Source organism: Micrococcus lylae (assembly GCF_900163825.1).
GTDB lineage: Bacteria > Actinomycetota > Actinomycetes > Actinomycetales > Micrococcaceae > Micrococcus > Micrococcus lylae.
The window spans coordinates 1-45,354 of record NZ_FUKP01000066.1 but is presented as its reverse complement, the minus strand read 5'-3'; the positions used below and the strand labels follow the sequence as shown (position 1 = coordinate 45,354).

Sequence of the window (45,354 nt, the reverse complement as noted above, 5' to 3'; positions counted from 1 at the left end):
GCTTGGGGGCAAGACTCCCGCTCAACGAGTGTCATCAACGTGATGGCCGGGTACATCTAGGCCCGGCCGGTGAGGACTGCCTGGGCGGACGACGCCCCGCCCGATTCCTAGAATGGTCCCCATGCCCCGTTTCCTCATCCCCGCGATCATCGTCATCGTGGCCCTGACGCTCTACTGCCTCTTCGAGCTGCTGCTGACGCCGAAGCACCAGGTCCGTTCGATGCCGAAGGCGGTGTGGTTCCTGGTGGTCCTGCTGCTGCCGCTGGTCGGCCCCCTGCTCTGGCTGATCCTGGGCCGGGCCCGCACGGCCTCCGCCGCGCACGCCGAGCCGCGCATGTCCGCCCCGGACGACGACGAGGAGTTCCTGCGCAACCTCCGCGTCCAGCGCCGCCAGGACCAGCGCGAGGCGGACCTGGAACGCCGTGCGAAGCAGCTCGACGAGCGGGAGCGCCGCCTGCGCGAGCGGCCCGGCTCCGAGGGCCGCACGGGCGACGGCGGGGCGGACGACCACCGCGACAGGAGCCGCACGGACGGCGAGGACGGTGCGGGCCGCACAGACGGCGAGGACGGCCCGGAGGAGACCGGCACGGACTCCCCGACCGGCCGCTGAGGGCAGGCGCGCCGCCGCCCGTTGAGGGCAGGCGCGCCGCTGGCCGCTGAGGGCAGGAGCGCCGCTGGCCGCTGAGGGCAGGAGCACCGCAGCCCGTTGAGGCAGGAGCGCCGCCGGCCGATCGCAGACACACGTGGGGCCCCGGACCGCACCGGTCCGGGGCCCCACGTCCGTGTTCAGGACGTCTCAGCGGTCGTCCCGGCTCACTCCGGGACGCCGGCGTAGGAGTGCAGGCCCGGGAAGTACATGTTCACGATCGTGTAGTTGAACACGATGCAGGCGAAGCCGATGATCGACAGCCAGGCCGAGCGGTTGCCGGTCCAGCCGCGGGTGGCGCGGGCGTGCAGGTAGGCGGCGTAGACCACCCAGATCACGAAGGTCCACACCTCCTTGGTGTCCCAGTTCCAGTAGCGGCCCCAGGCGGCCTCGGCCCAGATGGCGCCGGCGATCAGGGTGAAGGACCACATCACGAAGCCCACGGCGTTGATGCGGTAGGACCAGTTCTCCAGGGCACCGGCGGTCGGCACGAGGCGCAGGAAGGACCAGGTGCCCTTGCCCTGCATCAGGCGGCTCTGGGCGTTGGACTGGACCAGCTGGAGGATGGACATCGCGGCGGTCAGGGTGAACAGCGCGGTGGACAGCACGGCGATGGACACGTGGATCACGAGCCACGGGGACTGCAGCGGCGGCTGCAGGTGGCCGACCGGGGTCGGGAAGCCCATGGTGGCGGCGCACATCATGGCCACCACGAGTCCGGTGACGAAGGTGCCCACGAAGCGCAGGTCCTTGCGGAACAGGAAGATCAGGTAGACGGTCGTGACGAGCAGGGCGCCCGTGGTCATGAACTCGTAGAGGTTGCCCCACGGCACACGGTGGGAGGCCAGGCCGCGGGCCACCACGGCGAAGGCGTGCAGGGCCCAGCCGATGCCGAGCACGGCCACCGCCACGTTGGCGATCGGACGCCGGCCCCGGCCGGTGTAGTCCATGTCCTCGTCCACCAGGTCGGACTCGGCACCGTCCCCGGTGCGGTCCAGCGCAGCGGAGTCGGCCGGATCACGGTCCAGCAGGGCGGTGGAGCCGCCGCCGCGGCCGCCTACGGAGACGGCGGAGCGCTGTGCGTGGCGGGCCAGGTCGCGCTCGGTTGCCAGCTCCTCTTCGAGGCGCTTGATGGTGGTCGAGGCCACCGCCATGTCGACGGCGAACACGATGAACGAGGCCGCGTAGACGAGGGCGGCGATGAGCATGAACAGATCGCTGTACAGGGCGAGCTGCTCGTTGACGGGGGCCGTCGGGTTGAACACGGTCAGACTCCTGATCCAGGGGTGTGGCGAGGCGCAGGGTCACCCTCGCCTTCAGGTCCATTGTCGCTCTCCGGAGCGGTCACCGGCCACATCTTCTCCATGGCCGAGCGCAGCGCGACGTTCTCCGCGCGCAGGCCGGTGGCCTCGCCACGGGCGAGCAGGGCGTACTCCACCCTGGTGCGGCCTGCCTCGTCCGTGTCCGCCCGCACCCAGACGCGGCGGCGACGGACGAACAGGCTCACGGCCAGGCCGATCAGGGCGGTGGCGGCGAAGACGCCCACGCCCCACTTGCCCGGGTCGTAGTGCAGGTCCAGGCCGACGTAGCGGCGGACGCCGTCGAAGCTGATGGAGCCCTTGCCGTCCGGCAGCTCGTAGGTCTGTCCCTCGTCCAGGGTGATGCCGCCGTTCGAGTTCGTGCGGCTGTTGAGCTCGGTGAGGTTCTCCGTGTCCAGGACGTACACGTTCTGCGGGACGCCGGCGTCCAGGCCGAGGTCGCCGTAGTAGGAGTTCAGGATCAGCTGCGGCTTGAGCAGCTCCGGGTCCACCGAGACCGCGACGCCGTCCTCGCCCTCCACGGCGGCGGGGAGGAACAGGCCGACGAAACCGAGCTGGTCCGGTGTGGCGTCGGGGGCCTTGATGACCGCCAGGGAGGTGTACATCTGGTCCTGGACCCGGGTCACCACCGGGCCCTGGAAGGCGATGTCCCCCTCACCGTCGCGGATGGTCACCACGGGGGCATAGCCGTTGCCGACGAGGTACACGCGGACACCGTGCACGTCCAGGGGGCTGTTGACCTTGAGGATCTCCTCCGCGGGTTCTGCGCCGGGACCCTCGCGGACCTCCATGCGCGCGGTGTAGTCGATCGGCTGGCCGTAGTGGGTCTCGGACTGGCGCTCGAACACGGCGTCGAAGGACTCGAGCTTGAGGGAGAAGGGCTTCAGCTGGTCTGCGTTGAAGTACGTGCCCGGAGTGAAGGAGTCGTAGGCCACCAGGTTGTTGGCGAAGCCCTCCCCCTCCACGAGGATCTTCTGGCCGGTGTACTTCGTCATGCCGCCGTAGGCCATGAACACGAGCACGCCGATCAGCGAGAAGTGGAAGACGATGTTGCCGATCTCGCGGAGGTAGCCGCGCTCGGCGGAGACGGACGGCCCGCGCTCGTCGGAGTGGTCCGCCACGCGGTACCCGCGCTTCTTCAGCCAGGCCTTGGCCTGCGCCACCGCCTGCTCCGGTGCCGGGCCCTCCTCCTCCAGCACCACGGTGCCGGACTCCGGGAGGCGGGACAGCCGGCGAGGCGTGCGCGGCGGCGGGGACTTCATGACCTTCACGTGCTTGATCGCACGCGGCACCACGCAGCCCACCAGAGACACGAAGAGCAGCAGGTAGATCGCGGAGAACCACACGGACGTGTACACGTCGAAGAACTGCAGGAAGTCCAGGATCGGGCCCCAGAACGGGTTGTCCTCGATCCACTGGTCCACGATCTCCGGGCCGGCCCGGCGCTGCGGCACCAGGGAGCCGGGCACGGCGGCCACGGCGAGCAGGAGCAGCAGCATCAGCGCGGTGCGCATGCTGGTGAGCTGGGTCCAGGCCCAGCGCGCCATCTCCTTCGCGCCGAGCGTCGGCAGCGCCGCCTCGGCCTTCTTCGCTCGGGTGCTCACAGGGGAAGACTCACCTCGTTCTGGAACCAGGTCTGCAGCTGGAGGGTCCACGCGCTCCACAGGCCGGTCACCATGACCAGGCCGAGGACGATCAGCAGGACGCCGCCGAACACCTGCACGGCGCGGCGGTGGCGGCGGAAGAAGGCGAGGGCGCTCATCCCGCGCTCCACGCCGAGGGCGATGAGGATGAACGGCAGGCCCAGGCCCAGGCAGTAGACGAAGGCCAGCAGGGCCCCGCGGCCGGCCGCCCCGTCCGCCCCGGCGGCGGCCATGGCCAGGACCGCGGCGAGGGTCGGGCCGATGCAGGGGGCCCAGCCGAGGCCGAAGGTCATGCCGAGCAGCGGTGCACCCACGAGTCCGGCCGCGGGCTTCAGGTGCAGGCGGCGCTCGGTCTGGAGCCGATCGAACCGGCCGAGGAAGACGATGCCGAGCAGGATCACCGCCACGCCCAGCAGGCGGGTCACCCACTCTCCGTCCCGCTGCAGCCAGAACGCGATCTGCGCGAACATCACGCCGGCCAGCACGAACACCGCGGAGAAGCCGAGCACGAACAGCACGGCGCCGAGCACCAGGCGGCTGCGTCGGCGGTCCTCGAGGCGTTCTCCCCCGAGGCCAGTCACATAGCCGAGGTAGCCGGGCACGAGCGGCAGCACGCACGGGGACAGGAAGGACACGATGCCGGCCAGCAGCGCGATGGGCCCGGCGACCAGCAGGGATCCGTCCAGGACTGCCTCGGCGAAGGGGTTGTTCTGCATCGGCGCTGAGGTCACTGGCCCTGCTCGTCGACCACGGTCCTGAGCAGGGCGCGCAGGGTGCCCTCCTCGACGGCGCCGAGCACACGGGCCGCGACCCGGCCCTCGGCGTCCAGCACGAGGGTGGAGGGCACGGCCTGCGGGGGCACGAAGTCGGAGAGGGCGAGCAGCACGTCGCCGGAGAGGTCCTCCATGGAGGGGTACGGGATCTCGAAGCTGCGCTCGAAGGCCCGGGCCGTGGTGGCGGTGTCCCGGACGTTCACGCCGAGGAACCTCACGCCCTCAGACTCGAACTGCCCGTGGAGGGAGACCAGGTGCGGGGCCTCGATGCGGCACGGCGCGCAGGCGGCGTACCAGAAGTTCAGCAGTGCGGGGGCGCCGCGCAGGGACTCGGCGGACACCTCGGTGCCGTCGAACAGGGCGCCGGAGAACTCCACCGGCTCCGAGCGCTCTGCCTGTGCGTACTCGGCCACGGAGCCGTCTCCGGCGATGTAGTTCTTGCCGTCCGCGTTGCCGGCCTGGCCGGCCAGGACGTCGTCTCCTCCCCCGCACGCCACGAGCAGCGGGGCGGCCGCGCCGAAGCCCAGTCCCGCCAGCAGACGTCGACGGGTCAGACGGGACGCGGGCATGGAGGAACCTCCTCGTCACAGGCGCGGAAAACAGCATCAGGGATTCTGACCAGTCTAGTCTGCCCTCCCATCCTGACCGGAACCTTGAAGACGGGCTCCACGACGACGGCCCCGCACCTGGGACCGTCCCCTCGCCCCGGGCGGGGCGAGGCAGGCGTGAAGGCGAGGGGGCCGTCGTCGGGAAGGGGCGCGGAGCGCCTCAGGCGCCGGGCAGGTTGGCGGCCTGGGCGAGCAGGTGCGCATTGGGTTCGTGGTACTCCACGCGCGGCCGCTCGCGGCCGTCCTCGAAGACCAGGGAGGTCACGGAGGTGAGGGTGCACTCGCGCCGGCGCGGGTCGTGCATGAGCGGACGCCCCTCAGTGGCCAGTCGGGTCACCCAGATCGGCAGCTGGTGTGAGACGAGGATGGCCTCGGCGCCCGGGCCCAGGGTGTCCACCGCGACGTCGCGGGAGCGCTGGACGACCTCCACCATGCGCTGCACCTGCTGGATGTACGGCTCGCCCCAGGACGGGCGTGCGGGGTTGCGCAGCTTCGGCCACAGGCTCGGGGTGGACTTCAGGGTGGCGGCCACGTTGGACATGCCCTCGAAGGCGTTCTCGGCCTCGATCAGGTTCGGCTCGGTCTCCAGCTTCTTGCCGAACGCCGCGGCGATGGGGGCCGCGGTCTGCTTCGCGCGCTGCAGCGGGGAGGCCGCCACGATGGCCGGCTGGCGCTGAATGCGGTTCGCCCGCTCCACGAACCACTCGGCCACACCATCGGCCATCTGCAGACCGAGGTCGGACAGGCCGAACCCCGGCAGGCGCCCGTAGAGGAGGCGGTCCGGGTTGAAGACTTCACCGTGACGGACGAGATGCACCGTGGCCAGAACGCTCATGTCCCCAGTCTGTCAGAGACGCGGAGAGCCGACAGGCACTAGCGTGGGAGGCCACAGGCCGCGCGACCGCGCAGACCGACCGACGCCGACGGAAGGACACCGCCGTGAGCGAGAACCAGGACCGCCCCACCTACGGACAGGAGTACGGCGGCGCGAACGCAGGCGCCTACGGCTCGGGCGGGGACGGGCAGGAGTACCGCGCCGGCTCCGAGTACGGGCAGAACCCCTACGGCCAGAACCCGTACGGCGGACCGCAGGGGCAGCCCGGCGCTCCCGGACAGCAGCCGCAGCAGTGGCAGCAGCCGCAGCAGGGCGCCTTTCCCCCGCCGCCGGGCGGGCCGGGCTGGAACGGCCCGAGCGGGCAGCAGTGGGGCCCTCAGCAGCCGTGGGGGCAGCCCGGCCAGCAGTGGGGCGGCCCGGTGCAGGAGCCGGTGCGGCCCACGTCCATCACCGTGGCGTTCTGGCTGATCATCGCGGCCGCGGTCGTCATGGTCGGCTCCACGCTCGCCGGTGCCTTCGCGCTCACGACCCCGGAGGGCAAGGCCCTCGTCGAGGACGTCACCCGCCAGCAGGTGGAGGCCTCCGGCCTCACCGGCACCGAGGCCGAGCAGATGATGCAGACGACCATGGACCTGATGCCCGGGTTCATGACCGCCTTCGCCCTGGTGGCGTTGGTGCTGTACCTGCTGGTCGCCTTCAAGATCCGCTCCGGCTCCCGCCCCGCACGCATCGTCGGCACCGTGCTGGCAGCGCTCTCGCTGCTGATGATGCTCACCAGCCTGCTCGGCGGCATGCCGGGCCTGGAGATCGTGTGGGTCCTGCTGGGCGTGGGCGGCATCGTGATGGCCTACCGCCCAGACTCCACCGAGTACATGCGTCAGCGGGCCTGGGCGAAGACGATGCGCGTGAAGTGATCAGGCGGCGGTGAGCATCCGCTCCAGCCGCACCGGGTCCACGCGCCAGAAGTCGCGCTGGACGCCGTCCACGAACAGCACCGGGATCTCCTCCGCGTGCCGCTCGGCCAGCTCCGGGTGCTCGGCGCCGTCGAGGAGCTCGTAGGCCTCCCCCAGCCGGCCGCAGACCTCCGCGACCGTCTCCACGGCGGCCGCACACAGGTGGCACCCCTCCTTGACCAGCAGCTGGACGCGAGGGCGAATGGCGGAGGCGGGGGCCGCCGTCGTGGTGTCTGAGTCCATGCACACCACCCTACGGGCACCGCGGGCAACGACCGCCGGGCACGGAGGCACGAAGCCCGGCAGGGCCCCGCACGGGTTCGGCGCGCACCGCACGGCCCCCGGAACAGAGCGAGGCCGCCGTCCCGGACGGGACGGCGGCCTCGCGTCTGCTCTCCGGAGCAGGCGTCACTTCTTGTTGCGACGCTGGTGCCGGGTCTTGCGAAGCAGCTTGCGGTGCTTCTTCTTCGACATGCGCTTGCGGCGCTTCTTGATCACAGAACCCATGGGGTCTCCTCATGTCGGGGGCGACGGTCGGCGGGGTCACTCGGACCGCACCGAGCTGACTGGACAGCCGGGCCGACCCGCATTCCACCGGATGTGGAACGCTTGTAAAACGTTCCCCGCCACAATACCGGGCGCGCCTGCAGCGCGCGAATCCACGCGGATCCGCGGACGCCGGCGCGGCAGGCCTCAGTCGAACCAGGGATCCAGGCCGTGGTACGGGAAGAGCTCCTTGCGGGTGGCCATGATGGCCTGGTCCACCGGGTCGGACGGGTCGTAGCCGACCTCCCACGAGCGCCACCACACGTCCGCCCCCTCTCCCATGGTGGTGGGGATGCGGCCCTCCTCGTCCTCCGGTGCCGAGGACATGTCTCCGGTGAGCTCGTCCGCGGTGAGGGACGTCACGTGGTCCACCCACGCCTGCGGGATCTCAGCCCTGATCGGAATGGGGGCGTCCAGCACGATCGCCGTGAGATGGGCCCAGGCGCGCGGCACCACCTTCAGCGGGTTGTAGCCGCCGCCGCCCGTGGCGATCCACCGGCCCTGGCAGAACTGGTCCGCCCAGTCCGCCAGGTCGAAGGCGAGCTGACGCTGACCGTCCACGGACAGGCGCAGGTCCGCCAGCGGGTCGGCATGATGGGAGTCGCAGCCGTGCTGCGTGACGAGCACCTGCGGGGCGAAGGCGCGCAGCAGCTGGGGGACGGTGGCGTGGGTGGCCCGCAGGAAGCCGGCGTCACCGGTGCGGGCCGGGACGGCGACGTTCGCGGCCGAGCCGAGCGCCTCCGGTCCGCCCACCTCGTTGGCGAACCCGGTGCCGGGGAACAGGGCGAACCCGGTCTCATGGATGGAGATCGTCAGCACGCGGGGGTCGTTGTAGAAGATCGACTGGGTGCCGTCGCCGTGATGGGCGTCCACGTCCACGTAGGCGATGCGCTCGGCGCCCAGGTCCAGCAGACGCTGGATGGCCACGGCGCAGTCGTTGTAGATGCAGAACCCGGAGGCCGCCTTGCGGGAGGCGTGGTGCATGCCACCGGAGAAGTTCACTGCGCGCCTGACCTCGCCGGACCAGACGGCCTCGGCAGCGGCCAGCGTGCCGCCGGCGATGCGCGCGGCGGACTCGTGCAGGTCCGGGAAGATCGGGCAGTCCTCGGAGCCGAGGCCGTGCTCCTCGTCCTCCGTGCCGCCCGAGGAGGCGGCCTTCACCGCGGCGATGTACTCCGGGGCGTGGGCGAGCTGGAGCTGCTCGTCCGTGGCCACCGGCGGTTCGATGATTCGCACGTTCTCGCCCGAGAGCAGGTCGAAGGACTCGATCAGACGGTGGGTGAGATCGAGTCGGAGCGGGGCCATCGGATGCTCGGCGCTGAATCGGTACTTGAGCAGGTCCGAGTGCCAGACGACCGCTGCCGGCTGGGAATCACTGGGTGAAGACGTGGCACTCATCACTCACAGCCTACGACTGTGCGCCCCCTCACGCCTGTCGAGGGCCTTTCATGACGGACAGGTGACGCGCCCCGCATGACGGACAGGTGAAGCCCTCGCGTGCGCACCACACGTGTTTGCGGGCGCTGATGCGCGCCCGCGTACACGAGGCCGGTCCACGGGTAGCCTGTCGACCCATGGCCCCTGCCCGTCCACGCCGCCTGCCTCCCGCGGTGCACCGATCGGTGCCGCGCCCCCGCCCGGTGAGGCGACGCCGTCCCCAGCCGTGGAACTCCTCCTCACTAGAGTCCGGCCGCGGCGTGCGCGCGGCGGTCCGCCGCACCTCGCACACGGTCAAGCACCTGGCCGGGTCCTCCCCCGCCCGCTCCGCGCTGACGGCGTTCGCCCTGGTCTCGGCGGTCTTCACCGCCCTGCTGTCCCTGCCGCTCGCCGCACGGGACGGCCACCCCACCCCGTTGCACGACGCGATGTTCACCGCCGTCTCCGCCGTCTCGGTGACCGGCCTGACCACGGTGGACACGGCAGGGCACTGGTCCACGTTCGGCCACGTGATCATCCTGGTGGCGGTCCAGATCGGCGGCCTGGGCATCCTGTCCATGGCGTCCCTGCTGACGCTGGCCGTCTCCCGCCACCTCGGCGTCCGGTCCAAGCTGCTCACCCAGGAGGGCGGCATGACCACGGGCCACGTGGGCGAGGTCGGCACGCTGCTGCGCGTGGTGGTGGTGACGGTGCTGTCCGCGGAGCTGGTCCTCACCGCACTGATGGCGCCGCGGTTCATCGCGGAGGCCGGCTCGGTGGGGGCCGGACTCTGGCACGCCGTCTTCTATGCGGTGAGCGCCTTCAACAACGCCGGCTTCAGCCTGCACCCCAACGGCCTGAGCGACTTCGCCCACGAGCCCTACCTGCTCACGCTGATCGGCCTCGGCGTCTTCGTGGGCGCCCTGGGCTTCCCGGTGGTGCTCGTGCTGATGCAGAAGGGCTGGCGCTACAGGCAGTGGAACCTGCACACGAAGCTGACCGTGGAGGTCACCCTCATCCTGCTGGTGCTGGGCGCGGTCTTCATCTGGCTCTTCGAGCACACCAACCCGGACACCCTCGCCGGCGTGGGCGGGCCGGAGCAGATCGGCCAGTCCCTGTTCGCCTCCGTGATGACCCGCTCCGGCGGCTTCTCGGTGATCGACGTGAACGCCCAGACCGCGGAGACCCTGCTGCTGACGGACGCGCTGATGTTCGTGGGCGGCGGCTCGGCCTCCACCGCCGGCGGCATCAAGGTCACCACGCTGGCCGTGATGTTCCTGGCGATCGTGGCCGAGGCCCGCGGTGACAAGGAGGTCACCGTCCACGGGCGCACGATCGCCTCGGAGACCCTGCGCGTGGCGATCGCGGTGCTGGCCCTCGGCGCCACCCTGGTGCTCACGGCCACCCTGACGGTGCTCGCCATGACGGAGGAGCAGCTGCAGCGGGCGCTGTTCGAGGCGATCTCCGCGTTCGCCACCTGCGGGCTGTCCACCGGCCTGTCCGCGGAGCTGCCGCCGGCCGGCGTCTACGTGCTGACGGGCCTGATGTTCGCCGGCCGCGTCGGTACAATCACGTTCGCCGCGGCCCTGGCCCTGCGCCAGCGCCGTGTGCTCTACCGTTACCCCGTCGAGAGGCCGATCCTTGGCTGACCAGAAGCGCATCGACCCCCATGCCCCCGTCCTCGTGATCGGCCTGGGCCGCTTCGGCGCGGCCACCGCCCAGGAGCTCGTGGCCCAGGGACGTGAGGTGCTGGCAGTCGAGAAGGACCCGGTGCTGGTGCAGAAGTGGGCGTCCACGCTGACCCATGTGGTGGAGGCGGACGCCACGGACGCCGAGGCGCTGCGCCAGCTCGGTGCGGAGGACTTCTCCGCCGCGGTGGTGGGCGTGGGCACGTCCATCGAGTCCTCGGTGCTGATCACCGTGAACCTCGTGGACCTGGAGATCCCGCACCTCTGGGTCAAGGCCATCACCGCCGCGCACGGCAAGATCCTGCGCCGCATCGGCGCCAACCACATCATCTTCCCGGAGTTCGACGCCGGCGTGCGCGCCGCGCACCTGGTCAACGGGCGCATGCTGGACTTCATCGAGTTCGACGACGACTTCGCGATCGTCAAGATGCACCCGCCGACGGAGACCGTGGGCTTCACCCTGTCCGAGTCGGACGTGCGCAAGAAGTACGGCGTGACGATCGTGGGCGTGAAGACCCCGGGCGAGGAGTTCACGTACGCCCAGCCGGACACCAAGGTCGGCCCGCGGGACACGCTGATCGTCTCCGGCCACACAGACCTGATCGAGCGCTTCGCCGCGCGGCCCTGAGAGGTCCCGGCGCTGCTCGCGGTCTTCGGCCGCGGCACCGCGCCTTCACGCGCCTCGACGACGAGTTTCGGACGCATGTGCTCGCGGAGAGCGCCCGCTAGAACCGCGCACTCGCCTTCCGTTTCACCGTTCCCCGACGACGGCCGCTCCCCACAACGCCCCCGTCACCACAGGGTGTGGTGACGGGGGCATCGGTGTCTGTCTGCGCCTCCCGTTTCGCGAGCGAAAGCGTCTGGGGGCGGGCTCAGGTCAGGCGCGGAACTCCTCGGCCATTTCTGCGTCGCGCTTCGCGGCTGCGTCCATGGCGCGGTTCACGAGGTCCTCCATGCCGCCGTCGAGGAACGCCTCAACGGCCTTCTCGGTGGTCCCGTTCGGGCTCATCACGGCCTTGCGCAGGTCCTCGGCCTTGGCGCCCTCCTGCTGGAGCATGATGCCGGCGCCCTTCACGGTGGCGGCGGCCATGGCCTCGGCGGCCTCGGCATCCAGGCCCAGCTGCGCGCCGTGGGCGGCGATCAGCTCGGCGAGCAGGAACACATAGGCCGGGGCGGAGCCGGCGGTGGCCACCACGGCCGAGAGCTGCTCCTCCTCCACAGGCACCACCAGGCCGGAGCCGGCGAACAGGGCACGCACGGCGGCGGACTGCGCGGCGGTGACGGTCGGCCCGTCGGCCACGCCGACCACGCCGGAGCCCACGGTCAGCGGGGTGTTCGGCATGGTGCGCACGATCGGCTGGCCCTCCGACAGGACCGCAGCCAGGGTGGCGGAGGTGACGCCGGCGGCCACGGAGACCACCACCGTGTCCGGGCGCAGCGACGGTGCCAGGTCCTTGAGGGTGGCGACCATGTCCTTCGGCTTGACGCCGACGAGCACGATGTCCGCCTCGGCGACGGCGGCGTGGTTGGCCTGCGGGTCCTGCTCCTGACAGGTCACGGTCACCCCGTGCCGTGCGGCGGCCTTCTCGGCGGAGGCGGCGGAGCGGGTGGTGGCCACGACGTTCTCCGTGGGCACCCCCTGTTCCAGCATCCCGGCCAGGATGGCGCCGGTCATGGTGCCCAGTCCGAGAATGGCGATGCGGGCGTCGGTGGGGGTCTGCATCATGGGGTGGATCGCTCCTTCGACGGATCGGTGGTCTCGATCAGGCGGCCGGCCCAGAGGCGGCGAGGTGCTCGCGGGCGAAGGCGAGGGATGCGGCGAGCTTCTCCTCGCGCTGCCCGGCGTACTCGACGCCGCGGGTGCCGACCTCCACACACACGGTACCGGCCAGACCCACTCGACCCAGATGGCGCAGGGACTCGGCGACGGGCTGGGTGCCCTCGCCAGGGATCAGGTGGTCGTCCTTGCCGGAGTCGTTGCCGTCGGTGAGGTGCACGTGCCGCAGCCGGGGCCCGAGCTCGCGGACGGCGTCGAGAGAGTCCACCCGGGCGATGGCCGCGTGGGAGAAGTCCCAGCAGATGTGCTCGTAGGGCTCGGGCAGCGGATTCCAGTGCGGCAGATACATCTTAGCCTCCCTGCCGTAGGCCCGCCACGGGTACATGTTCTCCACCGCGATCACCACACCGGTCTCCGCCATCAGCTCCTGGATCCCCTCGGCGAAGCGCACCGCGTACGTGCCCTGCCAGCGGAACGGCGGATGGGCCACCACGGTGGCCGCGCCCACGGCCTGCGCCAGCTCCACGGAGCGGCGGATCTTGGACCATGCGGAGCCCCAGACCTGCTGGGTGAACAGCAGGGTCGGGGCATGGATCGAGTCGATCGGCTGGCCGTGGCGTTCGGAGAGCTTCACCAGACGGTCGGCATCACGGCTGAAGGCGTTGTGGGTGACCATCACCTCCACGCCGTCGTAGCCGAGGTCCTCTGCCGTGGCGAACACGTCCTGCGTGCCCAGGGGGAAGACCGACGACGACGAGAGCGTCACCGGGATGTCCGCGCCGAAGCGCGGGGCCGGGGCCAGGTGGGCGGAGGAGTCCGGCATGGTCAGCGCACCCCCAGGCTCAGCCCCGGCAGGAGGGTGTCCGTGTTGAGGTTCACGTGTCCGACTCCGGGCCGGCCGTCACGGGTGAGGTGCCCTTCGAGCATGAGCGCGTCGAGGCGGTTGAGGATCAGGCCCTCGCGCAGCGCCCACGGGCAGATCTCGAGCTGGGCGATGCCGAACGTACGCATCGCCGCCAACGCGACGATCGCCCCGGCGAACACCTGGTGCGCGCGGACCTCCGAGACGCCGGGCAGCTCCGCCCGCTCGGCGATGGTCATCGCCGCGAGGCGGTTCACCCACAGGTGCAGGTCGTCCGCGCGCAGGTGGCGCTTCACGAAGGGGCCCGCCGCCGAGGGCGCCGCCCCGGTGATCCGGGCGAGCGAACGGAACGTCTTCGAGGTGGCGGTGACCACCACGGGGGACTCGACGCGCGGGAAGGCGGCGTAGGCCTCCTCGAGCCGCTTCTCCACGTGTTTGCGCAGCTTCTTCACCGCCTTGGGGCTGGGCGGGTCCTCCGGCATCCAGTCGCGGGTGAGACGGCCGGCGCCCAGCGGCAGGGACAGCGCGTGCGAGGGCAGCTCGTCCTGGCCGTAGGCGATCTCGAAGGAGCCGCCGCCGATGTCGAAGTTCAGGATGGATCCGGCGTCCCAGCCCTGCCAGCGCCGCACGGCGAAGTAGGTCATGGCCGCCTCCTGGTCCCCCGTGAGCTCCGAGAGGTGCACGCGGGTCTCCGTCTGCACGCGGTCCAGCACGGCGGCGCCGTTGGCGGACTCGCGGATCGCGGAGGTGCAGAACGAGATCATGTCCTCGGCCCGGTGCTCCTCCGCGAAGGCGGCGGCCTCACGGACGAATCCCACGAGCTCCTGCTGGCCCTCCTCCGTGATGGCGCCGTCGGCGTCCTGGTAGCGGATCAGCGGAAGGGAGCGCTTGTGCTCCGCGTAGGCGACGGGACGGGCCCCGGGGTGGGCGTCCACGAGCAGCAGGTGGACGGTGTTGGACCCGATGTCCAGAACGCCGAGGCGCATGGTGTTCAGGCCTTCTTCCGTGTGGTGGTCTTCTTGGCCGGTGCCCTGCGGGCCGCCGGCTTCTTGGCGCCGCCGCGGGTGGCCGGGCCCTTCGCGCGCTTGTCCGCCAGCAGCTGGTAGGCCTCCTCGGCCGTCAGCTGCGCCGGGTCCTTGCCCCGCGGGACGGTGATGTTGGTCTGGCCGTCCGTGACGTACGGGCCGAAGCGGCCGTCCTTGACCACGACCTTCTTGCCGGACACCGGGTCCTCGCCGAACTCGGCCAGCGGCGGCTTCGCGGCGCCGCGGCCGCGCTGCTTGGGCTGGGCGTAGATCTCGAGGGCCTCCTCCAGGGTGATGGAGAAGATCTGCTCCTCGGACTGCAGCGACCGGGAGTCCGTGCCCTTCTTCAGGTACGGGCCGAAGCGGCCGTTCTGGGCGGTGATCTGCTCGCCTTCGGCGTCCGCACCGACCACACGGGGCAGGGACATCAGCTGCAGCGCCTGCTCCAGGGTGACGGTGTCCAGGTCCATGGACGTGAACAGGGAGCCGGTGCGCGGCTTCTCCTTCTTCGGCTTCTTCTTCGGCTTGGGTCTGCCGTTCTTGTAGTACTCGGTGGGCTGGGCGTCCATCCAGGCCTGCACCTGCTCCTCGGTCATCTCCGGGATGACCTCGGTGACGTACGGCCCGTAGCGGCCGTCCTTGGCCACGATGTCCCGGCCGGTCTCCGGGTCCTGGCCGAGGAGGCGCTCGGACGGCTTGGCGGTGGCGAAGAGCTCCTCGGCCTTGGCGGCGGTGAGCTCGTCCGGGGCCAGGTCCTCCGGGACGTTGGCGCGCGGCGGGGTGGTGCCGGCCTCGGCGTCCGCGGGCAGCGGCTTCTCCAGGTAGGGGCCGTACTGGCCCACGCGGAGGGTGATCTCGTCCGTGATGGGCAGGGAGTTCACGGCCCGGGCGTCGATGTCCCCGAGGTTCTCCACGATGTTCCGCAGGCCCTCGTCGCCGTCCTCGGCGCCGAAGTAGAAGGTCTGCAGCCAGGCGTCGCGGGCCAGCTCGCCGGCGGCGATGCGGTCGAGGTCGTCCTCCATGCGGGCCGTGAAGTCGTAGTCCACGTACTGGCCGAAGTAGTCCTCGAGCAGGCCGATCACGGAGAAGGCGGTCCAGGACGGGACCAAAGCGTTGCCGCGCTTGGTCACGTAGCCGCGGTCCATGATCGTGGAGATCGTGGGCGCGTAGGTGGACGGGCGGCCGATCTCGCGGCGCTCCAGCTCGGCCACGATCGAGGCCTCGGTGTAGCGGGCCGGCGGGGTGGTCTCGTGGCCGGTGGGCTCCACGGGGTCGCCGGTGAGGGTGTCGCCCTGGGACAGCTCCGGCAGGCGGCGGCCCATGGAGTCCTTGGACTCGTCCTCTGCGCCGGCGTCCTTGCCCTCCTCGTAGGCGTCCAGGAAGCCCTTGAAGGTGATCACGGTGCCGGAGGCGGAGAATCCGGCCACGCGGCCGTCGGCCGCGGCGGCGGAGAAGCGCAGGGTGGCGGTGTAGCCCTTGGCGTCGGCCATCTGGGAGGCCACGGTGCGCTTCCAGATCAGCTCGTAGAGGCGGAACTCGTCCGGGCGGAGCTCGTCCTTCACCTGCGCCGGGGTGCGGAAGGAGTCGCCGGCGGGACGGATCGCCTCGTGGGCCTCCTGCGCGGACTCGCTGCGCTTGGCGTAGGCGCGGGGCTTCTCGGGCACCGAGGCGGCACCATAGAGCTCGGTGGCCTGCGTCCGGGCCGCGTTCACGGCCTCCTGGGACAGGTTCACCGAGTCGGTGCGCATGTAGGTGATGTAGCCGTTCTCGTACAGGCGCTGGGCGACCTGCATGGACACACGCGAGGACATCCGCAGCTTGCGGGAGGCCTCCTGCTGCAGCGTGGAGGTGGTGAACGGGGCGGCCGGGCGGCGGGTGTACGGCTTGTCCTCCACCGCGTCCACAGTGAAGGAGGCGCCGGTGAGGCCCTGCGCCAGCGAGCCGGCGGCGGCCTCGTCCAGGTGGGCGACCTTCTTGCCTGCGGAGGCCTTCAGCTGCCCGGCGTCGTCGAAGTCGCGGCCGGTGGCCACGCGGACGCCGTCCACGGTGGACAGGCGGGCGGTGAAGCCCGCGCCCACGGCACCGGAGGAGACGGCGCCCTCGTTCACGGTGAAGGTGCCCTCCACACCCCAGTACTGGGCGGCCACGAACGCCATGCGCTCGCGCTCGCGCTCCACCACCAGGCGGGTGGCCACGGACTGCACGCGGCCGGCGGACAGGCCGCGGGAGACCTTGCGCCACAGCACCGGGGACAGCTCGTAGCCGAACAGGCGGTCCAGGATGCGGCGGGTCTCCTGGGCGTCCACGAGGGCGGTGTCCAGCTCGCGGATGTTCTCCAGGCCGCGGGCGATGCCCTCCTTGGTGATCTCGCCGAAGGTCATGCGGTACACGGGGACCTTGGGCTTGAGGGTCTGCAGCAGGTGCCACGCGATGGCCTCGCCCTCGCGGTCGGCATCGGTGGCGAGGTAGAGCGCGTCCGCGTCCTTGAGCGCGCGCTTGAGCTCGGTGACCTTCTTCTTCTTGTCCGGGTACACCACGTAGTACGGCTCGAAGCCGTGCTCCGTGTCCACGGCGAACTTGCCGAACGGACCCTTCTTCATGTCCGCCGGCAGGTCCGAGGGCTTGGGGAGGTCACGGATGTGCCCCACGGACGAGTCCACCACCCAGCCGTCGCCGAGGTACTTGGCGATCGACTTGCTCTTGGCGGGCGACTCCACGATGACGAGCTTCTTGCCCTCGGGCACGGTGCTGGTCACGGAAGCGGATGACGTGGACAAGAGGGTCCTCCTCGGACGGGGAAGGCGGTGGTCCCGGGCCGGTGCACGGAGCGCGCCGGCATCGGGCGGGCGTCCCCACATCGTAGGGGCACGCGGTGCCCACGATAACGCCCGGAGCCGGACAGGCCCCAGCACGGGTCTGTCCGCCGGAGGCGGACAGAGGTCTTCTCGCCCGGCTCCGGGCGGGTGGGCCGTGGCAGCGCCACGGACCCGCCCGCTCAGCCCACCTCCACCAGGAACCCGTCCTCGTACAGCTCACGGACGGCGACCAGCAGAGCGGTCTGCGCCCTCTCGTCCAGCTCCAGCAGCGCGCCGAGCGCCCCGACGATCTGCCCGACCGTCAGCTCCCCGTCGCTGGCCGCGAGCAGCCCGGCGGTGGCGGTGTCCAGGCGGGCGGTGCGGCGGAATCCGGCCCCCTGCCGGGCCAGGATGACCTCCGGGTGCTCCGCGCCGAAGCGCTGGTGGCGCTCCTCGGTCACGTCCGCGGCCACCGTGAGGTGCAGCGAGCGCAGGGTCGCCAGGGCCGGGTCCGTTCCGGCCCCCTTCCCGACGACGGCCCCCTCGCCTCCGGCGGGCCCCTCACCGTGGTTCGTGGCCTCGGCACGGTCCGTGGTCCTCCCCGCGGCGAGCCGGTCGCGGCGGGCGACGGCGGCCGCCCAGGCGCCGCCGATCGCGTCGTCGATCGGCTGCGTCAGCTCCTCGGTGTGGGTCCACGCTCCTGCCTGGGAGCCATCGGCGGCGGGGCGGCGCAGCCACACGTGGCCGAAGCCGACGCCTCTGACGCCGCGGGCGGCGAAGTCCGCCAGGTACTGGGCGTAGCGGCGCTGGTACTGCTCCGGGTCCAGCTCCAGCGAGGAGTCCTGCAGCCAGGTCTCGGCGTAGCCGGCCGCGTCCTGCAGGTCCCGCTGGATGATCCACGCCTGCACCGGCACGTCGCGGCCCTCGGCCGCGGAGACGGCGGCCGCCCCCTCGGCGACCCAGCGCCGGGGACGGGCGTCCCAGGACTCGGCGGAGGAAGGACCCGCCGAGGTGGACGAGGCACCCTCCGAGGCGGAGGCGAGCGGGCCGTCGTCGGCGCCTGACTCCGCCGCGGGGATCTCCCAGTTGGCGAGCATCTGCGCGGTGCCGCCGGGGTTCAGGTGCGCCGGGATCGCGCTGATGAACTCGGCCACCAGCCGGTCCCCCTCGCGTCCGCCGTCCCGGTAGACCATCACCGGTGCGTCCGGGTCCGTGCGCGGGGTGATCACGAAGGGCGGGTTGGAGACCACCATGTCGAAGCGGCGGCCGGCCACCGGGGTGAGCATGTCCCCGGTGAGCAGCTCCACGCGCTCGCCCGGGTTCTCCCGGTCCAGGCCCAGCACGTCCGCGTTGAGCAGCAGGTTGAACCGGGTGTAGTCCAGGCAGCGCGGCGCCAGGTCCGTGGCGGTGACGTGGCGGGCGTGGGCGAGCAGGTGCAGGGTCTGGATGCCGCAGCCGGTGCCGAGGTCCAAGGCAGTGTCCACCTTGCGGCGCTGGACGGCCCCGGCCAGGGTGAGCGAGGCGCGGCCGACGCCGAGGACGTGCTCAGCCGGCAAGGGGCCGCGCCGCTGCAGGGCGGTCTGGTCCGAGGCGACCCACATCGGACCCGGCTCGTCCGCGTCATAGGGAGAGAGGTCGCAGGCGGCACGGACAGTGCCCTCCGGGTCGCCCGGGTGGGCGTCCATGAGCAGTCCGGCCTCGCGCAGCCCGTCCAGGCCGAGGGCGGGGACGGCGGCGGCGAGGTCCGCGGCGGGGACCGGGTCTCCGAGCATGAAGGCGCCGGCCATCGCGGCCAGCGGGCGGTCCGCCTCCGGAACGCCGGCGGCCAGGACGGCGCGAGCCGCCTCAGCGTGCTCGCGGTCCAGGGCGGACACGGCCATGGCGCCCAGCAGGGCCTCCACGGCCCCGGTGGTGTAGGGCAGGGCGGCGAGGTCGGCGGCCAGCCTGGCGGCCGTCGTCGGGGTGAGGCGCGGTGCCGGCGGGACGGCCCCGGACGGGGCGGCGCCGTGCGAGCCGGTGCCGGACGGGGCGGCGGGGACGGGAGAGGCGGTGCTCATGCAGTGCTCCGGGCGGTGCAGGCGGGACAGGTCCAGGCGGTGTCCTGGGCGCAGTCCGCGCAGCGGACGGTGAGGGTCGTGCAGGCGGGGTCGGCGCAGTTGCGCAGGTCCGAGGTGGGGGCCTGGCAGCCGTGGCAGCGGCCGATGGTCTCCGCGTCCTCGGTGAACCGGGTGGACAGGCGGCGGTCGAAGACGGCGAGCTCGCCGTGCCAGAGCCCGGAGTCCCCGAAGGCCTCCCCGTAGCGGACGATGCCGCCGTCGATCTGGTAGACCTCCTCGAACCCGCGCTGACGCAGCAGGGCGGAGAGGATCTCGCAGCGCACCCCGCCGGTGCAGTAGGAGACCACCGGGGAGTGCTTGAGGTGGTCCAGGGCGCCGGAGTCCACGGCCGCCAGCAGGTCCCGGGTGGTCTGCGCCTCGGGCACCACGGCCCCTTCAAAGCGCCCGATCTGGGCCTCCACGGTGTTGCGCCCGTCCAGGAACACCACCGGGCGGTCCGTGTCGGCGCGCTCGGCCACGAGCTCGTTGACCCGCTGCGGGCTCAGGTGTTCGCCGGTGCCGACCACGCCGTGCTCGTCCACCTCGATGCGTTCCGGGGCGCCGAACGCCACGAGCTCCGGCTTCACCTTCACGGACAGCCGCGGGAAGTCCTCGGCCGAACCGTCCGACCACTTCACGTCGAGGTCCCGGAAGGCCGGGTGCTCGCGGGTCTGCTTCACGTACTGCTTCACCGCGTCCACCGGCCCGCCGACCGTGCCGTTGATGCCCTGCGGGGAGACGATGATCCGCCCGGTCAGGCCCAGCTGGCGGCACAGGGCGCGCTGCCACAGGCGCACGGCCTCCGGGTCGGACAGCGGGGCGAAGCGGTAGTAGAGGGCGATGCGGGAGACGGTCGAGGGGCTCATCGGCGATCAGCCTAGTGCGGGACACAAGGTACCGATCCGGTCACACGGCGTGGCCGACCTCACAACGGCAGGATAGTGTCGGAGCCATGACGGATTTCAAGGACGACGCACTGGTGGACACCTGGTTCGAGGCCTGGTCGCGTTCCCGCGGCTACGAGACCCGCCAGGACGGACGGACCCGCTCCGCGCTGCGCACCTCGCGCCCGGCGGGCATGATCCCGGGCGGCTCGGGGCGCGCCACGATGGACGTCCCCGCGGCGTGGGAGTACGTGCTCGTGGCCCCGACGCAGGCCGAGCTCGACCCCATCCTCAAGGATCTCGACGAGCACCCGGAACGCATGGTGACCGTCTTCGGCGAGGCCGAGGCGGACCTGCCCGGCGCCGGGCTGAAGCAGGCCGTGGACTCCGAACGCCTCATGTCCGTGGAGATGGACCTCGAGGTCCAGGACGTGGAGCCCCCGCTGATGCCGGACGGCTACGAGGCGCACGTGGACGAGCCCGTCACCGGGAGCCGCCGCCTGCGGATCATGGCGACCGGCGCCTCCACCGCCCCCGAGGGCGAGGACGAGCTGGCCGCCATGGGCTGGGTGACCTTCTCCGACTCGACCGCGGTGTACGACCGCATCTGGACCTCCCCGCAGCACCGCCGCAAGGGCCTCGGTTCCCTGGTGATGCGCTATCTGACCAGCGAGGCGATGAGCCAGGGCGACATGTCCGAGGGCCTGCTCGTGGCCTCCCCGGACGGGCAGATGCTCTACGGCCACCTCGGCTGGAACGACCTCGCCCCGGTCTCCATCTGGGTCCGCGGCGACGGCGAGTCCATCCCGAGCCCGGAGCACACTGGCACGATGAGTAGGTGACCGACTCCTCCTCCATCCCGGATCCGTGGGACTCCCCCGCCCCGGGACCCGTTCCCGACGGCGGCCCCTCGCCTTCCGGCGGTGAGCATGCGGCGTCGATCTGCGCGGCCCTCGGCCGCCGTCGCCTTCCGGAGCAGGTCAGGCACATCCGTCACCTGCCTGCCCGGCCGGCCCGACCGGTCGACTGGCCCGCACGCACCCCCGAGGGGTTCGTGCGGGCCCTCCGTGCGCTCGGGGTCGAACGGCCCTGGTCCCACCAGGTCCAGGCCGCGCAGGCTGCCCTGGACGGCCGCCACGTGGTGGTGGCCACCGGCACCGCCTCCGGCAAGTCGCTGGCCTACCAGCTGGCCGTGGCGTCCACGCTGGCCGAGGATCCGCGGGCGACCGTGCTGTACCTGTCCCCCACCAAGGCCCTGGGCGCGGACCAGCTGGCCTCCTGGACGCGCATCGCGGCCCAGGGGATGCCGGAGCTGCAGGTGGCCCCCTACGACGGGGACACCGACCCGGCCGAGCGTGTGTGGGCCCGGCAGCACGCCTCCGTGATCCTGACCAACCCGGACATGCTGCACGTGGGGATCCTGCCCCACCACGAGCGCTGGGCTGACTTCTTCCGGCGCCTGGCCTACGTGGTGGTGGACGAGTCACACACCTACCGCGGCGTCTTCGGCTCCCAGGTGGCGATCCTGCTGCGGCGGCTGCGGCGGATCGCCGCGCACTACCGGCGGGACCGGGCCGAGACGGTGTTCATGGGCGCCTCGGCGACCTCGGCGGCGCCGGCCGAGCACTTCTCCCAGCTCATCGGCGCCGAGGCCGTGCAGGTGTCCGAGGACGGCTCCCCGCACGGCGCAGTGACCGTGGCGTTCTGGGAGCCGGAGCTGACCGACCGCCGCGGCGAGCACGGGGCTCCGGTGCGCCGCTCGGCCACCGCCACGGCGGCGGACCTGGTGACGGACCTGGCGCTGCAGGGCGTACGGACGCTGGCGTTCATCACGTCCCGGCGCGGGGCGGAGTCCATCTCCTCGATCGCGCGCAGCCAGCTCGATCAGGTCGAGCCGGGGCTGGGCGGCCGGATCGCCGCGTACCGCTCCGGGTATCTGCCGGAGGAGCGGCGCGAGCTGGAGGCGAGGCTGCGCTCCGGAGAGCTGCTCGGCATGGCCTCGACGCCGGCCCTGGAGATGGGCATCGACATCGCCGGCCTGGACGCCGTGGTGGTGGCCGGCTGGCCCGGCACACGCGCCTCGTTCTTCCAGCAGATCGGCCGGGCCGGGCGCTCCGGCGGCGAGTCCCTGGCGTTCTTCGTGGCCTCGGACGACCCGCTGGACACCTTCCTGGTGGAGCACCCCGAGGCGGTGTTCGACCTCGGAGTGGAGGACACCGTGGTGGACCCGCAGAACCCCCATCTGCTGGGGGCGCAGCTGTGCGCGGCGGCCGCGGAGATGCCGCTGACGCCGGAGGACCTGCCGCGGTTCGGGCAACCGGGCGCGGTGCGGGCACTGGTGGAGCGGCTCTGCGAGCAGGGGCTGCTGCGCCGACGTCCGGCCGGCTGGTTCTGGACCCACCCGGAGCATGCGGCGGGCATGGTGTCCCTGCGGGACGACGGCGGCGGGCCCGTGCAGATCATCGAGGCCGAGTCCGGGGCACTGCTGGGCACCATGGACTCCCCGCAGACCCACTACCAGGCACACCCGGGCGCGGTGTACATCCATCAGAACCGGACGTACCTGGTGCTGGAGCTGGACGAGGACGCGCACGCGGTGATCGTGCAGCGGGCGTGGCCGGACTACTTCACCACCGCCCGGGACGTCACCGAGATCGAGATCCAGGGCATCGTCCGCCAGGTGGCGTCGGCCGGGTCCTCGGTGCGCTGGTCCCTGGGCGACGTCCGCGTGACCACCCAGGTGGTGTCCTTCCAGCGCAAGGCGCTGATCTCCGGTGAGGTCCTCGGCGAGGAGCCGCTCGAGCTGCCGGCGAGGGACCTGTTCACGCAGGCGGTCTGGTACCAGGCGACGTCTCAGGAGCTGGTGGCCGCCGGACTGACCACGGACCGGCTGCCGGGCGCCCTGCACGCGGCCGAGCACGCGATGATCGGCATGATGCCGCTGGTGGCCTCGAACGACCGCTGGGACATCGGCGGTGTCTCCATGGTCCTGCACCCGGACACCGACGTGCCCACCGTGTTCGTCTACGACGGCCGCCCCGGCGGCGCCGGCTTCGCCGAGCGCGGGTTCGCGCAGGCGCGCCGCTGGGTGGAGGCGACCGCGGCCGCCGTGGCGACCTGCGAGTGCGAGGACGGCTGTCCCTCCTGCGTGCAGTCCCCCAAGTGCGGCAACCGCAACTCGCCTCTGGACAAGGGCGGCGCCCTCACCGTGCTGGCGCTGCTGTCCCGGACGTTCGACGACCTGGCGGAGGTGCCCGCCGAGCAGGTCCTGCCGGCCGGGTTCGCTCCGACGGCGGCCGCGGACGGCGAGGTCTGAGTCACGGCGGGCCCGCCTTGGCGGTGGCCTCCGCGTCGGCACCGAAGGCCTGCTCCACCGCGACGGTGACCGTGACGGTGGACTGGTCGCCGGGCTCGCAGGAGACCAGCCGGGCACCGTTGCGCTCGGCCGTCGTCTCGGCGAGGGCGCAGGCGTCCGTGCCGGTGGGGTCGATCCCACGCAGGGCATCCGCGGCGGCGAGCGCCGCCAGGTCCGCCGCGCCGCTGGCCACGGCCGCGGTGTGGGCTCCCTGGCCCACGCCGGCGACCAGCACGCAGAGCCCCAGTCCCAGCGAGGCCGTCCCGAGGGCGGTGAGCGTGCCGCTCATGGCCCCTCGCCCTCCTCGGCGTCGGGTGTCGGCTCGGACGACGGCGCCGGCTCCGGCGCCGGCGCCGGAGCATCCCCGTCGGCCGGTGGGTTCGCCGGTGCGGGACCGGTCTGCGCCCTCTGGCTCGGTGCCGAGGCCTCCGCCTTCACCTGCAGGTCCGGGAACCAGCCGAGGGGCCCGGGGGCACCCCGGGCGACGGTCACGGAGACCCAGGTGCCGTCGTCGTGGTGGTCGAGCGAGGCGCCGTCCCCGGCCATCCGGGTGACCGCCTGGGCCGCCTGCTCCGGGGAGTCGCCGCGGGCGATGATGCGAGCCGCGGCCCCGGCGGCGTCCTGGTTGCGGACCTGCTGCAGGCCGACCCCGCCCGTGGCGACCACGGCGGCGATGACCAGCACCGCCACCGGCAGCAGCGCCGCGTACTCGGCGGTGACGGCACCGCGGTCCGCGCGCAGGCAGGCGGTGGCCAGGGTGCGGAGGCGCCGCGGGCGGTCGGCCCCGGGCCGGGCGACGGTCTGGCGCCCGGCCCGGAGCAGATCGGTGTGGACGTCAGCCACGGTTCAGCGCCTCGCCCACGAGGTCGGCGAGCATGCCCTGCACGTCGCCGCTGGAGAGCACCAGGGCGAGGACGCCGGCGAAGCCCACCGCAGCGAGCGTGAGGATGGCGTATTCGGCGGTGGTGGCGCCCGTGTCGTCCTGGAGCCGGGCGGACCAGGACGCCGCGCGGCGGGCGCCGAGGGCCTTGACGGCGGCGAGCTGGACGGCCTCCGCCGCGGCCTCGGAGGCCGCGGCGACGGCGCGGGCGTTCTCGGTGTCCTGGGCGGTGTGGTTCATGATGTTTCCCTCCATCGGTGTGACGGTCCGCGTCGGTGCGGACCTGCCGGGCCGGATGCCCGATGTCTCCAGGCTTCTGCATTCCGTGGTGCCGCTGCCGGGCCGCTCGGGCGCGCCGTGGACAGGCACGGCGTGTCGGTCGGCTGTGGAGGACGGGACGGGCCGGTTCGGGGCTGCGCCGGCGGACTTTCGCCCCCGGCGTGCCGCTTGCCGCTCCCTCATCACGGTCCGCGCAGCATCATCAGCAGCAGGGGCAGCACGCCGAGGCAGACGAAGGCCGGCAGGTGGCACAGACCGAGCGGGACCACCAGGCGTACGGCCAGCTGTTCGGCGGCCAGCTCGGCGGTGCGGCGCCGCTCCTGTCGGACGGCCCTGGCCGCCTGGGTGAGGCCGGCGGCCCCGGCCATGCCCGAGGTGTGCAGCGGCTGCAGGCGCCGGCCCAGCTCCGCCAGCTCCTCATCCGCCAGGTCCTCCCACGCCTCGTCCCAGTCGGCACCCCAGCGCAGCCGGGCCAGCACCGGCCGCAGTCGCTGCCCACCCGGCAGGGCCACGGCGGCCCGCTCGAGCGCCCCGACCAGCGAGGCCCCCGAGCGCAGCAGCGCCGCGGTGACGTCCAACCAGGCGGCGGCGTCCACCTCACGCCCGGGGCCGGCGGCAGTGCGCAGCAGGCTCTGCGCCCAGACGTGCCCGACCGCGGCGAACAGCACCCCGGCGGTGAGGACCAACCAGCCGAGCCGGTCGCCGAGCAGGGAATCCGGCCCCGCCCCGAGCAGCCAGGCGATCCCCAGCCCGCCCAGCGGCATCCAGCGCAGAAGCGTCACGGTGGACTTCGGTCCGGCCGCCGCGGCGCGTCGGGCCCGTTCGGCGTCCAGCTCGGCGGCGGAGGCGTCCGCGAACCGCTCGGCCGTCTCCGCCGGCGCCGCACCCGAGGCCCGGCAGACCTGAAGCAGCGCCAGCAGCGTCTGCCATTCGACCACTCCGCTCGGTCCGGGCACCCGCCGCGGGTCTGCCCCGAGCTCCACGGCGGCTGCCAGGCCGCGCAGGCTGTGGCCGAGGCAGCACCCCGGCTCAGGGCGCACGCAGACGTCCTCCCGGTCAGCCACCAGCCTCCATGCCTGTCCCTCACCCGAACCGGTGCGCAGCAGCGCGGCCCAGCGGCGCACGGCCTCGACGAACCGCAGCCGCTGCCGGTCCGCGGCACCGGTCCGCACGGCCGTCCACCGGCGCCACCTCGCCCCGACTCGGCTGGGCCGCCAGCTGGGCAGCCGGCCGGGCAGCCGGCTGGGCAGCCGGCCGGGCAGCCGGCTGGGAAGCCGCGCCCTCACGGGGCCCGCCCTTTCAGCCGGGCCGCGAGCACATCCCATCCGGGGCCGCGCACCGCCCGGCCGTCCACGTCCGTGAGCACCGGCAGCATGCGCAGCCCCGCCCCGTGCTCCTCAACCACGGGCACGGCCAGGGACACCGGGTGCCGCCCGGCCGCGTCCCTGCGCAGGTGGAGCACCGCGTCCACGCCGGCGTGCACCTGGGCGGTCAGCGCCTCGGCGGACCATCCGGCCAGCGCGCCCATGGCGGTCAGGCGTGCGGGCACATCGTCGGCGGAGTTGGCGTGCAGGGTCCCCCACGCGCCCTGGTGGCCGGTGTTCAGGGCGGTGAGCATCTCGGCCACCTCCGCGCCGCGGCACTCGCCGACCACCAGCCGGTCCGGCCGCATGCGCAGCGCCTGCCGGATCAGCTCGGCCAGCCCGACTTCTCCGGCTCCCTCGGCGTTGGCCGACCGCGCCTGCAGGCAGACCACATGCGGATGCGCCGGAGCCGCTTCCAGGGTGTCCTCCACGGTGATGATCCGCTCCGCCGGGTCCGCCTCCCCCAACGCGGCGGACAGCAGCGTCGTCTTGCCGGTGCCGGTCGCCCCTGAGACCAGCACGGTCGCGTGCGCGGCCACCAGGTGCTGCACCGCCGCCTGCCACCGTTCGCCGTCCGGCCAGCCCTCGGCGAGCACGGCCAGGCTCGGTCTGCGCCGCGACGGCACGCGCAGGCTCAGCAGCGGCCCCGCCCCGGACAGCGGCGGCAGCACGGCGTGCACGCGGATCCCGTCCACGCGGGCGTCGGCCAGCGGCACGGCGGCGTCGAGGCGTCGGCCGGCCCGGTGCAGCAGGCGCACCGCCAGCTGCCGCGCCCGCTCGGGCGGCAGGATCGTCCCGGTCTGCCGCAGCCCGTCCGCGCCGTCGGTCCACACCCTCCCGTTCCCGTCCACGAGCACATCGGTCACCCCGTCCGCCCGCACCAGCGGTGCCAGCGGGCCGAACCCGGACAGCTCATCGGCCAGCAGCCGGGCCCGCTCGGCCGCCCCACCTGCCGTCAGCACGAGGCCGTCCTCCTCCGCCACGGCCTCCACGGCCGCGCGGCAGGCCTGCTCGGTCGGCTCACCGCCCGTCCCGACGGCGGCCGCCTCGCCGTCGTCGTCGCCCCTCGCCTGACGTTCGGCCAGCCAGGACCGGGCCCGGTCCAGCCACGCCGGCGGCGTCGTCGCCTGGTCGACGGCAGGCGATGACACGTTCCCGGCGACGGCGCAGGCAGCGGCGAGGGTGCCGTCGTCGGGACGCGGCTGCGCAGCGGGCTCGGGCTCACGGGCCCTGCGGAGCCGGCCGATCAGGTGCGGGTGCCGCAGGCGGCGGCGAGGGCGGGCGATCACGGGAGGCTCGGGCACGAAGGGACGCATGTCCCCCAGTCCATCCCCCAGCGTCCGCGCCGGGGGACGCCTCGGGCCGATCTGTGGACGCAGGGCCGCCGGCAGGCACCCTGTGCAGGAGAGGTCAGCCGGAGACGGGGCGGCGGGTCTCGGCGTCGAGCACCACGGACTTGTCCCAGGCGGTGTCCCAGTCCAGCAGGTGGAGGATGCGGTCCAGGATGGCGGCGGTGACGCCCCAGACGAAGCGGTCCTGGACCCCGAACCCGGGGGTGATGCCCGTCCGGCCACCCGGCCGGGCGACCACGAAGCGGTTCTCCGGTGCCACCAGATCAGCCACAGGCACGCGGAACACGGCGGCCGCCTCCTGGCGGTCCACCACGGCCACACGGGAGGGCTCCCGCCACCAGCCGATGACCGGATGGATGACGTAGCCGGACACGGACACCGGCACCGGCGGGAGGACGCCGAGCACCTCCACGCCGGCGGGGTCCAGGCCGGTCTCCTCCTCGGCCTCACGCAGGGCGGTGGCCACCACGTCCTCGTCCTCCGGGTCCACGCGGCCTCCCGGGAACGCGACCTGTCCGGCGTGCGTGCGCAGGGTGGCCGCGCGCTGGGTCAGCAGCACGTCCACGTCCGGATGCACGGCAGCGGAGGCGTGCTGCGCCGGGACGTCGTCCAGGGAGCCGAACAGCACCAGCACCGCCGAGGCGCGGGCGTCCGGCGTGGACGGCCAGCGGAAGCCCCAGGTGCGGGCCGAGGCCGCCGGGACCCGGGTCAGCGATGCCGGATCCCGGCCGGACGCGTTCTCCGGCGCCCCGTGCGCGGCCACGAGGTCCTGCAGGGCGCGGTGCGCGTCGTCGAGGCTCGGGCGGGCGGAGGCGGCGGAGGTCATCCCACCACCGTAGTGCCCGGTCCGGCTACGCTCACCCCATGGACACCGGCTCCGCACCCCGCACCGAGCCGTCCGCGGACGGGCCTGCCCTCGACGAGCCGCTGGACGTCGCGGTGGTCGGCGCCGGCCAGTCCGGGCTGGCGTGCGGGTACTTCCTGCGGCGCTGGGCCCAGGACGTCGAACGCGGCCGCTCCCCGGGCCCGGCCCCGCGGTTCGCCCTGTTCGACGCCTCCTCCGAGCCCGGCGGCTCCTGGCCCCGCCACTGGCCGTCGCTGCGCCTGTTCTCCCCCGCCGAGCACTCGTCCCTGCCCGGCCGGCGGATGCCCGGCTCCGGCGAGGACAACCCGGACGCCGCGCACGTGGTGGACTACCTGGCCGACTACGAATCCCGCTACGACCTGCCCGTCCGCCGAGGCGTCCGCGTCGCCTCCGTCTCCCGGCAGGACGGGCGCTTCGCGCTGAGGGACGACGACGGCCGCCTCCTCGCCCTGTCCCGCACCGTGGTCTCGGCGACCGGCTCCTACACCCGCCCCTTCGTGCCCGCCCTGCCCGGCACCGCGGACTTCACCGGACGGCAGCGGCACTCCTCGGCCTACACCGGTCCGCAGGAGTACGCCGGCCGTCGCGTGCTGGTGGTGGGCGGAGGGAACTCGGGAGCGCAGATCGCCGCGGACCTGCACGGAACCGCCGCCGTCACCTGGGCGACCCAGCGCCCGCCCCGGTTCATGCCGGACGACGTGGACGGCCGCGTCCTGTTCCGCTTGGCCTCCGCCCGCGTGCTGGGCCGACAGTTGGAGCAGGTCGGCACGCCGGGCGAGGACCTCGGGGACATCGTGGCCGTGCCGGCGGTCCGTGCGGCCCGGGACGCCGGCACCATGGACGCCGTCCCCGTCCCGTCCCGGCTCACCGCGCACGGCGCCGCCTGGGACACGGACGCCGGCCGCCGCCACGGCTGGCCCTCCGGCGCCGGCGCGCCCGCGGCAGCGGCGGTCCGCGGCACCGAACAGCGGTTCGACGACGTCCTGTGGTGCACCGGATTCCGCCCGGAGCTGCGCCACCTGCGCGGCCTGCTGCAGGAGCCCACCCGGTCCGGGCGTCCGCGCATGCACGAGCATCTGCGCACAGCCAGCGCCGACGTGGACGGCCTCTACCTGCTCGGCTACGGCGACTGGTGCGGACCGGCCTCGGCCACGCTGACCGGCGTGGGCGTGTTCGCCCGTGCCACGGTCGCGGACATCCAGAAGACGCTGCACCGCGGCGGCTGAGACGCCGCCCCGGACGGCCCGGCCCCGCCGGCAGGCGGCGGCGAGCGGCCGTCGTCGTCACGCCGGGCGCGGGCCGGCGGCGGTCAGGCCTCCAAGCCGTAGCCCATCGCCCGCAGCTCGCGACGGGTCTTGCCTTCGAGCATGAGGCGGTGCAGCTGCTCACGGCCGGGCTTGAGCTCGTAGGAGAGCAGCTGCTGCGCCTTCTGAGGGTCGGTCTCCCCCTCGCCGTAGGACGGGCACCACTGCGCCACCGGGCAGGCCCCGCACGCCGGCCTCTTCGCATGGCAGATGCGCCGGCCGTGGAAGACGAGGCGGTTGGACAGGGAGGTCCAGTCCCGCTTCTCGAACAGCGCGGCGACCTCGTGCTCCACCTTCACCGGATCGGTCTGCTCGGTCATGCCCAAGCGGCGGGCGAGCCTGCCGAAGTGGGTGTCCACCGTGATGCCGGGCTGGCCGAAGGCGTTGCCGAGCACCACGAACGCCGTCTTGCGGCCCACCCCCGGCAAGGTGACGAGGTCCTCGAGGCGCCCGGGCACCTCACCGTCAAAGCGCTCGACCAGTTCGCGGGAGAGCTTGAGGACGGCGGACGCCTTGTTCCGGTAGAAGCCGGTGGGGCGCACCAGCTCCTGCAGCTCCACCTCGTCCGCGGCCGCCATGGCCGTGGCGTCCGGGAACCGCGCGAACAGGGCCGGGGTGACCGCATTGACCCGCACGTCCGTGGTCTGCGCGGACAGCACCGTGGCCACCAGCAGCTCGAACGGCGTGGTGAAGTCCAGCTCTGCCACGGCATACGGATACGTCTGCCCCAGCACGCGGTGCACCTTGCGCACGCGGCGCTTCAGTCCCAGCAGGGTCTCCCCCGTCGGGGTCGCGACGGCGGCTCGGTCGCCTGGGTCTGTCCGGCTCACGGGTCCTGTGCTCCTGTTCGGCTGGGGCGGGGTCCGGTGACCCACTCTAGGCGCGCGTCACACAACGGCATGTACTTGTCCCGACCCCCGCCGTGGCGGCATTCTTGCGACAGGCAATGATGTGGCCCGCATCACAGGCATGTGGTGGCGGGTAACCGTGCACCCTCCCCGAAAGGAGAACCATGTCCGAGGACGTCACCGTCTACCCGCCCAGCGAGGAGTTCGCGAAGAACGCCGTGGCCGGCGCGGAGCTGTACGAGGAGGCCGAGGCGGACTGCCTGGCCTACTGGGCCCGCCGCGCCCGCGAGCAGCTGCACTGGGAGCAGGACTTCACCGAGGTCCTCGACTGGTCCGACGCCCCGTTCGCCAAGTGGTTCGCGGACGGCACCACGAACGCCGCCTACAACGCCCTTGACCGTCATGTGGAGGCCGGCCACGGTGCCCGCGTGGCCATCCACTTCGAGGGTGAGCCGGGCGACACCCGCACCTACACCTACGCGGAGCTGGCCGCCGAGGTCCGCAAGGCCGCCAACGCCTTCGAGTCCCTCGGCGTGGCCAAGGGCGACCGCGTGGCCGTGTACCTGCCGATGATCCCCGAGGCCGTCATCACGATGCTCGCCTGCGCCCGCATCGGCGCCGTGCACTCCGTGGTGTTCGGCGGGTTCTCCTCGGACGCCCTGCGCTCCCGTGTGGACGACGCCGAGGCCACGCTGGTGGTGACCTGCGACGGCTCCTACCGCCGGGGCAAGGCCTCCGCTCTGAAGCCGGCCGTGGACCAGGCGCTCAAGGAGCCCGGCCACACCGTGGACCACGTGCTCGTGGTGCGCCGCAACGGGATCGAGACCGAGATGGCCGACGGCCGTGACGTCTGGTGGCACGACGTGGTGGACACCGCCTCCGACGAGCACGAGATCGTGTGGCATGAGGCCGAGCACCCGCTGTTCATCCTCTACACCTCCGGCACCACGGGAAAGCCCAAGGGCATCCTCCACACCACCGGCGGCTACCTGGTGCAGGCCTCGGCCACGCACCGGGACACCTTCGACCTGCACCCGGAGACCGACGTCTTCTGGTGCACCGCGGACGTCGGCTGGGTGACCGGCCACTCCTACGTCGCCTACGGTCCGCTCGTGAACGGCGCCACCCAGGTGATCTACGAGGGCACCCCGGACACCCCGCACCAGGGCCGCTGGTGGGAGATCGTCCAGAAGTACGGTGTGACGATCTTCTACACCGCCCCCACCGCCATCCGCACCTGTATGAAGTGGGGCCGCCAGATCCCGGACGAGTACGACCTGTCCAGCCTGCGCGTGCTCGGCACCGTGGGAGAGGCCATCAACCCGGAGGCATGGCGCTGGTTCCATGAGGTCATCGGCGGAGAACGCTGCCCGATCGTGGACACCTGGTGGCAGACCGAGACCGGCGCGCACATGCTCACCCCGCTGCCGGGTGTGACCGCCCTGAAGCCGGGCTCGGCCCAACGGCCCGTCCCCGGCGTGGATCTGCAGGTGGTGGACGAGACCGGCGCACCCATGGAGGGCACCGGCGCCGGGTTCCTCGTGGCCCGCGAGCCGTGGCCGTCCATGCTCCGCGGCATCTGGGGCGACCCGCAGCGCTTCAAGGAGACCTACTGGAGCCGCTTCCCCGGCATGTACTTCGCCGGCGACGGCGCCCGGTACGACGAGGACGGGGACATCTGGTTGCTCGGTCGCGTGGACGACGTCATGAACGTCTCCGGCCATCGCCTGTCCACCACAGAGATCGAATCCTCGCTGGTGGCCCATGAGGCCGTGGCCGAGGCCGCTGTGGTCGGCGCCGCGGACGACACCACCGGCGAGGCCGTGTACGCGTTCGTCCTCCTCACCGAGGAGGCCGCTGCGAAGGACCCGGACACCGCCGAGATGGAGGAGCAGCTGCGCCTGCATGTGGGCCAGGACATCGGTCCGATCGCCAAGCCCAAGCGCGTGCTCGTGGTCCCGGAGCTGCCGAAGACCCGGTCCGGCAAGATCATGCGTCGCCTGCTCAAGGACGTGGCCGAGGGACGCGATCCGGGTGACGCGTCCACACTCACCGACCCGACGGTCATGCAGAAGATCGTCGGCGCCATGGGCTCCAAGGGCTGAGGCCGGCGCACCCGGGCGGCGGACGCCGCAGCGACGAGGACCCCGCCTCCTGATGCAGGAGGCGGGGTCCTTTCGGCGCGGTGCGGACCTGTTCAGTCCTCGCCGGTGCGCACGTAGCGGGGGTCACCGGGCTCGGGCTCGGTCCCCAGCACGCCGGACGTCTCGTCCGGGTGCTTCATCAGGTGCAGCAGGGAGGCCAGCAGGCCGCCCCAGATCAGACCGCACATGACGATCATCATGACGATGGCGATGGGATCCATGTCAGGCCTCCTTCGTGGACACGGTGGGGATGGCACCGGTCTGGATGGACTCGTTCTCGTTGCGCTCCGAGTGCAGGGCGGACTTCTTCGACCACGGGACGAGGGACAGCACCACCGCCAGGACGAGGCCGGAGGCCACCATGCCCCAGCCGAAGATGGCCAGGAAGTCCAGCGGGTAGCCCTCGTACGGGGTGGTGGCCTTGGTGATGATGTCCGAGATCCACAGATAGGCCAGCACCAGCGGGATGACCACGGTGACCAGGACCTTGAAGATGGTGCCCACCCGGAACGAGGAGATCGCGTTGAGGTGGTCCACCAGAACCGGCAGCTTGCGCAGGACGATCGCCACGGTGACGCAGGCGATCAGCGCGGCGCCCACGATGCCCAGGTTGTTGATGAAGGCATCCGAGGTGTCCAGCAGCTGCACGCCGGACGTGGTGGAGAACAGCAGCATCGAGATGACGGCGCAGCCGCCGACCACGATGAGCACCGCGGCCCAGCGGCCGAGGCCCAGCTTGTCCTTCACGGCGGCCACCACGACCTCCAGGATCGAGATCAGGGAGGTGAAGCCGGCGATCACCAGGGAGCCGAAGAACAGGACGCCGATCAGGGCACCCATCGGGGCCTGGGAGATCAGCGTCGGGAACGCGATGAAGGCCAGGCCGATGCCGTCGGTGACGACGTCGGTCACCTGCTTGCCGGAGGCCTGGGCCATGAAGCCGAGGGCGGAGAACACGCCGATGCCGGCGAGGACCTCGAAGCCGGAGTTGGAGAAGCCCACCACCAGGCCGGAGCCGGTGAGGTTGGTGCGGCGCTTCAGGTAGGACGAGTAGGTGATCATGATGCCGAAGCCCACGGACAGGGAGAAGAAGATCTGGCCGTAGGCGGCGATCCAGACGCCCGGCTCGAGCAGCGCGGACCAGTTCGGGGTGAAGAAGGCGTTCAGCCCCACGATGGAACCCGGCAGGGTCAGGGCCACCACGACGAGCACGATGAACATGACGATGAGCAGCGGCATGCCGACCATGGAGACGGCGGCGATGCCCTTGCGGACGCCGAAGCCCATGCAGAGGATGCAGATCACCCAGACGATCAGCATCGGCCAGAAGACGGCCGAGACGAAGTCGAAGGACGGCATCGGGTTCTCGGACACCTGCAGGTGGGTGCCGAAGAAGAAGCCCTCCGGGTCCTCGCCCCACGCGTGGTCCGTGGAGAACCACGTGTACATGATCGCCCAGGCGATGATGGCCGCGTAGTAGACGGCGATCACGAAGCAGATGAAGACCTGGAACCAGCCGATCCACTCGGCGCCGCGGTGCAGGCGGCGGAAGGCCAGGGGCGGGGCGCCGCGGAAGCGGTGGCCGATCGCATAGTCGAAGAACAGGATCGGGATGCCTGCGGTGAGCAGCGCGACCAGGTAGGGGATGACGAAGGCGCCGCCACCGTTCTCATAGGCGGCGTAGGGGAAACGCCAGATGTTGCCGAGTCCGACGGCGGAGCCGATCGCCGCGAGGATGAACGCCCAGCGTCCGCCGAACTCCTCACGAGAGCGCTTCGGCACCGCGCCGGCCGCAGTGGTTGCGGTGGTCATGGAGTACCTCCGAAGAAACGAGTGCGAATGATGGACGTGTCTGCCCCCATCGGAGGACAGCATGGCACATCATAGTGACCTGCATCACCCTACGGGGTCAGGCGGGCACTCGGCGGGTCATCCTCCGGGGATGCACTCCCCGGTCTGGACGGGAACCTCCAGGTTCTCGACGTCCTCCAGGAGCCGCTCGAACTCGTCGCCGGCGATCGCATACCCGATGGTCGAGGATCCCGGGGCCCGGGCGAACACCAGCCCCGCCACCGTGCCGTCCTCGGTCACGAGCGGACCTCCGGAGTTGCCCGGCTCGATGTCCGCGTTCAGCTGGTAGATGTCCACGGTCGAGTCCTCCCGCCCGTAGATGTCGCTGATGAGCAGCTCTCCGCGGGCCTGCACCCGGGCGGGGGTGGCCTCGTAGGGGCCGCCGGCCGGGAAGCCGAGGGCGAGGGCGGCCGCACCGTCCTCCAGGTCGGCACCGTGGCGGGCGACCGGCAGGTCCGCACCGTCCACGGCCACCACGGCGAGGTCTCGGGCCGGATCGATGTGCACCACCCGACCCGGGAACACCTGGCGGTCCTGCGTCTCGACGATCGGCTCCGCCACGCCGGCCACCACATGTGCATTGGTCAGGATCCGGTCTTTGGCCACGACCACGCCCGTGCCGTTCTGGGTCTGGGCGCACTGCTCGGCGAAGCCGGACAGCCGCACCACGGAGTCCTGGACCTGCGCGTCCTCCGTCTCCGGCACCTCGAGGGTCGCGGACGGAGCGGCTTCGGGCTCAGCGGCGACCTCCTTCACGGGGGTGTCGATCTCCGGGATCACGCCGAGGCCCGCGATGGCCGCACGGGACTCGGCCAGGAAGCGCTGACTGCCGTCCGGCATGACCCGGTCCGTGACGGTGAGGACGGCGGAGCGGTTGATCTCCTTCGTCACCGGCGCCATGCCGAGCGAGTTCAGGGACAGGGAGATCAGACCGAGGATCAGCACCGTGACCGCCAGGGCGGCGACGGAGCCGAGGACCCGGTCCGCGCGCCGCAGCGCAGGGAGGTTCACGTGCAGGCGCACTCTGCGCCCGACGGCGACTCCGATGTGCTGGCCCGCCCAGATCAGCAGGACGGTGGCCACGACCAGCACGACCACACGGAGCGTGGGCTCGGAGACCCATCGAGCGACGAACGGGATCAGGTAGAACCCGCCGATCGCCCCCGCCACCGTGCCCAGCATCGTGCCCAGCACGACCCACAGGCCGCGGTGGTAGCCCTTGACGAGGGCCACGATCAGCAGGACGACCAGGACCACGTCGAGCCAGGTCACTCCGAAGAGCATGCAGTCGCTTCCTTTCCGGCTCACCAGGCCGAGGGACGGGAGGGGCAGTGCCGCAGCGGCGGCCTGCGAGCTGTCACAGAGGACGGCGGGGAACAGATCGGCCACCAACGCGCGGGGCGCCACTTGCCCTGGCTGTCAGGGTAGCGGCAGGATCGTGTGCGATGCGGCACAATGGTGCCCAGCCCGAACATGACCGGTCCACCCTCGTTTCAGGGGGTGATCACTGAGAGGACTCACCGTACGATGGATCTCGAGGTTCTTCGCAAGGCACCCCTGTTCGCGCACCTGGACGACGAGGTGTTCGCGACCCTGACCTCTGAGCTGACGGAGGTGGAGCTCTCCCGCGGCGCCTCCGCTTTCCACGAGGGCGACCAGGGCGATCAGCTGTACGTGATCATGTCCGGCAAGATCAAGCTCGGCCGCACCGCCTCGGACGGCCGCGAGAACCTGGTGGCCGTCCTCGGCCCCGGCGAGATCTTCGGTGAGATGGCCCTGTTCAACCCTGCTCCGCGCTCGGCCACCGCCACCGCGGTGTCCGCCACCCGCCTGGCCGGCCTGCGCCACGAGAACCTGCGCCGCGCGATCGCCTCCTCCCCGGACGTCTCCCTGCAGCTGCTCCAGGCCCTCGCCCAGCGCCTGTCCAAGACCAACGAATCCCTCGCGGACCTCGTGTTCTCCGACGTCCCGGGCCGTGTGGCCAAGGCCCTGCTGGACCTGGCCGACCGTTTCGGCCGCCCGGCCGCCGACGGCCTGCTCGTGGCCCACGACCTCACCCAGGAGGAGCTGGCCCAGCTGGTCGGCGCCTCCCGCGAGACGGTGAACAAGGCCCTCGCCGAGTTCGTGCACCGCGGCTGGATCCGCCTGGAGAACCGCGCGGTGGTCGTCCTCGACCTCCAGCGCCTGCGCCAGCGTTCACGCTGACGCACCCCTGACCCACGACGACGGGCCGCTCACCTGACAGGGTGAGCGGCCCGTCGTCGTTTCGGCCTCGTGCCGGACGTGGGGACGGCCCTGTCACGGGATCGGGCTCAGTCCGTGGTGGGGCGCATCCAGAGGCGACCGGCGTCCTCCCCGGCGGGAGCCATGCGCCAACACGGCAGGGGCCGGTCCGCCGCCCCGTCGGCGAGGCCGAGCAGGAACGCGACCGCGGAGCCGGCCTCCGCGAGCCGGTGGGCGAGCATCAGGGTCGGCGGTGCAGTGACCTCGCAGGCCTCCACCACGCCCGACTCCCCCAGCCACCCCGGCGGCCCGGGCAGGGCCACGGGCCCCTCGATCAGGGACGCCGCGGGCACCCAGGCGTGCAGCCCGGCGACCTCCTCGCTCCGCCCCGTCGCGGGTCGGACGGTGGCCTGCTGTCCCGCCGGGACGGCGGCGGCGAAGACCACCGCATCGAAGCGGCGGTGACGGAAGTCCGGGGAGATCCAACGGCCCACGGGGCGCAGCAGGTCGGTGCGCAGCCCCAGTCCGCGCCGCTGGAGCTGGGCGGGCAGGCCGAACCCCTCGGACTCCAGAGACGTGCGGGCCTCCTCCCACAGCGGGGTGGCCGGGTCCATGACCACGTCCCCTTCACGCTCCCCCACCAGCAGCAGGCCGGTCTCCTCGAAGAGCTCCCGGACGGCGGCCACCACGTGCTGCCGCGCACTGCGCAGGTCGGCCATGCCGAGTCGACGGGCCCACGCCCGGGGCGAGGGCCCGTACCAGGTGCAGGCCTCCGCGTCCTGGTCGGTCAGTGACCCGCCGGGCAGCCCGACGACGCCCAGCGGCGTCTGGCCCGGACGATGACGCAGCAGCAGCTCCGGGCCCTGCGGCCCATCCCTGACCACCGCGACGGCGGCGGCCCGACGGGCAGGACGCACGTGACGGTGGTCCTGGGCGGCCCACTGCCGGGCCGCCTCCTCCTCGCTCCGCGGCACCGGTATGAGCGCGGGCGCGACCCGCCGCTGCGGCGCCGGACGCACGTGGCCGACCGGGGCGGCCGGGCGGCGGTTCGCGGGATGGGCGCGCAGGGACGCGGCGCGGGCGGACGCCTGTGCCGTCGCCCCGGGACCGGAGGACGCCATGGCGGACACGGAGACCGGGGGCGGGACGGAGGCGCCGTCAGCGGACACGGACGGTGATCTCCACCTCGACGGGGGCATCGAGCGGCAGCACGGCCACGCCGACGGCGGAGCGGGCGTGGCGGCCGGCCTCACCGAAGATCTCGGCGAGCACGTCCGAGGCGCCGTTGACCACGGCCGGCTGGGCGGTGAAGTCCGGGGCCGAGGACACGAAGCCGGTGACCTTCACCACGCGCTCGACGCGGTCCAGGTCCCCGACGATCGCATGCACGGCGGCAACGGCGTTGATCGCGGCGGTGCGGGCCAGGGCGTTCGCGGTATCCGGGTCCACCTCCGCACCGACCTTGCCGGTGGTCTCGAGGGAGCCGGAGACGAAGGGCAGCTGCCCGGAGGTCATGACGAGGTCGCCGTCCTGCAGTGCGGGCAGGTAGCTGCCCACCGCCGACGCGACGTCCGGACGCTCGATCCCCAGCTCGGCCAGGCGGGAGGCGACAGCTCCCTCGCCCCAGCCGGAGGCCTGTGCGGCGGCCATGGGTCAGGCCCCCTTCGGACGCTTGAGGTAGGCCACCGGATTCGCGCCCTCGGGGCCCGGGATCACGGTGACCAGCTCCCAGCCGTCCTCGCCCCACTGGTCGAGGATCTGCTTGGTCGCGTGGATCAGGAGGGGGACGGTGGCGTATTCCCAACGAGTCTGCTCGGTCATGGGGCCACCCTACCCACGGGGACCGCCTCCTGCCCTCCCCTTCCAGGCGGCCCCGGTACACTTCCGGGCATGGCGCCGCGCAAGTCCCCCTCCTCTGACTCCGTCACGCCCGTCGGCCGCATGCTGAGGTTCCTCGGCCTCTCCGCCCTGGCGGGCCTGATCGTGGCCGGCCTGTTGCTGCCCGGAGCCGCGTTCGTGGGCGCCGGCGCCAACGCCGGCTCCGCGATGCTGAACGACCTGCCGGACGAGCTGCCGGACGAGCCGGTCGCGGTGCCGTCCAAGATCGTGACCGCGGACGGCAAGCTCATCGCCAACTTCTACGAGGAGAACCGCACGCCGGTCCCGTTCGACGAGATCGCCCAGTCCATGAAGGACGCGATCGTGTCCATCGAGGACGAGCGCTTCTACTCGCACGACGGCGTGGACGCCCGCGGCCTCGCCCGCGCCATGGTCAACAACGCGACCTCAGACTCCACGCAGGGCGCCTCCACCCTGACGCAGCAGTACGTCAACAACATGCTCATCAACGCGCAGGTCCTGCGCGGCGACTCGCGCCTCACCCTGTCCGGCAAGAAGAAGGTCTCGGACAAGGTCAAGGAGATGAAGCTCGCGATCGCGGTCGAGGAGCAGATGACCAAGGACGAGATCCTCAACGGCTACCTCAACCTCGTCCTCTTCTCTGGCCGCGCCTACGGCGTCGAGGCCGCCGCCCAGTACGTCTTCGGCAAGTCCGCGAAGGACCTGGAGATCTGGGAGTCCGCGACCCTCGCCGGCATGGTGCAGTCCCCCACCGGCTACCACCCCGTCCGCAATCCGGAGGGCACCAAGAAGCGCCGCAACACCGTGCTCCGTGCCATGCTGCGCAACGACAAGATCACCCAGGAGGAGTACGACCACGCCGTCGAGCAGCCCCTCGACGTGGTGATGGAGGCCCCGCCGACCGGATGCCTGGCCGCCGACTTCGGCAAGTACTTCTGCGACTACGTCGAGCGCCAGGTCCTGGCCAACCCGGCCTTCGGCCCGGACGTGAAGTCCCGTCAGGCCCTGCTGGACCGCGGCGGCCTCACCATCCGCACCACAATGGACTCCAAGCTCCAGGAGGAGGCCCAGAAATCCATCGCCGGACAGGTCCCCAACGACGAGTCCGACGGCGTCGGCGCCTCCCTGCTCTCCCTCGAGCCGGGCACCGGCGACATCAAGGTCATGGCCCAGAACACCGACTACTCCCTGCAGGAGAACGAGAAGGGCAAGACCATCCTGAACTTCAACGTGGACAAGGAATGGGGCGGCGGTGAGGGCTTCCAGAGCGGCTCGACCCTGAAGCCGTTCGTGGCCCTCACCTGGATGCGCAACGGCGGCAAGTTGATCGACACCGTGGACGCCAGCGTGGACACCTACCCGACCGGCACCCGCTTCGCCGCCTCCTGCCGCGACGGCGGCTACGTGGTGCAGAACGGCTCCACCTGGGACATCAACAACGTGATCGGCGGGCTCAAGAAGCGCGACCGCATCGACGAGGGCCTGTTCTGGTCCGTCAACACCCCGACCGTCGCCGCCGCCTACCATCTGGACCTCTGCGACATCACCTCGCTGATGACCGAGCTCGGCCTGCGCCGCGCCGTGGACAGCCTCCCCATCTCCCCGGACAACCCCTCCTTCGTGCTCGGCGCGGACTCCATGGCCCCGATGTCCCTGGCCCGTGCCTACAACGCGATCGCCGCCGAGGGCCTGTACTGCGAGCCGCGCGCCCTGCTCGAGGTCACCGACACCGCCGGCAACGAGTACCCCGTGCCGGAACCGGACTGCAAGCAGGTCCTGGACAAGGACGACGTGCACCAGATCTCGCCGATCCTGCAGGCCATCACGGACAAGAACATCTTCTCGGATGAGGACCGGCCCTTCCCGGCCGCCGGCAAGACCGGCACCAACAACAACATGTCCTCGACCTGGTTCGTGGGCTACACGGACAAGCTGACCACCGCCTCGTGGGTGGGCCGCTGGACCAACCAGAAGACCCTCGCCGGCGAGACCATCAACGGCATCAAGCGCAACAACTTCTACGGCACCGAGATCTCAGGCCCCATGTGGCTGGACTACATGGAGCAGGCCAACGAACACAGCGAGTACGAGGCCGGGAAGCTGCCGGAATGGGACGGCCCGCGGTTCTCCGACTACGGCACCGAGGGCAGCCACCCGCACGGCAAGGACTTCTACTTCGAGGACATCGACCGCCCGGGTCCGCAGCCCTACTCGTCGGAGGACTGAGCCGATGGCCCCGTCCCGTCCCGTGCGCGCCGCCCTGACGGCCGGTGCGGCCGCGGCCGGCCTGGGTGCGGCGGGCGCGGCCTGGGGCCTGGCCGAGGCCAGCGCCTACCGGATCAGCCGCCACACCGTCCCCGCCCTGCCGGCGGACGCGGCGCCCCTGCGGGTGCTGCACCTGTCCGACATCCACCTGCTGCCGTTCCACCGGCGCAAGCTGGCCTGGCTGCAGACACTCGCGGACCTCGAACCGGACCTCGTGGTCAACACGGGAGACAACATCGCCTCGGACCACTCGATCGCGCCGCTGCTCGACGCCCTCGGCCGGCTGCTGGACGTCCCCGGCGTCTTCGTGCCCGGCTCCAACGACTACTTCGCCCCGAAGCCGGCCAACCCGTTCCGCTACTTCGCCGGACCGTCGAAGCCGCTGAAGCACCAGCCCCGCCGCCTGCAGACCGAGGACCTGTTCCGGGCGTTCCGGTCCCGCGGCTGGGTGGATCTGACCAACCGCTCGGCGACCCTCACCGCCGGAGGCGACGGCGCCGCCGTCGAGATCCTGGCCGGCGGCACCGACGACCCGCACCTGGGCTTCGACGACTGGCGCGGCTTCACCGCCCCCACACGAGCACCGCGCGAGCAGATCCTCACCCTCGGCGTCACCCACGCCCCCTACCGCCGTGTCCTGGACGCGATGGTGGCCGACGGCGCCGACCTCGTCCTGGCAGGCCACACCCACGGCGGCCAGGTGTGCCTGCCGTTCTACGGGGCACTGGTGACGAACTGCGACCTGCCGCGCGCGCAGGCCTCCGGGCTGTCCTCCTGGACGGCCGCCGGCCGCACCGTCCCGCTCGAGGTCTCCGCCGGCATCGGCGCGGCCCCGGCCATGCCGGTCCGGGTGGCCTGCCGCCCCGAGGCCGTCGTCCTGGACCTGGTCCCCCGCGCCTGAGGCGCGCGGACAGGCGGCGGTGCGCGGCCGTCGTCGGGACGCAGGCCATCCGTCGGGCGCCGTCCCGTAGACTTCTCGGGTGTCTCCCAGCGCCGCCCCCACCCCCCGCACACTGCGGGAGTCCGTGCAGGGCCTGCGGCCGTACCTCGACGGCGTCCTCTGGCGCTGGGTGTGCGGGCTGCTGGCCGCCCTGCTCTCCGGGCTCGCCGCCCTCGCCATCCCCCAGGTCATCCAGGTCCTGGTGAACAACGTGTTCTCCGCCGACGGCTCGGGCGGGCGTTCCTCCGTGGTGTGGGCCGGCGTGGTCCTGCTCGTCCTCGGCCTGGCCGAGGCGCTGTTCGTGTGGCTGCGCCGCGTGTTCATCCTGCCGCCGGCCTCGGACGTGGAGAACCGGGCACGCATCGGCCTCTACCGCCGTCTGCAGCGCCTGCCCGTCGCCTTCCACGACGCCTGGCCCTCCGGCCAGCTGCTCTCCCGCGCGCAGGCGGACCTGGGCCTGGTGCGCCGCTGGATCGCGTTCGGCTCGGTGATGTTCGTGGTGGACTCGCTGGTGATCGTGGTGGGCGTGGCCCTGCTCTTCACGCTCTCCTGGCAGCTCGCGCTCCTGTACCTGGTGGCGGCCGTGCCGATCATCATCCGGTCCTTCTCCTTCCGCAACGACTTCCGCACCGTCTCCCGCCTGTCCCAGGACCAGGCCGGCGACCTCGCCACCACCGTGGAGGAGTCCGTCCACGGCATCCGCATCCTGAAGGCCTTCGGCCGCGGCACCACCGCCCTGGAGGGCTTTCGCACCCAGGCGTCCACCCTGCAGGACACCGAGGTCCGCAAGGCCGGCCTGCTCGCCTCCTTCGTGGCGATGGTGGTGGCCCTGCCCGAGGTCGTCCTGGGCGTCGGCCTGGCCTGGGGCGTGTACCTGGTGGCCACCGGCCAGATGATGGTCGGCGCCCTCGCCGCCTTCTTCGCGACGACCGCCGTGCTCGCCCGCCCCGTGGAGTCCGTGGGCCAGCTGCTCGGCATGACCCTGTCCGCCAAGACCGCGATCGACCGTCACCTCGACGTCATCTCCGTGCGTCCCGCGATCACCTCCCCCGCCGGCACGGACCCGGAGGAGGCCGCCTCCCTCGGTGCCACCCGCCTGGACGGCGACGCGGACGAGATGGCCCCGCCCTCCGGCGCCCTCCCCGTGCTGCCCCCGTCCGCCGGGGGCCTGGCCTTCCGTGACGTGGAGTTCCGCTACCCGGACGCCGCGGAGGGCACCGCGCCCCTGCTGCGCGGCGTGGACCTCGAACTCATCCCCGGCGAGACCATGGCACTGGTGGGCACCACCGGCTCCGGGAAGTCGACCCTGCTGCAGCTGGTCCCCCGCCTCTACGAAGCCACCTCCGGCCGCGTGGAGGTGGACGGCGCGGACGTCCGCGACTTCCCGCTCGAGGAGCTGCGCCGCCGCGTGGCCGTGGCCTTCGAGGAGCCCACGCTCTTCTCGGACACCGTCCGCAACAACGTGCTGCTGGGCGCCCCCGCAGACGTGCTCGCCGACGAGGAGAAGGCCCAGCAGCTGCTGGACATGGCCCTGGACACCGCCCAGGCCGGCTTCGCCCGTGCCCTGCCCGACGGCCTGGACACGGAGATCGGTGAGGAGGGCCTGTCCCTCTCCGGCGGCCAGCGCCAGCGTCTGGCCCTGGCCCGTGCGATCGCCGCGCAGCCCAAGGTGCTCGTGCTGGACGACCCGCTGTCCGCCCTCGACGTGCGCACCGAGGAGGCCGTCACCCAACGCCTGCGCGAGGTCCTCGCGGACACCACCACGCTGGTGGTGGCCCACCGCCCCTCCACCGTGGCCCTGGCGGACCGCGTGGCCGTGATGGCGGACGGGCGGATCGTGGACGTGGGCACCCATCTGGAGCTGCTCGCACGCTCTGCCGCCTACCGGGACATCATCAGCAACGCCGAGGCCGAGGAGGCGCGCGCATGAGCATCCGGAGCCGCTCCGCGCAGGAGCGCACCCCGAAGCACGCCGCGCAGGGCCCGGCCGTGCAGGATCCGTCCGCCGGCGAGGCCGGAGCGTCGGCAGGCGCGGCCGGCGTGGCCGCAGGCGGCACCGGCGCGTCGGCAGACGGCGCCGGCGCGTCGGTGGCGGACCGCGTCCGCGGCGTCCGTGCCGAGGACATCCTCGAGTACTCGGCGGAGGAGCGCCGCCACGTCCGCCGTCGTTCGTGGCGGCTGCTGCGCGAGCTCGCCGGCCCGGTGAAGGGCCAGCTGGCGCTCGTGATGGTGCTGGTGATCGTGTCCAACGCCGCCCGTGCGGCGCTGCCGCTGATCATCGCCTGGGCCATCGACTGGGGTCTGCCGCAGGTGGTCGGCGCCGTGGAGGCCGGGCAGTCCCCGCTGCCGACCGTGCTGCTGGTCGGCGGCGCCTATGTGGGCGCCGCACTGCTGGCCGGCGGCCTGCTCGGCGGCTACCTGTGGCTGACTGCCCGGGCGTCCCAGCAGATGCTGCTGAACCTGCGCCTGCGCGTGTTCCGGCACACCCAGCGCCTGTCCCTGTCCTTCCACGAGAAGTACACCTCGGGCCGCGTGATCTCCCGCCAGACCTCGGACCTGGAGACCCTGCGCGAGCTGTTGGACCAGGGCGTCGCCTCGCTGGTCTCCGGCACGGTGTTCATGGTGTTCACGGCCGTCTCGATCCTCATCCTGGACCCGATCGGCTTCCTCATCCTCTGCATCGCGTTCGTCCCGGTGCTGGTCCTGGTGCGCTGGTACCAGAAGGCCTCGGAGGACGTGTACCGCCGCTCCCGCGTGAGCTCGGCGAAGTCGATCGTGCACTTCGTGGAGACCATGACCGGCATGCGCGCCGTGCAGGCCTTCCGCCGCCAGCGCGCCAACGACGCCACGTACACGCGCCTGGCCACGGACTACCGCAATGACATGGTCGAGTCCCTGAACTACTTCGGCATCCTGCAGACCGCCCTGGTGGCGATCGGCAACATGACCGTGGTGGCCATGCTGATCGTGGGCGGCTTCCGCGTGTTGGACGGCCAGCTGGCCGTGGGCGTGCTGGTGGCGCTGCTGCTGGCCGGCCGCCGCGTGTTCCAGCCCATGGAGATGCTGGCGATGTTCTACTCCTCGCTGCAGTCCGCCACGGCCGCCCTGGAGAAGGTCTCCGGCCTGCTCGAGGAGGAGCCCACCGTGGTGGAGGCCGCAGAGCCCGCCCTGCTGCCGGGCGCTGCGAAGGCCGGCGAGGGCGTGGCCTCCGGCCGCATCGAGTTCTCGGACGCGGTCTTCGGCTACGGCCCGGAGAAGACGGTGCTGAGCCGCTTCGACCTGACGGTGCCCGCCGGACAGACGGTGGCCGTCGTCGGGCAGACCGGGGCGGGCAAGTCCACGCTGGTGAAGCTGATCGCCCGGTTCTACGACCTCTCCTCCGGCTCCCTGACCCTGGACGGGGTGGAGCTCAGTCAGCTGTCCCAGCAGGACCTGCGCCGCAACGTGGTGATGGTGACGCAGGAGGCGTTCCTGTTCTCCGGGAGCATCGCGGAGAACATCGCCCTGGGCCGTCCGGACGCCAGCCTGGAGGAGATCCAGGCCGCGGCCCGCGCGGTGGGTGCGCACGAGTTCATCCTGGAGCTGCCGGAGGGGTATGACACGGATGTGTCCAAGCGCGGCGGCCGGCTCTCGGCGGGCCAGCGTCAGCTGGTGTCCTTCGCCCGCGCGTTCCTGGCGGACCCGGCGGTGCTGATCCTGGACGAGGCCACCAGCTCCCTGGACCTGCCCTCCGAGCGGCTGGTGCAGCAGGGCCTGGAGCGGCTGCTGGGCAACCGGACGGCGCTGATCATCGCGCACCGCCTGTCCACCGTGGACATCGCGGACCGCGTGCTCGTGGTCCACGACGGGCAGATCGTGGAGGACGGCACCCCCGCCGAGCTCATCGCCGCCGGTGGCCGCTTCGCGGCGCTGCACCAGGCCTGGGAGGACTCGCTCGTCTCCGAGGAGGACTGAGGGC

The 45,354-nt window shown here is 72.2% G+C and carries 40 protein-coding genes; 13 read left to right on the top strand and 27 right to left on the bottom strand.

Annotated features, from left to right (window positions below; translation table 11 throughout):
- Positions 1 to 121: 121 nt before the first annotated feature.
- Positions 122 to 610, top strand: coding sequence for a PLDc N-terminal domain-containing protein (locus tag FM125_RS10040; RefSeq protein ID WP_087134505.1), 489 nt, complete (start codon positions 122 to 124; stop codon positions 608 to 610).
- Between the two features lie 203 nt (positions 611 to 813).
- Here the strand turns inward: FM125_RS10040 and ccsB are convergent, their stop codons facing one another.
- The 5 genes from ccsB to FM125_RS10015 all read right to left on the bottom strand — a co-directional run bounded on the left by ccsB (position 814) and on the right by FM125_RS10015 (position 5,824).
- A complete protein-coding gene (ccsB, locus tag FM125_RS10035) occupies positions 814 to 1,911 on the bottom strand; it encodes a c-type cytochrome biogenesis protein CcsB (protein WP_070638928.1) in 1,098 nt (365 codons plus the stop codon).
- A gap of 2 nt (positions 1,912 to 1,913) precedes the next feature.
- Positions 1,914 to 3,569, bottom strand: coding sequence for a cytochrome c biogenesis protein ResB (gene resB / locus FM125_RS10030; RefSeq protein WP_070638926.1), 1,656 nt, complete (start codon positions 3,567 to 3,569; stop codon positions 1,914 to 1,916).
- Positions 3,566 to 4,324: a cytochrome c biogenesis CcdA family protein gene (locus FM125_RS10025; protein ID WP_087134504.1), complete on the bottom strand. Its 759-nt coding sequence runs from the start codon at positions 4,322 to 4,324 to the stop codon at positions 3,566 to 3,568. Before FM125_RS10025 ends, resB begins: the two co-directional genes overlap by 4 nt.
- Before the next feature lie 11 nt (positions 4,325 to 4,335).
- Entirely contained in the window at positions 4,336 to 4,950 is a 615-nt protein-coding gene (locus tag FM125_RS10020; RefSeq protein ID WP_087134503.1) for a TlpA family protein disulfide reductase, read from the bottom strand.
- A 199-nt stretch (positions 4,951 to 5,149) separates the two neighbouring features.
- Positions 5,150 to 5,824, bottom strand: coding sequence for a histidine phosphatase family protein (locus FM125_RS10015; protein ID WP_087134502.1), 675 nt, complete (start codon positions 5,822 to 5,824; stop codon positions 5,150 to 5,152).
- 104 nt (positions 5,825 to 5,928) lie between these two features.
- Between FM125_RS10015 and FM125_RS10010 the strand changes: the two genes are divergently transcribed.
- Complete coding sequence (locus FM125_RS10010; protein ID WP_087134501.1) at positions 5,929 to 6,738, top strand: hypothetical protein; 810 nt, start codon at positions 5,929 to 5,931, stop codon at positions 6,736 to 6,738.
- Here the strand turns inward: FM125_RS10010 and FM125_RS10005 are convergent, their stop codons facing one another.
- From FM125_RS10005 to FM125_RS09995, 3 genes are all read right to left on the bottom strand, one after another.
- Complete coding sequence (locus FM125_RS10005; RefSeq protein WP_070638916.1) at positions 6,739 to 7,020, bottom strand: glutaredoxin family protein; 282 nt, start codon at positions 7,018 to 7,020, stop codon at positions 6,739 to 6,741. It abuts the gene before it with no gap.
- A gap of 165 nt (positions 7,021 to 7,185) precedes the next feature.
- Positions 7,186 to 7,284, bottom strand: coding sequence for a 30S ribosomal protein bS22 (locus FM125_RS10000; protein WP_005504750.1), 99 nt, complete (start codon positions 7,282 to 7,284; stop codon positions 7,186 to 7,188).
- Between the two features lie 186 nt (positions 7,285 to 7,470).
- Positions 7,471 to 8,721 (bottom strand): acetoin utilization protein AcuC, encoded by a 1,251-nt coding sequence (locus tag FM125_RS09995; protein WP_070640260.1) that lies wholly within the window; start codon positions 8,719 to 8,721, stop codon positions 7,471 to 7,473.
- 176 nt (positions 8,722 to 8,897) lie between these two features.
- Here FM125_RS09995 and FM125_RS09990 point away from each other — a divergent pair, with 176 nt between their 5' ends.
- On the top strand, positions 8,898 to 10,388 hold the full coding sequence (locus FM125_RS09990; protein WP_087134500.1) for a TrkH family potassium uptake protein: 1,491 nt from the start codon (positions 8,898 to 8,900) through the stop codon (positions 10,386 to 10,388).
- Complete coding sequence (locus FM125_RS09985) at positions 10,381 to 11,055, top strand: potassium channel family protein (RefSeq protein WP_087134499.1); 675 nt, start codon at positions 10,381 to 10,383, stop codon at positions 11,053 to 11,055. The genes FM125_RS09990 and FM125_RS09985 overlap by 8 nt, the downstream gene beginning before the upstream one ends.
- A 249-nt stretch (positions 11,056 to 11,304) precedes the next feature.
- On the opposite strand, the gene proC is transcribed toward FM125_RS09985, so the two are convergent.
- The 6 genes from proC to trhO form a co-directional block, all read right to left on the bottom strand.
- Positions 11,305 to 12,153 carry a pyrroline-5-carboxylate reductase gene (gene proC / locus FM125_RS09980; protein ID WP_245829961.1) on the bottom strand — a complete coding sequence of 283 codons (849 nt, stop codon included), beginning with the start codon at positions 12,151 to 12,153 and terminating at the stop codon, positions 11,305 to 11,307.
- Positions 12,154 to 12,190: 37 nt separating this feature from the next.
- Positions 12,191 to 13,027, bottom strand: coding sequence for a sugar phosphate isomerase/epimerase family protein (locus FM125_RS09975; RefSeq protein WP_087134498.1), 837 nt, complete (start codon positions 13,025 to 13,027; stop codon positions 12,191 to 12,193).
- A 2-nt stretch (positions 13,028 to 13,029) separates the two neighbouring features.
- Complete coding sequence (locus tag FM125_RS09970; protein WP_087134497.1) at positions 13,030 to 14,052, bottom strand: Ppx/GppA family phosphatase; 1,023 nt, start codon at positions 14,050 to 14,052, stop codon at positions 13,030 to 13,032.
- Between the two features lie 5 nt (positions 14,053 to 14,057).
- Positions 14,058 to 16,847 carry a type I DNA topoisomerase gene (topA, locus tag FM125_RS09965; protein ID WP_425435824.1) on the bottom strand — a complete coding sequence of 930 codons (2,790 nt, stop codon included), beginning with the start codon at positions 16,845 to 16,847 and terminating at the stop codon, positions 14,058 to 14,060.
- Positions 16,848 to 17,086: 239 nt separating this feature from the next.
- Positions 17,087 to 18,943 (bottom strand): DUF7059 domain-containing protein, encoded by a 1,857-nt coding sequence (locus FM125_RS09960; protein ID WP_087134495.1) that lies wholly within the window; start codon positions 18,941 to 18,943, stop codon positions 17,087 to 17,089.
- A complete protein-coding gene (gene trhO / locus FM125_RS09955; RefSeq protein WP_087134494.1) occupies positions 18,940 to 19,848 on the bottom strand; it encodes an oxygen-dependent tRNA uridine(34) hydroxylase TrhO in 909 nt (302 codons plus the stop codon). The genes FM125_RS09960 and trhO overlap by 4 nt, the downstream gene beginning before the upstream one ends.
- An 86-nt stretch (positions 19,849 to 19,934) precedes the next feature.
- On the opposite strand from trhO, the gene FM125_RS09950 reads away from it, so the two are divergent.
- Entirely contained in the window at positions 19,935 to 20,708 is a 774-nt protein-coding gene (locus FM125_RS09950; protein ID WP_087134493.1) for a GNAT family N-acetyltransferase, read from the top strand.
- On the top strand, positions 20,705 to 23,182 hold the full coding sequence (locus tag FM125_RS09945) for a DEAD/DEAH box helicase (RefSeq protein WP_087134492.1): 2,478 nt from the start codon (positions 20,705 to 20,707) through the stop codon (positions 23,180 to 23,182). Before FM125_RS09950 ends, FM125_RS09945 begins: the two co-directional genes overlap by 4 nt.
- A 1-nt stretch (position 23,183) precedes the next feature.
- On the opposite strand, the gene FM125_RS09940 is transcribed toward FM125_RS09945, so the two are convergent.
- The 6 genes from FM125_RS09940 to FM125_RS09915 all read right to left on the bottom strand — a co-directional run bounded on the left by FM125_RS09940 (position 23,184) and on the right by FM125_RS09915 (position 27,922).
- Positions 23,184 to 23,510: an Rv3654c family TadE-like protein gene (locus FM125_RS09940; RefSeq protein ID WP_067191080.1), complete on the bottom strand. Its 327-nt coding sequence runs from the start codon at positions 23,508 to 23,510 to the stop codon at positions 23,184 to 23,186.
- Complete coding sequence (locus FM125_RS09935) at positions 23,507 to 24,064, bottom strand: TadE family type IV pilus minor pilin (protein ID WP_087134491.1); 558 nt, start codon at positions 24,062 to 24,064, stop codon at positions 23,507 to 23,509. The genes FM125_RS09940 and FM125_RS09935 overlap by 4 nt, the downstream gene beginning before the upstream one ends.
- Entirely contained in the window at positions 24,057 to 24,341 is a 285-nt protein-coding gene (locus FM125_RS09930; RefSeq protein WP_087134508.1) for a DUF4244 domain-containing protein, read from the bottom strand. The genes FM125_RS09935 and FM125_RS09930 overlap by 8 nt, the downstream gene beginning before the upstream one ends.
- A gap of 221 nt (positions 24,342 to 24,562) precedes the next feature.
- On the bottom strand, positions 24,563 to 25,552 hold the full coding sequence (locus tag FM125_RS09925; protein WP_245829959.1) for a type II secretion system F family protein: 990 nt from the start codon (positions 25,550 to 25,552) through the stop codon (positions 24,563 to 24,565).
- Positions 25,553 to 25,662: 110 nt separating this feature from the next.
- A complete protein-coding gene (locus tag FM125_RS09920; protein ID WP_087134490.1) occupies positions 25,663 to 27,060 on the bottom strand; it encodes a TadA family conjugal transfer-associated ATPase in 1,398 nt (465 codons plus the stop codon).
- Positions 27,061 to 27,154: 94 nt separating this feature from the next.
- Positions 27,155 to 27,922 carry an NUDIX hydrolase gene (locus FM125_RS09915; RefSeq protein WP_087134489.1) on the bottom strand — a complete coding sequence of 256 codons (768 nt, stop codon included), beginning with the start codon at positions 27,920 to 27,922 and terminating at the stop codon, positions 27,155 to 27,157.
- Positions 27,923 to 27,960: 38 nt separating this feature from the next.
- On the opposite strand from FM125_RS09915, the gene FM125_RS09910 reads away from it, so the two are divergent.
- A complete protein-coding gene (locus FM125_RS09910; RefSeq protein WP_087134488.1) occupies positions 27,961 to 29,187 on the top strand; it encodes an NAD(P)-binding domain-containing protein in 1,227 nt (408 codons plus the stop codon).
- A gap of 83 nt (positions 29,188 to 29,270) precedes the next feature.
- Here FM125_RS09910 and nth read toward each other — a convergent pair whose 3' ends face one another.
- Positions 29,271 to 30,095 (bottom strand): endonuclease III, encoded by an 825-nt coding sequence (gene nth, locus FM125_RS09905; protein ID WP_087134487.1) that lies wholly within the window; start codon positions 30,093 to 30,095, stop codon positions 29,271 to 29,273.
- 182 nt (positions 30,096 to 30,277) lie between these two features.
- Between nth and acs the strand changes: the two genes are divergently transcribed.
- The gene (gene acs, locus FM125_RS09900) at positions 30,278 to 32,218 is read left to right on the top strand and encodes an acetate--CoA ligase (protein WP_087134486.1); all 1,941 of its coding nucleotides are present in this window, start codon (positions 30,278 to 30,280) and stop codon (positions 32,216 to 32,218) included.
- 92 nt (positions 32,219 to 32,310) lie between these two features.
- On the opposite strand, the gene FM125_RS09895 is transcribed toward acs, so the two are convergent.
- The 3 genes from FM125_RS09895 to FM125_RS09885 form a co-directional block, all read right to left on the bottom strand.
- Positions 32,311 to 32,478, bottom strand: coding sequence for a methionine/alanine import family NSS transporter small subunit (locus FM125_RS09895; RefSeq protein ID WP_083315398.1), 168 nt, complete (start codon positions 32,476 to 32,478; stop codon positions 32,311 to 32,313).
- A gap of 1 nt (position 32,479) precedes the next feature.
- Complete coding sequence (locus FM125_RS09890) at positions 32,480 to 34,069, bottom strand: sodium-dependent transporter (RefSeq protein ID WP_067191063.1); 1,590 nt, start codon at positions 34,067 to 34,069, stop codon at positions 32,480 to 32,482.
- A gap of 117 nt (positions 34,070 to 34,186) precedes the next feature.
- Positions 34,187 to 35,392, bottom strand: coding sequence for a MarP family serine protease (locus FM125_RS09885; protein WP_087134485.1), 1,206 nt, complete (start codon positions 35,390 to 35,392; stop codon positions 34,187 to 34,189).
- Positions 35,393 to 35,635: 243 nt separating this feature from the next.
- On the opposite strand from FM125_RS09885, the gene FM125_RS09880 reads away from it, so the two are divergent.
- On the top strand, positions 35,636 to 36,313 hold the full coding sequence (locus FM125_RS09880) for a Crp/Fnr family transcriptional regulator (protein WP_067191720.1): 678 nt from the start codon (positions 35,636 to 35,638) through the stop codon (positions 36,311 to 36,313).
- A 107-nt stretch (positions 36,314 to 36,420) separates the two neighbouring features.
- Here FM125_RS09880 and FM125_RS09875 read toward each other — a convergent pair whose 3' ends face one another.
- From FM125_RS09875 to sp36, 3 genes are read right to left on the bottom strand one after another with little or no spacing between them, the layout of a single operon-like run.
- Positions 36,421 to 37,500, bottom strand: coding sequence for an NUDIX hydrolase (locus FM125_RS09875; RefSeq protein ID WP_245829957.1), 1,080 nt, complete (start codon positions 37,498 to 37,500; stop codon positions 36,421 to 36,423).
- Positions 37,490 to 37,981: a RidA family protein gene (locus FM125_RS09870; protein WP_087134484.1), complete on the bottom strand. Its 492-nt coding sequence runs from the start codon at positions 37,979 to 37,981 to the stop codon at positions 37,490 to 37,492. The genes FM125_RS09875 and FM125_RS09870 overlap by 11 nt, the downstream gene beginning before the upstream one ends.
- 3 nt (positions 37,982 to 37,984) lie before the next feature.
- Positions 37,985 to 38,152 carry a Sp36 family protein gene (gene sp36, locus FM125_RS09865; protein ID WP_087134483.1) on the bottom strand — a complete coding sequence of 56 codons (168 nt, stop codon included), beginning with the start codon at positions 38,150 to 38,152 and terminating at the stop codon, positions 37,985 to 37,987.
- 69 nt (positions 38,153 to 38,221) lie between these two features.
- Here sp36 and FM125_RS09860 point away from each other — a divergent pair, with 69 nt between their 5' ends.
- From FM125_RS09860 to FM125_RS09845, 4 genes are all read left to right on the top strand, one after another.
- A complete protein-coding gene (locus tag FM125_RS09860; protein ID WP_087134482.1) occupies positions 38,222 to 40,417 on the top strand; it encodes a transglycosylase domain-containing protein in 2,196 nt (731 codons plus the stop codon).
- Positions 40,418 to 40,421: 4 nt separating this feature from the next.
- Positions 40,422 to 41,357 carry a metallophosphoesterase gene (locus FM125_RS09855; RefSeq protein ID WP_067191726.1) on the top strand — a complete coding sequence of 312 codons (936 nt, stop codon included), beginning with the start codon at positions 40,422 to 40,424 and terminating at the stop codon, positions 41,355 to 41,357.
- 79 nt (positions 41,358 to 41,436) lie between these two features.
- Entirely contained in the window at positions 41,437 to 43,326 is a 1,890-nt protein-coding gene (locus FM125_RS09850) for an ABC transporter ATP-binding protein (protein WP_087134481.1), read from the top strand.
- Positions 43,323 to 45,350, top strand: a complete 2,028-nt coding sequence (locus FM125_RS09845) for an ABC transporter ATP-binding protein (protein ID WP_083315397.1) — start codon at positions 43,323 to 43,325, stop codon at positions 45,348 to 45,350. The genes FM125_RS09850 and FM125_RS09845 overlap by 4 nt, the downstream gene beginning before the upstream one ends.
- The last annotated feature ends 4 nt before the right edge of the window (positions 45,351 to 45,354 follow it).

Excerpts from the sequence above, each read along its gene's own strand:
- FM125_RS10040 (WP_087134505.1), top strand. The coding sequence starts at position 122 with ATGCCCCGTTTCCTCATCCCCGCGATCATCGTCATCGTGGCCCTGACG.
- acs (WP_087134486.1), top strand. The coding sequence starts at position 30,278 with ATGTCCGAGGACGTCACCGTCTACCCGCCCAGCGAGGAGTTCGCGAAG.
- FM125_RS09915 (WP_087134489.1), bottom strand. The coding sequence starts at position 27,922 with ATGACCTCCGCCGCCTCCGCCCGCCCGAGCCTCGACGACGCGCACCGC.
- FM125_RS10020 (WP_087134503.1), bottom strand. The coding sequence starts at position 4,950 with ATGCCCGCGTCCCGTCTGACCCGTCGACGTCTGCTGGCGGGACTGGGC.
- FM125_RS09910 (WP_087134488.1), top strand. The coding sequence starts at position 27,961 with ATGGACACCGGCTCCGCACCCCGCACCGAGCCGTCCGCGGACGGGCCT.
- FM125_RS10000 (WP_005504750.1), bottom strand. The coding sequence starts at position 7,284 with ATGGGTTCTGTGATCAAGAAGCGCCGCAAGCGCATGTCGAAGAAGAAG.
- FM125_RS09950 (WP_087134493.1), top strand. The coding sequence starts at position 19,935 with ATGACGGATTTCAAGGACGACGCACTGGTGGACACCTGGTTCGAGGCC.
- FM125_RS09960 (WP_087134495.1), bottom strand. The coding sequence starts at position 18,943 with ATGAGCACCGCCTCTCCCGTCCCCGCCGCCCCGTCCGGCACCGGCTCG.
- FM125_RS09870 (WP_087134484.1), bottom strand. The coding sequence starts at position 37,981 with ATGGCCGCCGCACAGGCCTCCGGCTGGGGCGAGGGAGCTGTCGCCTCC.
- FM125_RS09995 (WP_070640260.1), bottom strand. The coding sequence starts at position 8,721 with ATGAGTGCCACGTCTTCACCCAGTGATTCCCAGCCGGCAGCGGTCGTC.
- FM125_RS09845 (WP_083315397.1), top strand. The coding sequence starts at position 43,323 with ATGAGCATCCGGAGCCGCTCCGCGCAGGAGCGCACCCCGAAGCACGCC.
- sp36 (WP_087134483.1), bottom strand. The coding sequence starts at position 38,152 with ATGACCGAGCAGACTCGTTGGGAATACGCCACCGTCCCCCTCCTGATC.
- FM125_RS09940 (WP_067191080.1), bottom strand. The coding sequence starts at position 23,510 with ATGAGCGGCACGCTCACCGCCCTCGGGACGGCCTCGCTGGGACTGGGG.
- FM125_RS09930 (WP_087134508.1), bottom strand. The coding sequence starts at position 24,341 with ATGAACCACACCGCCCAGGACACCGAGAACGCCCGCGCCGTCGCCGCG.
- FM125_RS09860 (WP_087134482.1), top strand. The coding sequence starts at position 38,222 with ATGGCGCCGCGCAAGTCCCCCTCCTCTGACTCCGTCACGCCCGTCGGC.
- trhO (WP_087134494.1), bottom strand. The coding sequence starts at position 19,848 with ATGAGCCCCTCGACCGTCTCCCGCATCGCCCTCTACTACCGCTTCGCC.
- FM125_RS09990 (WP_087134500.1), top strand. The coding sequence starts at position 8,898 with ATGGCCCCTGCCCGTCCACGCCGCCTGCCTCCCGCGGTGCACCGATCG.
- FM125_RS09970 (WP_087134497.1), bottom strand. The coding sequence starts at position 14,052 with ATGCGCCTCGGCGTTCTGGACATCGGGTCCAACACCGTCCACCTGCTG.
- FM125_RS09880 (WP_067191720.1), top strand. The coding sequence starts at position 35,636 with ATGGATCTCGAGGTTCTTCGCAAGGCACCCCTGTTCGCGCACCTGGAC.
- FM125_RS09885 (WP_087134485.1), bottom strand. The coding sequence starts at position 35,392 with ATGCTCTTCGGAGTGACCTGGCTCGACGTGGTCCTGGTCGTCCTGCTG.
- FM125_RS10025 (WP_087134504.1), bottom strand. The coding sequence starts at position 4,324 with ATGCAGAACAACCCCTTCGCCGAGGCAGTCCTGGACGGATCCCTGCTG.
- proC (WP_245829961.1), bottom strand. The coding sequence starts at position 12,153 with ATGATGCAGACCCCCACCGACGCCCGCATCGCCATTCTCGGACTGGGC.
- FM125_RS10005 (WP_070638916.1), bottom strand. The coding sequence starts at position 7,020 with ATGGACTCAGACACCACGACGGCGGCCCCCGCCTCCGCCATTCGCCCT.
- FM125_RS09920 (WP_087134490.1), bottom strand. The coding sequence starts at position 27,060 with ATGCGTCCCTTCGTGCCCGAGCCTCCCGTGATCGCCCGCCCTCGCCGC.
- FM125_RS09890 (WP_067191063.1), bottom strand. The coding sequence starts at position 34,069 with ATGACCACCGCAACCACTGCGGCCGGCGCGGTGCCGAAGCGCTCTCGT.
- FM125_RS09855 (WP_067191726.1), top strand. The coding sequence starts at position 40,422 with ATGGCCCCGTCCCGTCCCGTGCGCGCCGCCCTGACGGCCGGTGCGGCC.
- FM125_RS09895 (WP_083315398.1), bottom strand. The coding sequence starts at position 32,478 with ATGGATCCCATCGCCATCGTCATGATGATCGTCATGTGCGGTCTGATC.
- FM125_RS09975 (WP_087134498.1), bottom strand. The coding sequence starts at position 13,027 with ATGCCGGACTCCTCCGCCCACCTGGCCCCGGCCCCGCGCTTCGGCGCG.
- FM125_RS10015 (WP_087134502.1), bottom strand. The coding sequence starts at position 5,824 with ATGAGCGTTCTGGCCACGGTGCATCTCGTCCGTCACGGTGAAGTCTTC.